This is a genomic window from Streptomyces sp. 351MFTsu5.1 (assembly GCF_000383655.1).
In the GTDB taxonomy this organism is placed as follows: domain Bacteria; phylum Actinomycetota; class Actinomycetes; order Streptomycetales; family Streptomycetaceae; genus Streptomyces; species Streptomyces griseorubiginosus.
Window position 1 is genome coordinate 1 of sequence record NZ_KB911802.1, and the last position, 55608, is coordinate 55608.

The 55608-nt window shown below is 69.5% G+C and carries 57 protein-coding genes and 4 pseudogenes (1 of these 61 only partly in view); 31 read left to right on the top strand and 30 right to left on the bottom strand.

The features are described from left to right. The 8 genes and pseudogenes from H295_RS44315 to H295_RS0139680 all read left to right on the top strand — a co-directional run. On the top strand, positions 1-854 hold an 854-nt coding region (locus H295_RS44315; RefSeq protein ID WP_043218744.1), incomplete at its 5' end, for an acyltransferase domain-containing protein. Next, on the top strand, positions 851-3154 hold the full coding sequence (locus H295_RS44320) for a type I polyketide synthase (RefSeq protein ID WP_020140913.1): 2304 nt from the start codon (positions 851-853) through the stop codon (positions 3152-3154). The genes H295_RS44315 and H295_RS44320, both read left to right, overlap by 4 nt. 62 nt (positions 3155-3216) lie before the next feature. Further along, positions 3217-4578 (top strand): crotonyl-CoA carboxylase/reductase, encoded by a 1362-nt coding sequence (gene ccrA / locus H295_RS0139660; RefSeq protein ID WP_020140914.1) that lies wholly within the window; start codon positions 3217-3219, stop codon positions 4576-4578. 65 nt (positions 4579-4643) lie between these two features. After that, positions 4644-5477 (top strand): methyltransferase domain-containing protein, encoded by an 834-nt coding sequence (locus H295_RS0139665; protein ID WP_020140915.1) that lies wholly within the window; start codon positions 4644-4646, stop codon positions 5475-5477. Positions 5478-5533: 56 nt separating this feature from the next. After that, positions 5534-5626 (top strand): annotated as a pseudogene (locus H295_RS48655) (IS5/IS1182 family transposase); the annotation flags it as partial. Between the two features lie 920 nt (positions 5627-6546). Next, positions 6547-7326 (top strand): response regulator transcription factor, encoded by a 780-nt coding sequence (locus tag H295_RS44325; protein ID WP_051135693.1) that lies wholly within the window; start codon positions 6547-6549, stop codon positions 7324-7326. Further along, entirely contained in the window at positions 7316-9142 is a 1827-nt protein-coding gene (locus H295_RS44330; RefSeq protein ID WP_020140917.1) for a HAMP domain-containing sensor histidine kinase, read from the top strand. The genes H295_RS44325 and H295_RS44330 overlap by 11 nt, the downstream gene beginning before the upstream one ends. Before the next feature lie 168 nt (positions 9143-9310). Further along, positions 9311-10138: a class I SAM-dependent methyltransferase gene (locus H295_RS0139680; protein ID WP_020140918.1), complete on the top strand. Its 828-nt coding sequence runs from the start codon at positions 9311-9313 to the stop codon at positions 10136-10138. A gap of 305 nt (positions 10139-10443) precedes the next feature. Here H295_RS0139680 and H295_RS0139685 read toward each other — a convergent pair whose 3' ends face one another. Next, positions 10444-11853 carry a M1 family metallopeptidase gene (locus tag H295_RS0139685; protein ID WP_020140919.1) on the bottom strand — a complete coding sequence of 470 codons (1410 nt, stop codon included), beginning with the start codon at positions 11851-11853 and terminating at the stop codon, positions 10444-10446. Continuing rightward, positions 11850-12776 carry a M20/M25/M40 family metallo-hydrolase gene (locus H295_RS0139690; RefSeq protein ID WP_020140920.1) on the bottom strand — a complete coding sequence of 309 codons (927 nt, stop codon included), beginning with the start codon at positions 12774-12776 and terminating at the stop codon, positions 11850-11852. Before H295_RS0139690 ends, H295_RS0139685 begins: the two co-directional genes overlap by 4 nt. Before the next feature lie 227 nt (positions 12777-13003). On the opposite strand from H295_RS0139690, the gene H295_RS0139695 reads away from it, so the two are divergent. From H295_RS0139695 to H295_RS0139710, 4 genes are read left to right on the top strand one after another with little or no spacing between them, the layout of a single operon-like run. Continuing rightward, a complete protein-coding gene (locus H295_RS0139695) occupies positions 13004-13603 on the top strand; it encodes a hypothetical protein (RefSeq protein WP_020140921.1) in 600 nt (199 codons plus the stop codon). Continuing rightward, the gene (locus H295_RS0139700; protein ID WP_043218748.1) at positions 13587-14681 is read left to right on the top strand and encodes a hypothetical protein; all 1095 of its coding nucleotides are present in this window, start codon (positions 13587-13589) and stop codon (positions 14679-14681) included. The genes H295_RS0139695 and H295_RS0139700 overlap by 17 nt, the downstream gene beginning before the upstream one ends. Further along, positions 14678-15391, top strand: a complete 714-nt coding sequence (locus H295_RS0139705) for an ABC transporter ATP-binding protein (RefSeq protein WP_020140923.1) — start codon at positions 14678-14680, stop codon at positions 15389-15391. Before H295_RS0139700 ends, H295_RS0139705 begins: the two co-directional genes overlap by 4 nt. A gap of 47 nt (positions 15392-15438) precedes the next feature. Continuing rightward, entirely contained in the window at positions 15439-16608 is a 1170-nt protein-coding gene (locus H295_RS0139710; RefSeq protein ID WP_020140924.1) for an ABC transporter permease, read from the top strand. Between the two features lie 56 nt (positions 16609-16664). On the opposite strand, the gene H295_RS0139715 is transcribed toward H295_RS0139710, so the two are convergent. The 6 genes from H295_RS0139715 to rpmG all read right to left on the bottom strand — a co-directional run bounded on the left by H295_RS0139715 (position 16665) and on the right by rpmG (position 19697). Beyond that, positions 16665-17135: an ASCH domain-containing protein gene (locus H295_RS0139715; RefSeq protein ID WP_020140925.1), complete on the bottom strand. Its 471-nt coding sequence runs from the start codon at positions 17133-17135 to the stop codon at positions 16665-16667. Between the two features lie 18 nt (positions 17136-17153). Beyond that, positions 17154-18182 (bottom strand): hypothetical protein, encoded by a 1029-nt coding sequence (locus tag H295_RS0139720; protein WP_020140926.1) that lies wholly within the window; start codon positions 18180-18182, stop codon positions 17154-17156. Between the two features lie 140 nt (positions 18183-18322). Next, a complete protein-coding gene (locus tag H295_RS0139725) occupies positions 18323-18922 on the bottom strand; it encodes a hypothetical protein (protein WP_158691119.1) in 600 nt (199 codons plus the stop codon). 109 nt (positions 18923-19031) lie between these two features. Next, positions 19032-19154 (bottom strand): type B 50S ribosomal protein L36, encoded by a 123-nt coding sequence (gene ykgO / locus H295_RS0139730; RefSeq protein WP_020140928.1) that lies wholly within the window; start codon positions 19152-19154, stop codon positions 19032-19034. Between the two features lie 70 nt (positions 19155-19224). Continuing rightward, positions 19225-19485 carry a type B 50S ribosomal protein L31 gene (locus H295_RS0139735; protein WP_020140929.1) on the bottom strand — a complete coding sequence of 87 codons (261 nt, stop codon included), beginning with the start codon at positions 19483-19485 and terminating at the stop codon, positions 19225-19227. A 47-nt stretch (positions 19486-19532) separates the two neighbouring features. Then, positions 19533-19697: a 50S ribosomal protein L33 gene (gene rpmG / locus H295_RS0139740; protein WP_020140930.1), complete on the bottom strand. Its 165-nt coding sequence runs from the start codon at positions 19695-19697 to the stop codon at positions 19533-19535. Positions 19698-20111: 414 nt separating this feature from the next. Between rpmG and H295_RS0139745 the strand changes: the two genes are divergently transcribed. From H295_RS0139745 to H295_RS0139770, 6 genes are all read left to right on the top strand, one after another. Next, positions 20112-21080: a ferritin-like domain-containing protein gene (locus H295_RS0139745; RefSeq protein WP_020140931.1), complete on the top strand. Its 969-nt coding sequence runs from the start codon at positions 20112-20114 to the stop codon at positions 21078-21080. A 248-nt stretch (positions 21081-21328) separates the two neighbouring features. Next, positions 21329-23095, top strand: coding sequence for a S8 family peptidase (locus H295_RS0139750; RefSeq protein WP_020140932.1), 1767 nt, complete (start codon positions 21329-21331; stop codon positions 23093-23095). A gap of 311 nt (positions 23096-23406) precedes the next feature. Further along, complete coding sequence (locus H295_RS0139755; protein WP_234021777.1) at positions 23407-23850, top strand: hypothetical protein; 444 nt, start codon at positions 23407-23409, stop codon at positions 23848-23850. A gap of 262 nt (positions 23851-24112) precedes the next feature. Beyond that, the gene (locus H295_RS44335; protein ID WP_020140934.1) at positions 24113-24421 is read left to right on the top strand and encodes a putative quinol monooxygenase; all 309 of its coding nucleotides are present in this window, start codon (positions 24113-24115) and stop codon (positions 24419-24421) included. Positions 24422-24708: 287 nt separating this feature from the next. After that, positions 24709-25536, top strand: a complete 828-nt coding sequence (locus H295_RS0139765) for an alpha/beta hydrolase (RefSeq protein WP_020140935.1) — start codon at positions 24709-24711, stop codon at positions 25534-25536. A 190-nt stretch (positions 25537-25726) separates the two neighbouring features. Next, positions 25727-26071, top strand: coding sequence for a hypothetical protein (locus H295_RS0139770; RefSeq protein ID WP_020140936.1), 345 nt, complete (start codon positions 25727-25729; stop codon positions 26069-26071). 105 nt (positions 26072-26176) lie between these two features. Here the strand turns inward: H295_RS0139770 and H295_RS0139775 are convergent, their stop codons facing one another. Continuing rightward, positions 26177-26836 carry a hypothetical protein gene (locus H295_RS0139775; RefSeq protein ID WP_043218751.1) on the bottom strand — a complete coding sequence of 220 codons (660 nt, stop codon included), beginning with the start codon at positions 26834-26836 and terminating at the stop codon, positions 26177-26179. Positions 26837-26966: 130 nt separating this feature from the next. Between H295_RS0139775 and H295_RS0139780 the strand changes: the two genes are divergently transcribed. After that, positions 26967-27470, top strand: a complete 504-nt coding sequence (locus H295_RS0139780) for a GNAT family N-acetyltransferase (protein WP_106961065.1) — start codon at positions 26967-26969, stop codon at positions 27468-27470. Positions 27471-27639: 169 nt separating this feature from the next. Further along, positions 27640-28716, top strand: a complete 1077-nt coding sequence (locus H295_RS0139785; RefSeq protein WP_020140939.1) for a TRAP transporter substrate-binding protein — start codon at positions 27640-27642, stop codon at positions 28714-28716. Positions 28717-29413: 697 nt separating this feature from the next. Here the strand turns inward: H295_RS0139785 and H295_RS44340 are convergent. After that, positions 29414-29842 (bottom strand): annotated as a pseudogene (locus tag H295_RS44340) (LuxR C-terminal-related transcriptional regulator); the annotation flags it as partial. Positions 29843-29864: 22 nt separating this feature from the next. On the opposite strand from H295_RS44340, the pseudogene H295_RS46275 reads away from it, so the two are divergent. Further along, a pseudogene (locus H295_RS46275) lies at positions 29865-29954 on the top strand (IS5/IS1182 family transposase); the annotation flags it as partial. A gap of 7 nt (positions 29955-29961) precedes the next feature. On the opposite strand, the gene H295_RS0139805 reads toward H295_RS46275, so the two are convergent. From H295_RS0139805 to H295_RS0139815, 3 genes are all read right to left on the bottom strand, one after another. Beyond that, on the bottom strand, positions 29962-30690 hold the full coding sequence (locus H295_RS0139805; protein ID WP_028810179.1) for a DUF4253 domain-containing protein: 729 nt from the start codon (positions 30688-30690) through the stop codon (positions 29962-29964). Positions 30691-30879: 189 nt separating this feature from the next. Then, positions 30880-31470 (bottom strand): 3'-5' exonuclease, encoded by a 591-nt coding sequence (locus H295_RS0139810; protein WP_020140943.1) that lies wholly within the window; start codon positions 31468-31470, stop codon positions 30880-30882. 70 nt (positions 31471-31540) lie between these two features. Then, positions 31541-32809 (bottom strand): DUF418 domain-containing protein, encoded by a 1269-nt coding sequence (locus H295_RS0139815; protein ID WP_199788678.1) that lies wholly within the window; start codon positions 32807-32809, stop codon positions 31541-31543. Positions 32810-33279: 470 nt separating this feature from the next. Here H295_RS0139815 and H295_RS44345 point away from each other — a divergent pair, with 470 nt between their 5' ends. Together H295_RS44345 and H295_RS0139825 are read left to right on the top strand one after the other, a co-directional pair. Beyond that, entirely contained in the window at positions 33280-34386 is a 1107-nt protein-coding gene (locus H295_RS44345) for a YihY/virulence factor BrkB family protein (RefSeq protein WP_051135695.1), read from the top strand. 325 nt (positions 34387-34711) lie between these two features. Then, positions 34712-34915 (top strand): cold-shock protein, encoded by a 204-nt coding sequence (locus H295_RS0139825; RefSeq protein WP_020140946.1) that lies wholly within the window; start codon positions 34712-34714, stop codon positions 34913-34915. Between the two features lie 268 nt (positions 34916-35183). Here the strand turns inward: H295_RS0139825 and H295_RS0139830 are convergent, their stop codons facing one another. Next, positions 35184-35657, bottom strand: coding sequence for an ATP-binding protein (locus H295_RS0139830; protein WP_043218752.1), 474 nt, complete (start codon positions 35655-35657; stop codon positions 35184-35186). A 180-nt stretch (positions 35658-35837) separates the two neighbouring features. Between H295_RS0139830 and H295_RS0139835 the strand changes: the two genes are divergently transcribed. Both H295_RS0139835 and H295_RS0139840 read left to right on the top strand, forming a co-directional pair. Then, entirely contained in the window at positions 35838-36209 is a 372-nt protein-coding gene (locus H295_RS0139835) for an STAS domain-containing protein (protein WP_028810180.1), read from the top strand. Between the two features lie 136 nt (positions 36210-36345). Continuing rightward, positions 36346-36714, top strand: coding sequence for an anti-sigma factor antagonist (locus tag H295_RS0139840; protein WP_020140949.1), 369 nt, complete (start codon positions 36346-36348; stop codon positions 36712-36714). Positions 36715-36739: 25 nt separating this feature from the next. Here H295_RS0139840 and H295_RS0139845 read toward each other — a convergent pair whose 3' ends face one another. From H295_RS0139845 to H295_RS0139860, 4 genes are read right to left on the bottom strand one after another with little or no spacing between them, the layout of a single operon-like run. Continuing rightward, positions 36740-37408: a response regulator gene (locus H295_RS0139845; protein WP_020140950.1), complete on the bottom strand. Its 669-nt coding sequence runs from the start codon at positions 37406-37408 to the stop codon at positions 36740-36742. Then, positions 37405-38688: a histidine kinase gene (locus tag H295_RS0139850; RefSeq protein ID WP_020140951.1), complete on the bottom strand. Its 1284-nt coding sequence runs from the start codon at positions 38686-38688 to the stop codon at positions 37405-37407. The genes H295_RS0139845 and H295_RS0139850 overlap by 4 nt, the downstream gene beginning before the upstream one ends. Before the next feature lie 27 nt (positions 38689-38715). Further along, complete coding sequence (locus tag H295_RS0139855; protein WP_020140952.1) at positions 38716-39555, bottom strand: ABC transporter permease; 840 nt, start codon at positions 39553-39555, stop codon at positions 38716-38718. After that, positions 39552-40550, bottom strand: a complete 999-nt coding sequence (locus H295_RS0139860; protein ID WP_020140953.1) for an ABC transporter ATP-binding protein — start codon at positions 40548-40550, stop codon at positions 39552-39554. Before H295_RS0139860 ends, H295_RS0139855 begins: the two co-directional genes overlap by 4 nt. Positions 40551-41061: 511 nt before the next feature. On the opposite strand from H295_RS0139860, the gene H295_RS0139865 reads away from it, so the two are divergent. Then, positions 41062-41748 (top strand): DUF4232 domain-containing protein, encoded by a 687-nt coding sequence (locus tag H295_RS0139865; RefSeq protein WP_028810181.1) that lies wholly within the window; start codon positions 41062-41064, stop codon positions 41746-41748. A gap of 47 nt (positions 41749-41795) precedes the next feature. Here H295_RS0139865 and H295_RS0139870 read toward each other — a convergent pair whose 3' ends face one another. Beyond that, positions 41796-42959: a helix-turn-helix domain-containing protein gene (locus tag H295_RS0139870; RefSeq protein WP_028810182.1), complete on the bottom strand. Its 1164-nt coding sequence runs from the start codon at positions 42957-42959 to the stop codon at positions 41796-41798. 424 nt (positions 42960-43383) lie between these two features. On the opposite strand from H295_RS0139870, the gene H295_RS0139875 reads away from it, so the two are divergent. Beyond that, positions 43384-43833: a DUF2690 domain-containing protein gene (locus tag H295_RS0139875; RefSeq protein ID WP_020140956.1), complete on the top strand. Its 450-nt coding sequence runs from the start codon at positions 43384-43386 to the stop codon at positions 43831-43833. A 94-nt stretch (positions 43834-43927) separates the two neighbouring features. Here H295_RS0139875 and H295_RS0139880 read toward each other — a convergent pair whose 3' ends face one another. From H295_RS0139880 to H295_RS0139895, 4 genes are all read right to left on the bottom strand, one after another. Beyond that, positions 43928-44647 (bottom strand): trimeric intracellular cation channel family protein, encoded by a 720-nt coding sequence (locus H295_RS0139880; RefSeq protein WP_020140957.1) that lies wholly within the window; start codon positions 44645-44647, stop codon positions 43928-43930. A gap of 224 nt (positions 44648-44871) precedes the next feature. Further along, positions 44872-46107, bottom strand: a complete 1236-nt coding sequence (locus H295_RS0139885; protein ID WP_158691120.1) for a hypothetical protein — start codon at positions 46105-46107, stop codon at positions 44872-44874. Positions 46108-46148: 41 nt separating this feature from the next. After that, complete coding sequence (locus H295_RS0139890; protein WP_158691121.1) at positions 46149-46694, bottom strand: hypothetical protein; 546 nt, start codon at positions 46692-46694, stop codon at positions 46149-46151. Positions 46695-46732: 38 nt separating this feature from the next. Next, positions 46733-47251, bottom strand: a complete 519-nt coding sequence (locus H295_RS0139895; RefSeq protein WP_158691122.1) for a hypothetical protein — start codon at positions 47249-47251, stop codon at positions 46733-46735. A 550-nt stretch (positions 47252-47801) separates the two neighbouring features. Here H295_RS0139895 and H295_RS0139900 point away from each other — a divergent pair. After that, on the top strand, positions 47802-48110 hold the full coding sequence (locus H295_RS0139900; RefSeq protein ID WP_020140961.1) for a hypothetical protein: 309 nt from the start codon (positions 47802-47804) through the stop codon (positions 48108-48110). A 105-nt stretch (positions 48111-48215) separates the two neighbouring features. Here the strand turns inward: H295_RS0139900 and H295_RS0139905 are convergent, their stop codons facing one another. Continuing rightward, positions 48216-48929, bottom strand: coding sequence for an HAD family hydrolase (locus H295_RS0139905; RefSeq protein ID WP_020140962.1), 714 nt, complete (start codon positions 48927-48929; stop codon positions 48216-48218). A gap of 211 nt (positions 48930-49140) precedes the next feature. On the opposite strand from H295_RS0139905, the gene H295_RS0139910 reads away from it, so the two are divergent. Beyond that, positions 49141-50412 carry an alpha/beta hydrolase family protein gene (locus H295_RS0139910; RefSeq protein ID WP_028810183.1) on the top strand — a complete coding sequence of 424 codons (1272 nt, stop codon included), beginning with the start codon at positions 49141-49143 and terminating at the stop codon, positions 50410-50412. Between the two features lie 16 nt (positions 50413-50428). On the opposite strand, the gene H295_RS0139915 is transcribed toward H295_RS0139910, so the two are convergent. Then, on the bottom strand, positions 50429-50842 hold the full coding sequence (locus tag H295_RS0139915; RefSeq protein ID WP_020140964.1) for a hypothetical protein: 414 nt from the start codon (positions 50840-50842) through the stop codon (positions 50429-50431). 56 nt (positions 50843-50898) lie between these two features. Here H295_RS0139915 and H295_RS0139920 point away from each other — a divergent pair, with 56 nt between their 5' ends. Both H295_RS0139920 and H295_RS0139925 read left to right on the top strand, forming a co-directional pair. Continuing rightward, complete coding sequence (locus H295_RS0139920; RefSeq protein ID WP_028810184.1) at positions 50899-51660, top strand: ZIP family metal transporter; 762 nt, start codon at positions 50899-50901, stop codon at positions 51658-51660. Positions 51661-51852: 192 nt separating this feature from the next. Further along, positions 51853-52494 carry a hypothetical protein gene (locus tag H295_RS0139925; protein ID WP_043218777.1) on the top strand — a complete coding sequence of 214 codons (642 nt, stop codon included), beginning with the start codon at positions 51853-51855 and terminating at the stop codon, positions 52492-52494. A 46-nt stretch (positions 52495-52540) separates the two neighbouring features. Here H295_RS0139925 and H295_RS0139930 read toward each other — a convergent pair whose 3' ends face one another. The 5 genes and pseudogenes from H295_RS0139930 to H295_RS0139945 form a co-directional block, all read right to left on the bottom strand. After that, the gene (locus tag H295_RS0139930; protein WP_020140967.1) at positions 52541-53461 is read right to left on the bottom strand and encodes an aminoglycoside phosphotransferase family protein; all 921 of its coding nucleotides are present in this window, start codon (positions 53459-53461) and stop codon (positions 52541-52543) included. Between the two features lie 88 nt (positions 53462-53549). Beyond that, positions 53550-54257 carry a SecDF P1 head subdomain-containing protein gene (locus H295_RS0139935; RefSeq protein WP_028810185.1) on the bottom strand — a complete coding sequence of 236 codons (708 nt, stop codon included), beginning with the start codon at positions 54255-54257 and terminating at the stop codon, positions 53550-53552. Further along, a complete protein-coding gene (locus H295_RS0139940) occupies positions 54254-54799 on the bottom strand; it encodes a SigE family RNA polymerase sigma factor (RefSeq protein ID WP_020140968.1) in 546 nt (181 codons plus the stop codon). Before H295_RS0139940 ends, H295_RS0139935 begins: the two co-directional genes overlap by 4 nt. A 184-nt stretch (positions 54800-54983) precedes the next feature. After that, positions 54984-55280: pseudogene (locus H295_RS48660) on the bottom strand (hypothetical protein); the annotation flags it as partial. A gap of 54 nt (positions 55281-55334) precedes the next feature. Continuing rightward, a protein-coding gene (locus H295_RS0139945; RefSeq protein ID WP_020140969.1) for a polysaccharide deacetylase family protein crosses the window boundary here: on the bottom strand, positions 55335-55608 show its end. It continues 476 nt past the right edge of the window; 274 of the gene's 750 nt are visible here — the last part of the coding sequence; its start codon lies off the right edge, out of view — the gene reads right to left on this strand; the stop codon is at positions 55335-55337.

The following is a 55608-nucleotide window of genomic DNA, read 5'->3' on the forward strand; positions in this document are numbered from 1 at the left end:
ACATCCAACCGTCCACGGCCACCATCCCCATGATCTCCACCGTCACCGGACACCCCGTCGAAGGCCCCGAGCTCGACGCCGACTACTGGTACACCAACCTCCGCCACCCCGTCCGCTTCCACCAAGCACTCACCCACCTCATCAACACCGGCCACCACACCACCATCGAAACCAGCCCCCACCCCGTCCTCACCCCCGCCATCGAAGAAACCGCCGAAACCACCAACACACCCCTCACCGCCCTCCACACTCTTCGGCGCGACGCCTCCTTCACCACTGCTCTCGCCCACGCCCACGTCACCGGCACCACCCCCCACTGGGCAGCGCTCCTCCCCCCCCCCCACCACCACACCCCCCCCCCCACCTACCCCTTCCAACACCACCACTACTGGCTGGAATCAAGTACCGCTCCCCTGCGCGCCACCGGCATCGCGGTTCCGATGGACGCACCGCAGGACGACCCGGTCGCGGAGTTCCGTGAACGGCTGGCCGGGCTCTCGCGCGACGAGGTGGCGGAGGAGATGCTGGACCTCGTCCGCACGCATGCCGCGGTCGCCCTCGGGCACGATTCCGTCGAGCCGATCCTTGCCGACCGCCCCTTCCAGGAGTTGGGGTTCGAGTCGTTGACGGCCGTTGCGCTGCGCAAGCGGCTGGTGGCGGCACTGGATCTAGCCCTGCCCGTCAGTGTGGCGTTCGACTATCCGACCCCTCAGCTCCTCGCTGAGCACCTGGCCGACGCGCACCAGGAGCAATTCGGGGGCGCACCGGACGATGACGAGGTGAGTCTCGCCGAAGCGACCGACGACGAGTTGTTCGCCCTCATCGACAACGCCGGCTCCGAGGAGGCGTCATGACCGAGGCCGCGCAGAGCGAGGCCAAGCTCCGCGAGTATCTGCGCAGAGCGACCGTGGGCCTCCAGGAGGAGCGGCGGAGGGTGCGTGAACTCACCGACGGACTGGCCGAGTTGGAGAGCAGGCCTGCCGTCGGGCCGGACGCGGTGGCCGTGATCGGGATGGGGTGCCGTTGGCCGGGAGGCATCGACACGCCGGACGCCCTGTGGCGGGCACTGCTGGAGGGCCGGGACTGTCTGTCACCGTTTCCCACCGACCGGGGCTGGGATGTCGACGGGCTCTACGACCCGGAGCCCGGGGTGCCGGGCCGGTGCTGTGTGCGTGAGGGCGGATTCCTCGCGGACGCGAGCGCCTTCGATGCGGCCTTCTTCGGCTACACAGCGGACGAATCCGCCGGTACGGACCCGCAGCAGCGGCTGCTCCTGCACACGGCGTGGGAGGCCGTCGAGAGCGCCGGCATCGATCCCTTGTCCCTCGGTGGCTCGGCGACGGGTGTCTTCGTGGGGCTGACACCGCAGGGGTACGCCGGGAGCGACGGCGGTCGGGAACGTCCGGAGGAGGGCACCGACTATCTGGCCGTGGGGACGCTGCCCAGCGCCGCGTCCGGCCGTATCTCGTACTTCCTCGGTCTGCACGGTCCGGCGTTGACCGTGGACACGGCCTGCTCTTCGTCGCTGTCGGCCCTGCATCTGGCCCGGCAGGCTCTTCTCACCGGGGAGTGCTCGCTGACCCTGGCGGCGGGTGTCACCGTGATCGCCGTCCCGGACGTGTTCCTGGAGCACAGCCGGCTCAGCGCCCTGGCCCGGGACGGGCGTACGAAGCCGTTCTCGGCGAAGGCCGACGGCGGCAACTGGGCGGAGGGGGTGGGGGTCCTCCTTCTGGAGCGCCTGTCGGACGCCGAACGTCTCGGGCATCCCGTGCTCGCGGTGGTGCGCGGGTCGGCCGTGGGCCAGAACGGCACCAGCAACGGTCTCGCGGTGCCCAACGGCCCGGGACAACAGCGGGTGATGGAGAGGGCGTTGGCCGACGCCGGGCTCAAGTCGGCCGACGTGGACTTCGTCGAGGCGCACGGCACCGGCACGCCGCTGGGGGACGTGATGGAAGCCGAGGCCATGCTGCGGGTCTACGGCCCTGACCGGGACGCGGAGCGGCCGCTGCTGTTCGGCTCGGTCAAGTCCAACTTCGGGCACACCCAGTCGGCCTCGGGCATGGCCGGAGTCATGAAGACCGTTCTCGCCCTGACCCATGGCACGGTGCCCGCCACGCTCAACTGCGAACCGCCGGTCGACACCGTGGAGCGGTCGCACGGCGCGTTGCGAGCGGTGCCCGAGAGTGTGCCGTGGCCCGAGACGGACCGGCCCCGGCGGGCCGCGGTGACGGCGCTCGGCGCGGGCGGCACCAACGGGCACGTCATCGTCGAGCAGCCCGAACGGCCTGCCTGGAGTCGGGCGTCCGCTCCGTCGGATCTGGGGGCGCCCGCCGTACCGTGGATCCTGTCGGCCAAGGACCCCGAGGCACTGCGCGGCCAGGCCCGCAAACTGCTGGCCCACCTGGACGGGCACCAGGAGCAGTCGGACCTTGACGTCGCGTACTCCCTGGCCGTCACCCGCAGCGCCTTCCCTCACCGGGCGGCCGTCGTCGGGGACCGGACGCAACTCCTGTCCGGGCTGCGGGCGTTAGCAGACGGAGAGACGTCAGGCCCGGCTCTCATGACGGGACGGGCGCGTACGGCGAAGGCCGCACTGGTCTGCTCCGCCCCTCCCGTCGCGCGGCTCGCCTCCGACCGACTGCCATGGGAGTGGCCGGTGTTCACGACCGTGGTCGCGGGGATCGAGGAGGAGCTGCGGCCGTTCGTGTCCGTCCCGCCGACGGGGGTGCTCCGCTCGCGGGGCGACGAGGTGCCCTCCGCCGTCGAGTCGTTCGCCCTGTCCGTCGCCGTCGCCCGGCTGTGGCGGAGGTTCGGCGTACGGCCCGCCGTGATCCTCGGCCAGGACGGGCCGAGCCGGTGGGCAGCAGCGCACCTGCGGCGGGCCTGCACCTGGGAGGCCGCGCTGGAGGGTCTCATCGCCGGCCGGGATCCTTCGGCGGACCTCTCGCCGGCCTCCTCGACAGCCGGTCTGATTCCACTGCCCCCGATCGGTCCTCCCGACGATGAACGTTCGTTGCTCGCACGGCAGTTGGCGGAGGCCTTCGTTGCGGGCGTCCGGCTGGACTGGGCGGAGGTGTACGCCGGACTGGGCGCGGTGCGGGTGCCGTTGCCGACGTACGCATTCCGCAACGACCGCCACTGGTCCGTCGCATGACCACGCGCCCCGCGGCCTCGCGCCGTTCCGTTTCCGCAGTCCCCGAACAGAGGTGAGACGTCATGTCGTTGTCCGATGCCGTACTGTCCGGGGCGTCGCCGCAAGAGCTCGCCCGCGCCCCGCTGCCCGACCACTTCACCGCAGCCCATCTGCGCGTCGAGGACGAGCAGGTCTTCGCCGACCTGGCGGAGGACGCGGACAAGGATGTACGGCGCACACTGCACGTCGGCGAGGTCCCCATGCCGGAACTCGCGCCCGACGAGGTGCTGCTCGCGGTGATGGCCAGCACGGTGAACTACAACACCGTCTGGTCGGCGAAGTTCGAGCCGCTGTCCACGTTCCGTTTCCTGCGCCACTACGGCCGTGAGGGCGGCTGGGCGGCCCGGCACGACCAGCCCTTCCACGTTCTGGGCTCCGATGCGGCCGGAGTCGTGGTGCGCGTCGGCTCAGGCGTGCGCCACTGGCGCCCCGGAGACCACGCCATGGTCAACGCCGCCTACGTGGACGACCAGGAACCGATCAGCCAGGCCGACGGCATGCTCGGCGAGCACCAGCTCGCATGGGGCTACGAGACCAACTACGGCGGCCTCGCCCAGTACGCGGTCGCCCGGGCCAGCCAACTCATCCCCAAACCGGCCCACTTGACGTGGGAGGAGGCCGCGACGATCCCGGCATGCGCGGGTACGGCGTACCGCATGCTCGTCAGTGATCGCGGGGCGCGGATGAAGCAGGGCGATGTCGTGCTGATCTGGGGCGCCTCCGGTGGACTCGGCGCGTACGCGGCCCAGTTGGTGAAGAACGGCGGCGGTATCGCCGTCGGGGTCGTCGGGTCGGAGGAGAAGGCGGAGGCCGCCCGCCGGGTGGGGTGCGACGTGGTCGTCAACCGTGAGGAGATCGGGATCGGTGACGACACGGGCGAGGACCCCGCGCAGGTGGCGGCGGCCGGGAAGCGGCTCGGGCGGCAGGTGCGGGCCGCCGTCGGGACCGATCCCGACATCGTCTTCGAGCACGTGGGCCGTTCCACGTTCGGGATCTCCGTGTTCGTCGTCCGGCGGGGCGGGACGGTCGTCACCTGCGGGTCGAGCACCGGGTACATCCACCAGTTCGACAACCGCTACCTGTGGATGCGGTTGAAGCGTGTCATCGGCAGCCATGTCGCCAACCTCCAGGAACAGGTGGAGTGTGCCCGGCTCTTCGAACAGGGCGGTGTCGTACCGACTCTGTCCTCGCTGTTCCCGCTGGCCGAGGTCGCGGAGGCGACACGGCTGGTGCAGCTCAACCAGCACATCGGCAAGGTCGGTGTGCTGTGCCTGGCGCCCGAACCGGGTCTCGGTGTCACAGCACCCGAACTACGCGCCCGTATCGGAGAGGACGCCCTCAATCCGCTGCGGTCGTTCGCCGCCCGCCCCACGCCGGTCGCCTGAGCCTTTTGGCCTCAGCCCCTCAACCCACCCGTCCATCAAACCTGTTGAACCGAAAGGCTGCACCCATGAGCGACACCGCGCAGACCCTGCCCGTGCCGGAAGCCGTCGGCAAGCTGTACGACCGGTTGACCCTGACCGCGTTGCGCGACGGCACGTTCAACCCGAACATCCACATCGGGTTCTGGGACACGCCCGACTCGAAGGCGCCGTTGGAGGAGGCCGTCGACCGGCTCACCGACGTGCTGATCGAACGGTTGCTGGTCGGCGAGACGGACCATGTCCTGGACCTCGGCTGCGGGGTGGGCGGTCCGGGCCTGCGAGTCGTGGAGCGCACCGGTGCCAGGCTCACCGGCATCAGCATCAGCGAGGAGCAGGTGAAGACGGCGAACCGGCTCGCCGAGGAGGCCGGACGCGCGGACCAGGCGGTGTTCCGGCGCGCGGACGCGATGGAACTCCCCTTCGAGGACGGGTCGTTCGACGCGGTGATGGCCCTTGAGTCGATCATCCACATGCCCGACCGGGAGCAGGTCCTCACCGAAGTCGCCCGGGTCCTGCGCCCCGGCGGCCGGCTCGTCCTGACCGACGTCTTCGAGCGCGCTCCTCGGAAGACCCCACGGCATCCCTCGATCGACAAGTTCTGCCGCAACTTCATGGTGACGCTGGCCGACGCCGACGGCTACGTGGCGATGCTGCACCGTGCGGGACTGCGGCTGCGGGGACTGCTGGACATCACCGAGCACACCATGCAGCGCACGTTCGAGGAACTGGCAAGGCCGGTCGAGGGCGCGGCCCGCCCCGAGGCCCTCGGCCAGACCAACCTCCCGGACCTCTTCCACCCCGCGGACATGCTGGGCGTCGACGAGTTCGGCTGCCTCCTGGTCGCCGCGGTACGCCCCTGACCGACGGCGCGCGCCCCGGTCGCTCCGCCCCACCTTGCGGACCGACCGGGGCCCGCCCGCGAGAGCCAAGGAACTCCCGCAACTGCCAAGCCTTTCTCGGCCTCGACACCGCTCTGCACTGCTACAGGCGACTCGCCCGCCTCACCACTCGCTTCCGTGCACCTGCTCCCGAAGAAGTCGTGGTCAAACCCCGCCAGTTTTGCCCCTCTCACCATGTCTGCGACTTCTCTCCTTGGGTAACCGGGCGAGCCGAAAGTCGTCATCCACTTGAGCACCCGCAATTTTACGACCGGTGACGTGTGCCCGCCACTGGAGAATTTACGCAGCAACTCGACCAGCAGCGCAGGACAATCGAACGCACAGGGTGCGTCAGTGGCCCAGCGGTGCGATGGTGGAAGGTAAGACGTCGTGCGAGAAGACGGTCCTTGAGGTCCCAACGCCTAGCTGGAAGGGCGTGATACCCATGCCTGTCGACTCCGACCTGACTGACGCTCAGAGAAAAATCCTCGATGAGCTGGCCGAGGCTGAGAATCGACTCCTGGACGTGCTGAAAAGGGCACGTGAGCAACTGGAGTTGCATGAATCGTTCTGCTTGCAGTGCTACGACCCTGACTATCCCTGCCCTGGCTTCAAGGGCTCTGGGAAAAAGTGCGCTCACGCCAGCTGTGGTCATGGCCTGGTGCCACACCTACTTCCCTGAGAGCGGTCCCGCACCGTGGGCTCCTGAGGCAAGGCCGCGCCAACTGGCCGTCGGGGAAGGTTGGATCAGTCCCGCGTCAGCACAACGCAAGTAGCCCGTCGACTGTCTGTCTCACGCCATGGCCGCGCCGACGCTGCCTCTCACGCGAGGGCCCGCCCCATCGCCACACGGGCTTCAGCGCAACACGGTGGATCACTGGCGGCCCGGCCCTCGTGTCGACGTCGTGCGAGGGACTGCGACGCCGAAGCCGTCGTAGCCACCGATCAAATGTCAGGAACTTGTTCCGTTCCTGTCCGAGTCCGGTAGGCCGTGCCGGACTTCCTCCCTCTCCCAGCGATTCCACCGCCGCCTCTCCCTACGATGGCGGCCATGTGTGCGTATGTGGTGCTCGCCGACGACGACGCAAAACAAGCCGACCTCATCCGCCTGTACCTGGAGCGGGAAGGCCACTCGGTCGACGTCGTCCACGACGGGCGGGCCGCGTTGGAGCAGATCCGGCGGCGCATGCCCGATCTCGTGGTGCTGGACTGGATGATGCCGCGCGTGGACGGCCTGGACGTCTGCCGGGTGCTGCGCCGCGAGTCCGACGTCCCCGTCCTCATGCTCACGGCGCGCGCGGAGGAGGACGACCTGCTGCTCGCCCTCGACCTGGGCGCCGACGACTACATGACCAAGCCGTGCAGCCCCCGCGAACTCGTCGCCCGAGTCCGTACCCTGCTCAGACGCACCCGCGGGGCGGCAGCCGCACACGTTCAACTCCCCGGCCCGGCTGCCGACGCACCGCCGCCCCCTGCCGAACCCGTGCACGCCGTGGGCTCGCTCGTGGTGGACCCCGGCCGGTTCGAGATACGGGTGGAAGGGCGGCTGGTGGACTGCACGCCCGGCGAGTTCCGCGTACTCGAAGTGCTGGCCTCGGCGCCCGGCCGGGTCTTCACCAGGAAGCAGATCCTGGAGCACCTGCACGGCATCGACCGCTACGTCACCACCCGCACGGTCGACGGACACGTCATGAACCTGCGCCGCAAGATCGAACGGGATCCCGCGCGGCCCGAACGGCTGCTCACCGTCTACGGCGTCGGCTACAAAGCCGCCGAACCACCGGCGGGGACAGGCCCCGACGACGCGGCCGGTTCCCCCCGTGCGTGCTGACATACCCCTGCGCAGCAGCCTGCGGACGCGGCTGTTCGCGGTGTGCGTGCTGGTCTCCCTGTGCTCGATCGTCGCCACCGCCTGGCTTGTCGTCAGCGTGACCGCGGTCGCCATCGGACGTGAGCGCGGCCAGGCCATCGCCGACGACGCCCGGGTGTACGACGCACTGGTCGGCTTCGCCGCCACGCACCCCGACTGGCGGGGCGTCGAGCCGACGATGCGCGCCCTCGCCCGCGAGACCGGCCGCCGTATCACCCTCACCGACGAGAACCGCCACCTGCTGGCGGACTCCGACGGCAGGGACTCGCGGTCGGCTGGATCACTGCCCGACACCCCGTCGGCGACCGTCGACGCGCTCGCCGTGGACATCACGCTCGTGGCCGGTCACGGCGGCGAACTGTCCGACCGCATCGATCCTCGGGCGGTCGGGCCCTTCCGGCTGACCGCTCAGGAGAAGGCGGCACTGCGGGTCACCGCGACCCGCGTCCTGTCGTCCTGTCAGCAGGGCAGAGAAGGGGCGGCGGACGTCCGGATCGTGCAGGCCCCGAACGGTCGGCCGGAGATCGAGCTCGACGGCCGGGTCCTGACCGCGGGCGACCGGTGCCGGGTCGGCACCTTGCTCGAACGCACACCCACCGAGAAGCGGGCCCAGGCCCAGCTGGGCAGGCTCGTCAACGCGTGCCTGACCGCCCGGCATGCCGCCCCGGTGCAGCTCGCCGACGACCTGACCTGGACGCCCTCCACGGCCCGCGGTGCCCCGAACAGCCGTGCGGTGACGTCGTGCATCGCCACCGCGCGTCGCGACCAGCTGTCCCCCTACGTGGCTCCGCCCGCCCTGCTCTTCGCCACCGCGCCCGAACAGAAGATCGCCACGTTCTTCGACCTCTCCGGCGCCAATCGTCTGCGGATCGCCGGGGTCACCTTTGTGGTGCTGCTCATCACGGTGACGGTCACCCTGGTCGTCGGCACCCGCATGGTCAGGCCGCTGCGGGCACTGACCGGTGCGGCCCAGCGGATGGCCGAGGGGGACGAGGACGCCCGCGTGGAGGTCACCGGCGACGACGAACTCGGCAGGCTCGCCGTGGCGTTCAACCTCATGTCGAGCCGCCGCCGGGAACTGGAGCAGCTGCGCCGGGCGCTGGTGAGTGACGTGGCCCATGAGCTGCGTACCCCGCTGGGAAACGTCCGGGGCTGGCTGGAAGCCGTCGAGGACGGTGTCGTAGCGGCGGACAAGCCCCTCATCTCCTCACTGCTGGAGGAGGCGCTGCTCCTCCAGCACATCATCGACGACCTGCGAGACCTCGCGGCAGCGGACGCCGGTGCGCTGAGGCTGCACCCGGAGGACGTGGACGCGGCCGCTCTGCTCGCCCAGGTCGCGCGCGCCCATCAGGGCAGCGCCGGAGCCGCCGGGGTGGAGCTGCGGGTGTGGTCCCCGCAGGAGCGGCCGTGGCTGCGGGCCGACTCCCTGAGGCTGCGCCAGGCGATCGGGAACCTGGTGTCCAACGCCATCCGGCACACGCCCACCGGCGGCACGGTCACCCTGTCCGTACGTCCCCTGGGCGACCAGGTGGTGTTCGGCGTAGAGGACACCGGCTCCGGTATCGGCGAGGAGGACCTGCCCAAGGTGTTCGACCGTTTCTGGCGGGCGGACAAGTCGCGCAGCAGACAGGGCGGGGGAAGCGGGCTGGGCCTGTCCATCGTCCGCAAACTCGCCGAGGCACACGGCGGCACCGTGCACGCCTCCAGCGTGCTGGGGAAGGGATCGGTCTTCTCTCTCAGGCTGCCCGGCATGTGGACCGGGCGGCCTGAGTCGTAGGACAACGATGTGGGGCAAACTGGATCGACTACGGGAAGCGGCAGTTCCGACAGATCCTCGGCCGCCGCACTCGGGTGATCGCCTCTCTGAACTACCGCCGAAATCGTCTCAGGGGCTGCCGGTAAACGAGTGGCGTCTTCGCGGACAAGCCCGATAGCTTGCGCGTTCGTGACCGATGAACTGCAGAAGCACCAGAATGGCCCCGACCTCGGCCTCGTGTTCGACGAAGTGCCGGAGCTCTACGACCGGGTGCGGCCGGGATACCCCGACGAAATGTTCGCGGACCTCGGCGCCATCACCGGCATGGACCAAAGGTCATCGGTGCTGGAGGTGGGCTGCGGTACCGGTCAGGCGACGCGCACGCTGGCAACGCTCGGATGCTCAGTGACCGCTGTCGAGCCTGGCCCGGATATGGCCGCACTAGCCCGCCGGCGACTCGCTTCCTTCCGCAACGTCAACGTCGAGAAGTCGACGTTCGAGGAGTGGGACGACCGCGGTCGACGCTTCGATGTTCTCGTGGCGGCGCAGTCGTGGCACTGGGTCGACCCGTCGACCGGCTGGCAGCGAGCGCACGACGTACTTGCTCCCGGAGGGTGGATGGCGCTGCTCGGCCACGTCGTTGTCCGTCGGCCGGGAGAGCCGCAGGTGTATGCCGAGACCGCCGATCTGCACGAGCGGTTCTGCCCCGGGAACCCCGACTGGGGTCACCCACCGCTGGAGGACGAGGTGCGCACCAACGACGAGGGTTGGGGCTTGGTCGACGATCCCGGGGGGTTGTTCGGCCCGACGACCGTGCGATGGTATCCAACCGTTCAGTGGTTCGACGGCGACGGCTTCGCCGATCACCTTCGCTCATTGTCGCTGTACCGCCGACTCGACCGGGATGTCCGTGAGCCTCTGCTCGACGCCATCGCCGAGCGCATCCGCACGCGAATGGGCGACCGAGCGCCACGCCGTTATCTGAGCGTCCTGCGCGTTGGACAGCGCGCCACGTGAGGTCAGCGCCCCTCCTCTGCACTACGAGATGCAGCCCGCGATCGCACGGAAGGTCGGGCCCCGGAGCTTGATGGTCGTAGCCTGGTGCCGGCGGTCGCCGAACTGAGAAAGCCTGTTCTCGGTGGCAGCAAGGCTGACGCACAGCCCCTCGGCCTCGCGGGCGCGCCTGTGTTCATGCTGGCAACTGATCCTGTAGGCGCGACCGCAGTCTGTTCTGTCTTGCTGACCCGAGGGGTCCAGATGTTCAGGACTCGGGGATCTGAGCATGCGACCACACAGGGGCTGCCGTTCCCGGTCCGCGTAGGTCAACCCGTCGCCGACCGGTGCAACCCCTCCGGGAACAGGTACGGGTCGGGAGGGATCCGCGTGCCGTGCGCCCAGGCGGTGAAGAAGCCCCGCAGGTCCTGGTGGGAGCGTTCGGCGGCCAGGGCCTCGAACTCGGGCCAGGAGGCGTTGCCGTAGCGGTGCCTGGTCGGCCAGGTGCGCAGGATGTCGAAGAAGGCCTTGTCGCCGACCGTGTGTCGCAGGGCGTGCAGCATCAGCGGACCCCGTGCGTACAGTGCGGAGTCGAGCTCCCGACCGGGTCCCGGGTCGTACAGCGGGACGCTCCAGAACGCCGGATCGGTGCGGTGTTCCTGCACCGTGGCCAGGTAGTAGTCGCGGTCGAGGTCGTCCCCCTGGTGCTCGTACCAGAGCCACTGAGCGTACGTGGCCACGCACTCGGCGACGCAGCCGTCACGCCAGTCCGTGAAGGACACGCTGTCGCCGTACCACTGGTGGGCGATCTCGTGCACCATCGCGACGTCGAAGAGTCCGGTGTCGTACGTCGGACGGCTCTGGGTCTCCAGGTCGACCGGGCCGGCACCGGACGCCCCGGCCAGCACGACGGCCCCGGCCGAGGAGAACGGGTAGGGGCCGAACCGGGAGGCCAGAAAGCCGAGGATGTCGTCCTGGAGCGCCTCGGCGTCCGGGTCGATCAGCGCGTCGGGGCTGTAGGCGTTGACGACCGGGGTGCCGTCCGGCAGCGCTGAGCTGCGCACGGTGAATCGGTCGACAGCCACCATGCTCGCGTACGTGGTCAGGGGGCGGTCCTCGTACCAGCGGAAGGTGCGCCGGCCCGTGCCGTCCAGGGTCACTGGGCCGGGTCGGCCGTTGCCGACGGCGGTCCAGCCGTCGGGGACGGTGGCCGTGAGGCGGAAGGTGGCCTTGTCGGACGGGTGGTCGTTGGCCGGGTACCAGGTGGTGGCGGAGTGCGGCTCTCCGCTGATGGCGACGCCGCCGTCGGCCATGGGGTGCCAGCCCTCCCCGACGGGCCTGCCCGAGTACCGCACGCGTACGGAGAAGTCGGCGCCTTTACGCAGCTCGCGGGCCGGAGTGATCACGAGCTCGTGCTCCCCCTCACGCTCCACCGAACGGGCGGTACGGCCGTCGACCGTCACGGACGACACGTCGAACCCGGTCAGGTCCAGGTGGAACCGGCCCAGATCCGTCAGGGCGCGTGCGGTGACGGTGGTGTCCCCGGTGAGGTGGTCGGGCCCGGCCGGATCGTAGGCGATGCGCACGTCGTACCGGTCGACGTCGTAACCGGAGTTGCCGTCCGTGGGGAAGTAGGGTTCCCCCAGGCCGGGGCCGCCGTCGGCCGCCGACGCGGGCGCCAGGCCGGTGAGCACGCACAGGGCGAGGGCGGCGAGCGGCGGGGCCGCGAGCCGCCTCATCGGCGGTCCTTCGCGACGGCGAGCTGCCAGGTGACGTCGAGGACGGCGTTGGTGCTGGCGGTCTGCACGGCCGGGTCGACGTTGTGGATGTCGTCGCAGGCGCTGTGGATGCAGTCGGAGATGCCGGTGGTGAAACCTGCGACGGGAATGCCCGCGGCGGCGAAGGAACGGTCGTCCGAGCCCGTGTCCCCGATGTCGAAGGTCGGTGTCGAGCGGGCGGCGAAGTACCTCTCGAACGCCTCGGTCGCCTCCTGGGCGCCCTCGGACCCGGCCGGGTCGTGGGTGACCAGCCAGGTCGTGGTGTTGCGGGAGCCGGCCTGATCGAAGTTGAGGTACGAGCGGACCGAGGAACGCTGGGCGGGTGACAGGGAGTTGACGTAGTGCCCGCTGCCGAACAGACCGCCTTCCTCCGCGCCCCACCAGGCGAACCGGAGGTGGCGCTCGGTCGGCAGGTGGGCCTTGGCGACGGCGACCGCGGTCGCGAGGACGGCGGCCGAGCCGGAACCGTTGTCGTTGATGCCGGGACCGGCCAGGACGCTGTCGAGGTGTGCTCCCACCAGCACGGTCTTCCGCGTGTCCCCGCCCGGCCAGTCGGCGATGACGTTGTATCCGGTGGCGCCGTCGTGCGTGAACGGCTGGAGAGTGGTGCGGTAACCGGCCTCGTCCAGGACCCGTTTCACGTAGGTCACCGACTCCCGGTAACCAGGGGTGCCGTGCGCGCGGTTGCCGCCGTTGCGGTCGGCGATCGACTGGAAGTCCTTCAGATACGGCATGACACGCTGGGCCGTGACCACCGGCGGACCCGGGACACGGGTGCTCGCGCCGACGGGGGCAGCACCGAACAAGCCGACGGGTGCGGCGCCGATCAGGCCGACGCACAGGACACCGACGGTGGCGCAGCGCAAGAACGGGCGGGATGCCATGGAGTGGCTCTCCTGTCACTCGTGGAGCGGACGGGGCACGACGGTAGGAGGCGAATGTCCTGTTCCTGTCGCCGAGTTGTCGGCACCCGGTGTGCATGCCGTAGTCGTGCTGCCGGCTTGCCGTGGTCCTGTCGTGGGCTCGCTGTCGTCGAAACCGCACCGAAGTCCGAACAGACCCGCATCAGTTGCCGACCGCTTCCCGACACCCGGCGCGGACCATGAGCCGCATGAACCACTTCGACATCGCGGTCCACCGTCGCGTACTCGGCGCAGCCGCCCTCGCCGCCGGTGTCCTCCTGCTCACCGGTTGCGCCGGCTCGGGTGACTCCGACGACAAGGGCTCGACGCGGCAGGATGTGGCCTCCCTGCGCAGTGAGGCCCCCGACGGCAACGCGACCGTGCAGGCCACGCCGTCCGCCGACGACGGTCGTCCCCAACTGCGGCTCGACAGCTCGGAGGAGGAGAAGAACCGCTACTGGCACCTCTACGCCGCGTGCCTCAAGGACCACGGGCACAAGATGCTCACCGCGCGCGGCCCGGACTCGGTCGACCAGTCCGACCACAGCGCCACGGCCCAGGCCGCCACCAAGGCCTGCGCGAACAAACTGCCTTTGCAGCCACCGGAGTTGGACGAGGCGACGAACCCGCACTACGACGACGACTACCGCGCCTACGTGAAGTGCCTGAACCGCAAAGGGCTCAGGGTCACGGCGCTGCCGGACAACTCCGGATGGACCTACGACGGCAACACCACGATGAGCGCCGCCCGGCAGAGCCAGGTCGACAGGAGCTGCACCTTGGAGGCGTTCCGTGGCAAGACGCGGTAAGGGGGTCGTGGCGCTCAGCGTCATGCTGGTCGCAGGCGTCGCGGGAGGGGGCGCCTATGTGTGGCGAGACGTCCATTCCGGAGCGGAGACCAGGGCCTCCGCCCCCGACCGGGTGCGAACGGCCACCGTCACCCGCACCGACCTCTCCGACAGCCGCACCCTGCCGGGCACCCTCGGCTTCGGCATCCCGCACGCCCTCAAGGGCACGGGCCAGGGCATCGTGACCCGGCTGCCGAAACCCGGGGCCCTGGCGGTCAGGGGCAAGGCGCTGTACCGGATCGACGACCGGCCCGTCCCCGTCTTCTTCGGGGACACCCCCTTCTTCCGCCCCCTGACCAAGACGGGGGTACGCGGCCACGACGTGAGCGTCCTCGGGAGCAACCTGCGAGCGCTCGGCTACGACACGGGCCCGGCCGCCCTCCCCAGGAACACCGGTGACGGCGACGAGGGCGAGGAGTTCACCCCCGCGCTCGCCGCCGCTCTCAAACGCTGGCAGCACGACACCGGGCAGCCCGCCACGGGCACCCTCACCCCCGGCAGGGCCGTGGTCCTGCCCGGCCCGGTGCGCGTCGACTCGGTCCAGGCGCAACCCGGCGACGCGGCCGACGGGACGCTGCTCACCTACACCTCCGCCGCCAAGACCGTCACCGTCGCGATGGAGGCGACCGACATGGGAACCGTCAAAGCCGGGGACGGCGCCGCCATCACGCTGCCGGACGGCAGAACGATTCCCGGCACCGTCAAGGCGCTCAGCCGCACCGTGCAGGGCGGCTCCGCCGAGGAGTCCGTGCAGCAGACCGGACCGGCCACCATCGACGTGACCGTGGCGGCGAACCGGGCCACGGACCTCAAGGGCCTCGACGCGGCGGCGGTGCAGGTTCGGTTCGACACCACCACCCGCAAAGGCGTGCTCGCCGTGCCCGTGGGCGCACTCGTCGCCCTGCGGGAGGGCGGGTACGCCGTACAACGCCCGGACGGCACGCTGATCGCGGTGACGACGGGCATGTTCGCGGGCGGTCTCGTCGAGGTGAGCGGCAAGGGAGTGGCCGTAGGCGCCAAGGTGGTGACGGCGTCATGAGCACTCCCTCTCCCGTCACCACGACCCCCGTCCTCCTCGTCGAGGAGGTCACCAAGAGCCATCCCGGCGGTGTCACCGCCCTGGACCGGGTCTCGCTCCGCGTAGACGCGGGCGAACTCGTCGCCATCGTGGGCCCGTCCGGATCGGGCAAGTCGACGCTGCTGCACATCATGGGCACTCTGGACCGGCCGACGAACGGCAGCGTCCGCATCGCGGGCCATGACGTCCACGCACTGGGCGACCGTCACCTCTCCGCGCTGCGGGCGCGTCTGCTGGGCTTCGTCTTCCAGCACTTCCACCTCACCGACGGGCTCGACGCCACGGAGAACGTCGCCACCGGCCTGCTCTACGCGGGTGTCCCCCGGCACAGACGAGACCCCCTCGCGCGCGAGGCGCTGGCCCGGGTGGGGCTCGACCACCGTCGCTCCCACCTCCCCCAACAGCTGTCCGGTGGCGAACGCCAACGGGTCGCCATCGCGCGCGCGCTGGTCAACGGGCCCGCGCTGGTGCTCGCCGACGAGCCTACGGGCGCGCTGGACGCGGCCAACGGGGAGGCCGTCCTGCGTCTGCTCGTCGACCTCAACGACCAGGGCACGACCATCGCCGTCATCACCCACGACCGCGACATCGCAGCCCGCCTCCCCCGACGGGTGGAACTACGTGACGGCCGCATCACGGCGGACGTCACCGGGGTGGTGAGTGCCGCGTGACGCGCTCACCGAAAGCCTCCGGGCCCCGCCCTGTACGACTGAGTCTCGTGGACATCCTCCGCCTGGGCCTGCTGGGCATCCGCACCCGCGGTCCACGCGCCGCGCTGTCCGCGCTCGGCATCGCTCTCGGTATCGCGACCCTCGTCGTCGTGACCTCGATACCCGCGTCCAGCGAGCGGGCCCTGATGGACCAACTGTCCGCCCTAGGCACCGACATGCTGCGCGTGGCCCCGCAGGCAGACAGCGATCCACCGGTCGTCCTGCCCTCGACCGCGGACGCCATGGCCGCCCGCATCGGACCGGTGACCAGCGCGAGCGCCGTGGCCAACACCCACAGGAGCGTGCGTCGTTCGGACCGCGCCGACCCTTCCGACGCCTCCGGCATCAGTGTCCTCGCCGCGCGCACCGACCTCCTCCCCTCGGTCCACGGGACCGTCCGCTCCGGCTCGTTCCTCTCCCCCACCTCCGCCCGCTTCCCGACCGCGGTCCTGGGCTCCCGGGCCGCCGCGCGCCTCGGGTTCGACCGCGTCCGCCCGGGCCGGGAGACCGGGCAGGTCTACATCGACGGGCACTGGTTCACCGTCATCGGCATCCTCAATCCCCTGCCGCTCGCCCCCGACCTCGACGCCTCCGTCCTGGTCGGCTGGGACGCCGCACGCGAACAACTGGGCTTCGACGGCCACCCCACCGTCGTCTACGTCACGGCCCGCGAGTCGCAGATCGAGGCCGTACGAGCCGTGCTCCCCGCCACCGTCCATCCCCAACTGCCGGGCCTGGTCCAGGTCAGTCGCCCCTCGGACGCCCTGGCCGCCAAACGCGCCACCCGGCAGACACTGTCGGTCCTGCTCCTCGGACTCTCGGGCGTGGCGCTCCTCGTCGGTGGCGTGGGCGTGGCCAACACCATGGTCGTCTCGGTCCTGGAGCGGCGCCGCGAGATCGGGCTGCGCCGGGCACTGGGTGCCAGCCGCGGCCAGATCAGAGGGCAGTTCATGGCGGAGTCGGTGGCTCTGTCCACGCTGGGCGGCTGCGCGGGCACGGCCCTCGGCGCGGCGGTGGCGGCCGGTTACGCGACGTCCCAGTCCTGGCCCGTGGTGTTCCCCCGACTCGCACTCCTCGCGGGCGTCGCGGGCGCGGTGGCCGTCGGAGCGGCCGCGGGTCTGTACCCCGCCGTACGAGCCTCCCGACTGCCGCCGACCGAGGCGCTGGCGGCGGTTTGAGGTGTACGGGGCCGCTGGCTGCCCGGGGTGTGCGGGGCCGTTGGCTGCCCGGGGTGTCACTGTGACTCGGTCATCAGTCTCATGAGCTGTTCCGCGACCGGATGCCGCAGGACCAGGTCACGGACAAAGGAGTCGCTGACGTACTGGTAGCTCTGAGGGGGCCGGAACTCCAACGCCCGCCGTATCCGGGCGAGTGGGATCGGTTCGGCGAAGGCGATGGGCTCCCCGATCCCCAGTGCCGTCACCTCGGGCGCCGCCTGTACATACCGGTCGTAAACTACGCGGTCGACCCCGACGTGCTCGTGATGCAGCTCCCATATCGCGTCGGGGTGCCCCACCTCCACCGTGACGATTCGGGCTGCTCCGAGCAGCGCTTTGGTGGGAGAGGTGCCGTACAGGATCAGGGGGATTCCGGGCTCGACGGCCACGCGCCGCCGCCGGATCTCCACCGTCTTCGTGCCGAGGAGGATCGCCTCTGCGTACTGCGGGTGCACGGAGAGCAGCAGGGCTTTTGTCGGGGTGGTCACGGGCGCTCGTCTCCGTTTTCAGGAGTTCCGGGGGTGCGTGAGGGAGAGAATCGACCGCTCGACCCTCCGCAGCCACACACGCGGTCTCAGAAATCGGTTCTGTGTCCAGGAACGGACACGCTCGAACAACGCGAGGCAACCCAGCAGGGTTCCGGCACCCAGCAGGGCGAGCACGGGGACCACATTGACGTGTGTCACGGCGTCGAACGCGGAGGCCACCAGACTCCAGTGGTCCTGAGCCAACAGGACGACAACGACGAACAAGGCCGCCTTCATGAGCCGGTAGAGGCAGGACTCAGGAACAGCCCGGCCGAAATCCAGGAAGATGCGAAAGGGGTTCTCGATGGAGACCGGCTTCGCTTCCGCGTCACTGGCGTGGCGCCACGAGTACACGACGAGGACACGTTTCCACGCAAGGTGAGCCGTGCCCCACAGGTAGGGAATCCACGCTTCGTGCTCGAGTCTGCGAAGGTAGTTGAAGGCGGGGCTGTGCGCGATGACATGCAGGACGGGCGGGAGGACCAGGAAAAAATTAACGCGTTCGATCTCCGCGATCCTGGGACGCAGCGAACGCTCCTCGCTCGCGAAGCGGCTTTCCCGGATGTCGGAGATCCGTAAGTCGACTCTGGCCCCTCCCCCGCCGCGCTTCCATTCCCAGATCGGCCGCGTCCCGAAGACCTGCCAGCGCAGCCGTATGTAACGACGCTGGCCAGGGGCTATGGATTTCCCGAGGGGGACGTTGTACAGGGAGCAGTCGTCGCGCTGCTTGAACTTCTCGACCGGCGCGACCTCGCTCTCCCGGATCCGGATGAAATGCAGAGGCTCTGCCAGCCTGCTGGTTTCGACGCGCCGCTCGTCGGCGGACAGCACCTGCCGCACGGGCCCACCGAAGATGAGTTCGGCGGTATCGCTTTGTCCTGCCACTTCCCAGAGATCCAGGGCATACCTGGCGCCGGTGCGCCACCGCGCCTCTTCGACCCGGAACGGCAACAGCAACTGGACGGACTTCACGGGCCGATTACCGATCGCCTCGATGTCGAGACCCACATCGAAATACAGGAGCCTGCGCCCGGGGATCAGTCCAGGAAGCGCCCACAGGTTGATGTGACACCGCTGGACTCTAAACTTTTCTCCACCATTCTTGAAGAGAACAGCAAAGTACCCCACCCTCGGCCCCCGAATTACTTCTACGATCCCGACGCGTTACTGAACACCACTTCGTCCCGACCCAGCCCGTACCGGTCCTCCTGGACGGCTACGCACTCAAAACCGAACGCCTTGACCAGGCGCTCCAATTCGTATGCCCCCTGGCTGGCCACGGTCATGTAGACCTCTTTCCAGTTCTCGCTCCGCCAGCGGGCGTCGAGTGCGCGGAAAAAGGAGGTCCCCACGCGCATGTTCCGGACATCAGAACGAACGTAGAGGGTGGAAAGCTTCATTCTGCCGTGATCCTTCGGCTTCTCGATCGAGACCGCCACGATGTCCGTGCCGACTTCGACGACAGTCAACCGCGCCTTTCCCTGCGCGACCTCTCCGAAGGTGCGATCGAGCCATTTGTCGCCGTGTGGATAGAGATCCGGGAGATCTTGGAGCAGCTCTCTCACATGAGGCTCATCCGTCGCGGAATACGCGCGAATGCGCAGCACATCGGAAATGCTGTGCCGCTCATCTGCAACGCTCGCGTCCACATCGGCCCCAAGTGATCTAGAAGATCGCCCCATCGTACGCTCCCGGGTACCCAAGTCGAGTGAGGATTCGAGTAAGTCATATCGACCGCGCTGCTGCATGTGGTGCGCACCCGAACTGAGTGGTTACCGTCGGCGGCTCCCCGGAAAGCACATACGGCCCGGCACCGCGCGTGCGGTGCCGGGCCGGTGAAGGTGCTGTGCGGGGGCGTCAGCCCTGGCGGGCCTTGAAGCGGGGGTCCTTCTTGTTGATCACAAAGGTCACGCCGCGCCTGCGCACCACCTGGGCGCCGGGTTTGGTCTTCAGCGAGCGAAGGGAATTGCGTACCTTCATAGCGGCCTCCTTACCGGGTCTTGCATGGTCTTGCAGGGTCTCGCCCGGGGTATTTGGGCGGCTCGGGCCGTCAGGAACGGACAGGAGCGGTACGGCCGTACCGCCGCTCGAAGCGCTCCACTCGCCCCGCGGTGTCCACGACGCGCGAGGTGCCGGTGTGGAACGGGTGGCTCGCGGACGAGATGTCCACGTCGACGACCGGGTACGTGATGCCGTCCTCCCCCACCACCGTGTCCTGTGCGGCAACAGTGGAGCGGGTGAGCAGCTGGAAGCCTGCCGCGCGGTCACGGAAGACGACGGGGCGCAGGGCGGGGTGAATGCCGGATCTCATGGGTGGTGCCCCCTTCGCGGGGCCCCGGTCCAGGACCGGGGCCGATGTCAGCGTGCCTCGCGGAACAGAACGTGCTTGCCGGCGACCGGGTCGTACTTGCGCACGACCAGCCGGTCGGGGTCGGCCAGACGGTTCTTCCGCGTCACATAGGTGAAGCCGGTGCCCGCCGTCGACCTGAGCGTGATGACGGGACGCGTGGTGCTGCGTGCCATGAGGACTCCTTCCACCACCACCGAGCGCTTTGACTCGGTCATGTCATGCAGTGGTGTCAACACGGCCGCCCGGCGCGACATTCCCGCACCCCTCCGGAACTCTGCCGGGTTGGCCTGACAGGGTGGCACTGACGTCGTTCTCGCACGTCAACGCCCTCATCGGGGCGTAACGCCTGCTAGCTTCGCGAGCTGATCCGAGGACCCGTATGCCTTCGGCAGGGCGGGTCGTGACCGCGAGGCGAGGGTGATGGCGTGAGGGACGACGTGGAGAGGCCGGCCGGGGCTGCGATCGGGCGCCGGAGTTTTCTGGCCACTACAGCCGTGGCGGCCGGCGCGCCGGCCATCGCGGCAGCACCGGCGTCGGCCGCTGCGAGCTCGCACGGCGGCCCACCGGAGCCGCCGCCGGTCGGTCGGGTGGCGCGCCTGCTGGCCGTCCCGGAAGCGGGCCGCGGCGTCGACTGGCTCCGCTCGGCGCTTCAGGTCGCCGTGGAGCTGGAACTGTCCACGATCCCGCCGTACCTGTGCGGCTGGTGGTCCATCGGGGACCGCAACTCGCAGGCGGCGCGACTGATCCGTCGCATCATCGACGACGAGATGTACCACCTGGGCGTGGTGTGCAACCTGCTCGTGGCCGTGGGCGGGCAGCCCCGGATCAGGGCGGCGGCACCGACCTACCCCGGCCCGCTGCCCGGCGGCGTACGCGATGGCCTGACCGTGTACCTGTCGGGCCTCAACAAGTCGTTCGTGCAGATGATGATGTCCATCGAGGCTCCCGAGGAACCGCTCGCCCTCCGCGACACCGCGACGCACACCGTCGGTGACTTCTACGGCGCCATGCTCGACGGTTTTCAGATCCTGGCCCCGGAGTTGTCGGCCCGCGGACAGCTGACCACGCGCATCGGCTCCGACGATCTGCACCCCGTCGAGACCCTCCTCGACGTCGAGCGCGCCATCGACATCATCAGGGAGCAGGGCGAGGGCACGAGCAGTTCCCCGGCCGACTCCTTCACCGACGACCACCCGGCGCACTACTACGCCTTCGGCGAGATCTACCACGGGCGGCAACTGCGGGAGACCGCCGAGGGCTGGGCGTTCACCGGGGCACCCGTCCCCTTCCCGGACGCACGCCCCATGGCCCGGGTTCCGGCGGGCGGCTGGTCCCGGCCGCCGGCGTCGGTGCAGCAGCTTCTGGACAGGTTCGACAACACCTACACCACCGTGCTGTCCTCCCTGGACGCCGCCTGGGCCGACGGCGACCGGCGCACCCTGGGCGCGGCCGTCCACGCCATGCGCGGCCTGGAGGAGACCGCGGTACGGCTCATGGAGACCGAGATCCCGGGGAGCCGGAGCACGTACGGCCCTCAGTTCCACCCGCGTTCGTAGCGTTCGCCACGCCGATGACGAGCTCCGACGAGGGGCTCCAGCTCCACCCGTTCCTCGGTGTACGCCTGTTTTCAGCCACGCTTTCGTGGCGTCCCTGCACGGAAAGGTACTTCCGTACAGGATCATGCACCTGACATCTTGCATCCACCACTCGTTTCGTACGGCTGGCCCGTGTCCTCAACAAGGCCGGGCCGGCCTCGGAGGATGCATTGATACCCCACACATCAAGCCGTTCCAGACGCACGCTGGTGCTGGCGGCCGCTCTCGGTGCGGCCCTCACGCTCGGCGCCCCGGGTGCCCTGGCGGGCACGCTCCCCGTCGCTCCCTCCCCCGCGCCGGCCGCGAAGGCCCCCGCCCCCGCTCCGGCCGCCGCGCCGGCTTCCCAGAGTGCGGCCTGGGTGGCCGGGACGCGCGCCTACCTCGTGATCACCGCCCCTGGTGACAGTTCGGCGGTCCGTTCGGCGATCACGGCCAACGGCGGCACGGTCTTCTCGAACTTCGACGCCATCGGCGTGATCGTCGCCCACTCGGCGTCCAGCACCTTCGCCGCCACCATGCGCGGTGTCGCCGGCGTGCAGCAGGTCGGAGCCACGCGTACCTCGGACGTCCCGGCCGCCGCCTACGACCCGGCGCTCCCGCCCAGTCCGGCCCAGGCCTCCACCCCGGCTGGAGAACCGGTCCGGGCCGACATGAGCCAGATCAAGGCCGACCAGGCCTGGGCCGTGAACCCCGGCTCCGCCTCCGTCAAGGTGGGCATCCTGGACACCGGTGTGGACGACCAGCACCAGGACCTGGCGCCCAACTTCGACGCGGCCGACTCGGTCTCCTGCGCCTACGGCAAGCCCGACACCCGTACGGGCGCGTGGCGGGACGTCGACACGCACGGCACCCACGTGGCCGGCACCGTCGCCGCGGCCAAGAACGGCAAGGGCGTCGTCGGCGTGGCACCCGGGGTGAAGATAGCCGCGGTCCGGGTCGCCGAGCCGGGCAACTCCTTCTTCTTCGCCGAGAACACCATCTGCGGCTTCGTCTGGGCCGGTGACCACGGCTTCAAGGTCACCAACAACAGCTATTACACGGACCCGTGGCAGTTCAACTGCCCGGACAACATCGACCAGGCCGCCATCATCGAGGGCGTCAAGCGCGCCCAGGAGTACGCCGAGAGCAAGGGCTCCCTCCAGATAGCCGCCGCGGGCAACGAGAACTACGACCTCGCCCACAAGACGACCGACTCCGCGAGCCCGAACGACTCGACGCCGGTCACCCGCACCATCACCAACGCCTGCCTCGACATCCCGACCGAGCTGCCGGGCGTGGTCACGGTCGCGGCCAACGGCACGGGTGTCACCAAGGCCTCGTTCTCCAACTTCGGTCAGGGCGTCATCGACGTCGCGGCGTCGGGCAGCAACGTCTACTCCACCGTCCCCGGTGGCGGTTACGGCAGCAAGAGCGGCACCTCGATGGCCACCCCGCACGTGGTCGGCGTGGCGGCGCTCATCGCCAGCGCCAACCCGGGCATCACCCCGGCGCAGCTGCGCACCAAGCTGGCCGAGCAGGCCAACGACATCGCCTGCCCCTCGGACAGCCGCTGCACGGGTACGACGGCCAACAACTCCTTCTTCGGTGAGGGACAGGTCGACGCCCTCAAGGCCGTCGGGGCCACCCCGCCGCCCGGCAAGTACTTCGAGAACCTCACGGACTTCGCCGTCAACGACAACGCGACCGTGGAGAGCCCGATCGCCGTCACCGGTGTGACCGGCAACGCTCCGGCCACCCTCAAGGTGGGTGTGGACATCAAGCACACCTACATCGGTGACCTGAAGGTCGACCTGGTGGCGCCGGACGGCACCGTCTACACGCTGCACAACCGCGCCGGCGGCAGCGCCGACAACATCGCCCAGACCTACACCGTGGACGCCTCCTCCGAGGTCGCGAACGGCACCTGGAAGCTGCGCGTGAACGACAACGCCGCCTCCGACACGGGCAAGATCGACGCCTGGAACCTGACCTTCTAGCCCGGGGCCCGGCAACGCAGAGGGCGGCGTAGGGCATACGGGTCCCGGCGGCGGGGCACACCGCCGCCGGGACCCGTATGCCGAAGTCGTCCGGACAAGCCGCTGCGCCATGAGGACAGTGACGTCAGTAGACTCATGGCCCCGATGGCCGAAGTCCGCCGGAACGGCCCGAGTTGCCGACGGGAGGCACGCTGGTGTGCAAGGTGGATCACGAGGCCTCGGCGGTGGCGGCGACCGCTGCTCTCACGGCGGCCCACCCGCACCTGAGGCAGAGGCCTTCTCCCCATCCGGCCCTGCAAGGGTGCGAGGACGTGGAGTGGTCGTCCATTCCAGGCTGCCGGGTCGACGTTCCTGTCGTCCTGCGCGGGCTGCTCGATCCCGACGCCGCCGAGATGGCGGAGCGAGCGCTCGACTGGCTGGTGATGTCAGGCCCGATGTCCATCAGCGCCGTGATGCCCGCTGTCGTCCCCTATCTGCTCCGGCTCGCTGCCGATCCATCGGTCCCCCGCCGGAACGAATTGGTCGGGATCCTGCTCGTCGCCGCCGTCCTGTCCGCACCGACGGACCCGGACAACGCGTGGGACCTCGCGGTCAGCGGTCCTGAGGAGGACCACCCTGAACGGGCCCTGTGCCGAGCGGCATTCGCAGCCGACGCGGCATGGGTACAACGCCTGCTGGCCGACGACCGACTGCGCGCCGACTCTTACCTGGACGACGAGGACAGGGCGTCCTTCGTCCAGGCAGCCGGGCTGTAACGCACAACAAGACGCCGGTGGACCTCAAGGCTGTCCGCCTCTGACGAGAGCCTGGGCCGCGTCGACGAACGGTTCGTAATTCCGTCGCCTACGAACAGCCGTCGGCTGACCTGACACCTGCCGTGGCCCGTGCCGGCCGGTCGGGCACCTTCCACCCGGTGATAACGCGGGTTCCACCCACAGCCGCACGCGTGCTTCAGTGACTGCGCGCCGGATCTGCCGGTGCGCACAGCGAGGAGGACCAGCGGTGGAATCTGTAATCGTGATCAGTACCCTGCGGCTGCGCGCCGAGCGGGCGGACGAGGCCCGGAAGGTCATCGCGTCGGTGGTCTCGCAGACCCACGAGGACGCGGGCTGCCTCACCTACGCGGCACACGAGGACGCCGCCGATCCGCTCACCATGGTACTCATCGAGAACTGGGCCTCACAGCAGGCCATCGACGAACACAGCCAGGCTCCCTTTCTCACCGAAGCGATGAGCCGGGTGGGCGAACTGCTCACCGCCGAGCCGGAGATCCGCGTCATCACCCCGCTCGGGTACGGCACGGGCGACAAGAGCGTGCTGCGCTGACCAACGCGCGATGTTGCCGTAGCCGTGATGGGGCGGAACGGCTGGAGACCACCACCCGGCAGAGGTGATGCCAGGCCCACCCCCGCCGGGGTGCTGGGCCGCTGGTGGGCTCGGCGGGCCGCTCATAGCGTCGGAGCATGACGGATGCCACGACTGAACAAGGAACCGGTACCACCAGGCGAACGGCGCTGCGCGGTCTGGGACTCGCGGCAGGGGGCGCGGCTCTGACCGGCGGACTCGGAGTCTCACGAGCGGCGGCGGAGCCACGTCGAGGGGGCACCACCTACGTGCTGGTGCACGGTACTCACAGCGCCGGCGCGTTCTGGACGCCGATCGCCCGGGAGCTGACGCTGCGCGGTCACCGTGTCGTCATGGTGGACCAACCGCGGCACGGCGCGCAGGCCTTCGTCCCGGAGTCGTACCAGCGACAGGACCTCGCGGCGATGGCGGTCGAGCCGTCCCCGCTCAAGGGCCTCGGGCTGGACGACTACGAGGCGCGCGTCACCGGCATCGTGCGGCGCGCGGCACGCAACGGCCCGGTGGTGCTGGTCGGGCACAGCTTGGGTGGCGTCTCGGTCAGCCGGGTCGGCAACGCCGTCCCGCATCTCCTTCACCACATCTGCTACATGGCCGCCTTCTGTCCCAACCGCGCCCTGCCCACGGCGGACGCCTGCACGGCGGCACCCGAGAACGCCGACGCCGTCAGCCCCGTCGAGCTGACCGTGGGTGACCCGGAGCGGCTCGGGGTGCTGCGGCTGAACTTCCGGACAGGTGACCGCCGTGCGCTGGCCCTGCTGAAGGAGATGATCTGTGCGGACCACCCCGACGCCGACTTCCGCCGGATCCTGGCCGGTATGCAGACCGACGAGCCCATCGCCGCATACGCGGGCCGAGCGGTCGGCCGGGCTGACCGCTGGGGGCGCATCCCCCGCACCTACCTGCGCTTCGGCAAGGACCGGACCATCGCCACCGCGCTCCAGGACAGGATGGTCGAGGAGGCCGACGCCCTCACACCCGGCAACCGCTTCCGCGTGCACGACTTCCCCAAGGCGTCGCACGTGGGCCCACTCGATCCGACGTCCGTCGCAGACGTCCTGAACACACTCGCGGCATGAGTGCAGTCTGTGCACCTCGGCACTAGGAATCGACGTACCGGCAGAGCGACGGGAAGGGCCCGTGCCGGGGCGGCTCCGGAGAGGCGGCTCCGGAGAGCTTTGCCGGTGGCAGGGGGTCAGGCCGTGTGCCTCTCCCGTGAGTGGGTACTCCTTGGTGTCACCGTCGTCGTAGGCAAGGAGAATGAGTCTGATGGCCACCGTGTCGCTCACCGGAGCGTCCAAGGAGGACGCCGCCACCGTCTTCAGCGTCCTCCGGACGGCGTTCCCCACCGACCGCCCCGCTGACGACCTGCCCCAGGAACAGCCGAGCGGCCAGGACCTCGTGTGGACCGCGGAGTTCGAGCCGACGCAGGAGTGGATCCCGACCGATCCCATCGCCCTCGAGGGTCCGGTCTCCGCCACGCTGCAAGGCGGATACGCGGCCGTGGATCAACTCCGTGAAGCCCTGGGTGCCGCGTTCAACGTGGACGAGCAGGGCACGATGTCCGGAGACCAGGAGCAGGAGGTCGATCTCCTGATCCGGACGAAGCGGTGACGGTGCCAGGCGCTGATCTGCGGCCTCACGGCAGGCTTCGGCAAGTAGCAGCCGCCGGTGAGCCTCCGTCGGGGCGAGCGGCCCCCACCACCGGGGGACACCGGTTCAGCTGAGGTGAAGGCTGCTCAGGGCGGTGGTCCAGTCGGTGACTATGGCCTTCTGCGCGGCGGCGAGGGTGACCTGGCCCTTGCAGACCGCGGTGTGCAGCTTGGTCTCCACCGGGTCCTTCTTGTTGTTCACCCCGGCTCCCTTGCGGTGGCCCGGGTCGGCAGGCTCCACCCAGAGGTTCCTGGGGTCGTTGGGGTCGCCGCCGAGCTGAAGACTGATCAGGTGGTCGTACTCCGCGTCCGACATTCTCCCCGTGAACCCGTAGGAAGCGGCGTTCAGCTTCTTCTCCTTGCCCGTGACATACGCGGAGGGACGCACCCCGGAGGTGTAGCCGCCCTTGCGGCATATCGTCGACGCCAGGTTCGCCTGCGTCACCGCCGGCGATATCGCACCCGGCGTGCAGGCCGGGTCCTCCAGCGGCTCGCCGTGCTCGTAGCGGTACTCGCAGCTGCCCGCCGGCGGTTGCTGCTGCACCGTGTAGTGCTTCTGCGGGCCCGCGCCCACCGCGATCGCCTTCCCCGCACCGGTGCCGGGCGCCCCCGCCGCGACGCTGCTCCCCCCGGACGGCGTCGACGTACCGAGCTGAACGGACGAACAGCCCGCCAGCAGCAGACAGGCGAACACGACGGACGGCACAGCACGGTGGACAGAGCGCATGACGGTTCCTCACAGACAGACGATGGCTGAGCAGATGCTCCTCCACCCTCGTTTCGTCCCGTCGCGCGGGGTGGTTTTGTTCACGTCAAGCGGCTCTGGCTCACTGGGGCCCGGATCTATGCTCGGACACGTGATCGAGACCGAACGGCTGCTCTTGCGCCCTCTTCGTGTGTCCGACGTCGACGCGTTCGTCGACCTCCATGCCGACCCGCGCGTCAGTCGTTTCGTCGGGGCCTACTCGCATCAACAAGCACTGGAACGCCTCACCGCGATCGAACGGCAATGGACCGAGCGAGGGCACGGCCTGTGCGCGATCGAGCTGAAGTCGAGCGGGGAGTTCATCGGCCGAAGCGGTCTTCAGTACTGGGAACAGTTCGACGAGGTGGAACTGGGATGGACGCTCCGGGCGGATCGCTGGGGGCGCGGCTATGCGACTGAGGCCGCTCAAGCCTGTCTGGACTGGGGCTTCGCCCGCCTGGACGCCGACTACTTCACGGCTCTCGTACGGCCGGGCAACGAGGCGTCAGTGAAGGTGGCCGAGCGACTGGGGTTCACGCCGCGTCGAGAGGACCACCTGCACGGCCGCGGGGTCACGGTGTACGCCGTGGGACGCCCGAACGATCCGCCCGCGTAGAGCCGCCGGCACCGACAGTGTGCTGGCCGCCCGCTGATCACGGCCGGTGCCCGCCACGGGCCGGGCGGCGCCCCTCTCGGTGAACAGATGCGTCGGGGACCTCCGGCCCCTACCGTCGAAGCAGGCGGCCTGGGGCCGGGCCGACCGCCGGGGAAGGAAGCGTGACGCCATGCGTTCCCGACGTACGACCGTGGGTGCGGCACTGGGCTCAGCCGTCGGGCTGATCCTGTTCGCCGTCGGATGCTCCGACACGGCGAGCGCGGTGAAACCCGCGAGCAGTGCGCACACCAGCACGGCGAAACCGGTCGTACTGTCGCTGGCGACGCCGATGGGCGCGAGTGACGAGTTCCGCGCCTTCCTCCAGAACGTACGGACCCTCTCCCACGACGAAATCCGGATCTCGGCCGAGTTCAACGCCCACCACGAGGAGGGACCGGACTTCGAGGAGCAACTCCTCATTGACGTGCAGTCCGGGCGGGTCGACCTGGCCGCCCTCGGCAGTCGGGTCTTCGACATCCGCCGGGCCCCCGCCCTGGGCGCCCTGACCGCACCCCTGCTGATCAACAGCTTCGACGCCGAGGAGAAGGTCCTCCGCGCACCGGTCGCCGAGCGCATGATCCGCGAGGTCGACGGCGGTGGCCTCACCGGCGTGGGGCTGCTCCCGGGCAGCCTGCGCCGCCCCTTCGGCGCCGGGACACCACTGCTGGGTCCGGAGGACTACAAAGGACGCACGATCGGCATCCAGGAGTCCAAGGTCGCCGACTCCACCCTTCGGGCCCTCGGGGCGAAACCGGAATGGTTCGGCGCGGGCAGCCCGGTGGCCGATTTCGACGGATTCGAGCATCAGCTCGTCTCCGTCAACGGCAGCCGCTACGACGAAGCGGGGATGATCGGCACCGCCAACGTCGTTCTGTGGCCGCGCCCCATCGTCCTGGTCGCCAACTCCAAAGCCTTCGAACGGCTCAGCGAGGACCAGCGCCGGCTCATGCGGGACGCGGCGCGACAGGCGGTGCACGGCGCGGGCGCGGACTTGCGCGAACAGGAGCACAGCGCCCTGGAGAGCCTCTGCGCCCGGGGCCAGAAGTTCACCGCGGCGACCCCGGCTCAACTGACCGCACTGCGCCGGGCGGTACAGCCGGTGTACGACCAACTCTCCCGCGACCGGCGGACCAAGGAATACCTCGACATCATCACCGCCCTCGTGCGGGACGTACCGGCCGAACCGCCCTTGTCCTGCAAGGGCTGACGCCCCCCGGCAACTGAGCTGGTGCTGTGACTGACCGGCCAGGAAGGTCAGCGGCTGCAGCAGATCGTGCGCCTGGGCAGCGCGAGTTCGCGGCGATACCGGCGAGCGATGATGGTGCCTGCCTCGGCCCGCGGAGACCGGGTGCCTGTACTCGCCCAGCTGGTGCAGGCCGACGAGGACTTCGTCGTACAGACGGCTACCACTCGCCCCCAAGCTCGGGTAGCTCTTCACCCACTGGGCGCTGCGCAAAACGCGCCGCCTACCTGCGGAAAGTCCACAGTTCGGGTGATCCCCATCGGCAGCGAGGCGCTAGATTGCCTGCTCGCCCGCCGAGATGTCACCTTCCAGCGCACCGAGACGCGGAAGGAGTCCCCGGATCCCGAGCGCGACGCCGAACTCGACCGCATCGAGCACGCCCTGGGTTGCTTCCCCGACCGGGCCTTCGACACCCCGACCGGTTGCCCGTCACCTACCACCGCACCCACGGAGTCCGGCCGCACTGAAATGGATCCCCGCCACCCGGCTCGACGGTGCGCCCATCTACGTGATCATGGACAACTTGTCCGCCCACAAGGGTCCCGACATCCGCCGCTGGGCGAAGAAACACAAGGTCGAGCTGTGCTTCACCCCGACCTACTCCTCGTGGGCCTCAAAGCCGCGGCCTGACCCCCTCCCCCGAAGCCGTGCGGTCGCAGCGCTAGGCGTTCGGTACGCCGAGCAAGCGCAGGACAGCCAGCACTCGGCGGTGGTCGGCGTCCGCCTTGGGGAGGTCGAGCTTGGTGAAGATGCTGTTGATGTGCTTGGCGACCGCGCTGTCGCTGACCACGAGTTCGGCCGCGATTCCGGAGTTGGACCGGCCGCCGGCCATCAGCTCCAGTACCTCGCGTTCGCGCGGCGTCAGGCGATCGAGCGGATCGCTGTGGCGACGCACCAGCAGTTGCGCGACGACCTGCGGATCCAACGCGGTGCCGCCGGCCGCCACCCTGCGTGCCGACTCCGCGAACTCCTCGACGTCGGCGATCCGCTGCTTGAGCAGGTAGCCGACACCGGATGCGTGGGCGGCGAGGAGATCGGCGGCGTACCGCTCCTCCACGTACTGCGACAGCAACAGCACGGAGGTGTCCGGCCGGTGCTCTTCGAAGCCTCGCAGAAGGCGACCCGCGAAGCTCCACGGTGACAAGGGTCACGACTATGACCACTTGCGCCGATGGCTCTGGAGGCGCGGCATCACACCCCGCAGGACTCTCAGTCCCACCAGAACCACCATTCGCGACGCTTCATGAGGTCCTCGTGGTAGGCGTCCCAGTCAAGGCTCGGGTCCACGTAGAAAACATCCGGGCAGGCGAGGTAGTGCTCCGCAGTGAGGACACGGGCCTGGTGGACATCCGTTGGCCGAGCGGCAACAGAGACATACAAGCTTCCGTGCCCAAAGCCCACCACGCGCAGACCGAACCGGTCCTCCCAGGAGCGCAGCACTGCCGACAGCTCCCGGGCAGTCATGTGATTCGTCATCCCGAGCCAGCTCAGGGCGGCGGGCGCATCAGCCCCCCGCGTGACCTGGACGAGTGCGAGACACCGAGCTCGGCCGTCGCGGGCGATATCGGACGCCAGTTCGCCCGCGCACACGTCAACGTCAGTCGTCGCCGCCGCAGGCCTCGCGAGACCGGGCCACTCCTTGAAAGGCAACCAACAATCGTCCGTCCACTGGCTCCGCAGGTACGAGGCGGCATCGACGTCAGCCCCGTAGTCACCGCCCACCGGCTCGAATGAGTCATCGGGGTACTCAAGCAGCAGCGGGTACAGGCCGGTCTCACGACGCCGCGTGTACAGACGCTTCCACCAGTCGGCCGCATCCATGACCGGTCCATCGCTCACCCACACCACCGGATGCGGAGCACGACACGGCCCCAGCAGCCGGCCAGGCGGCAAGTCGTTCAACAACTGTCTGAGATCTTCAGTCAAAGGCTCGGGCATGACCGGAATCTACGCGGCACCTCTGACAAAGCCATCAGAAGCACCGTCTTACTGGCTCATCGAGGCGCTCAGTAAGTCCATCGATATCAGGGGCCGTTGTCGATGCGAACACGGCCAGGAACCGCGCGACATCGCCGCCGATCCGGCCGCAACTCCCCTACGCCGTCACCGACATCCCGACCGCACCGCCTACACGATCTCGCGCGGCGTGCCCGGCCATGCGCCGCGTGCCACCAGGTCGAGGACAAGCGCGGCGATGTTCCACGCGTCGTCCTCTCCTCGGTGATGGCGTCCCTCGAGCGGCAGTCCGGCTGTCTGCAGGGCCTGGGCCATGCCGGGTTTTCTGCGCAGTCCGTAGGCCTCGGTGAATACGGCCTTGGCGTTGGTGTGGTTGCGCTCTGTCGGGTAGCCGAACGGGTAGGCCACTCCGTCAGCCTGACTCTGCCGAGCGAACTGCCGGCGGTCGTACTCGCCCCAGCTCGCCCAGGGGCGCTCCGCGGCACCGTACTCCTCGACGAGGATCCGGCAGGCCTCGGCGAAGGAGACACCCCGGTCCACCTCGGCTTGCGTGAGTCCGGTCAGTTCAGTGCAGAAGTCGCTCACCGTCGACCGGACGGGGCGGACCAGGAGGCGGTGCCGGGACACGCGGCACCCTGCTGACACGTCCACGACGGTGAGACCGATCTCGATGATCTCGTTCACCGAGCCGGGCGGAGGCTGCCCGTCCCAGCAGGTGGCTTCCACGTCGATGACGTTCAGCAGGGCGGGTTCGTGGCGCATGGGCCGAGAGTAGAGATACGCGCCCGGCACCGGCACCTCAATTTGTGCTGGCCCAGGCGCGAACTCCCCATCAACGGACGCGGTCCGCCGACTTGGTGGCGGCGTTGAGGAGGTACTCCAGAGGGCCGCGGCGGAAGAAGCGGGACCAGATCGCTGCGAACAGGACGGCTCCGAGGACGTACATGATCAGAGGGAGCCAGGACTGCTGGACGCCGGTTCCAGCGGGCGTGGACAGTGCCGACTGTGCGAGGAAGTGGCCGACGTAGGCGGTCAGGGACATGGTGCCCACGGCGATGACCGGCTTCGCCAGGCGGCGCAGTCGCGGCAGGCGGTCCATCGCCACCGTCGCGCCCACGATCACGAGGATCGCGATGCCGACACTGCCGATGATGTCGAACGTGGTGCCACTGTGCGGCCCGGCCTGCAGGAGAGACGACGCGGACAGATCGGGGAACGACCCACCGTCAGCGGGCATCGATCCGCCGCCGGTGGGCATCGGTCCTGAGCTGCCGGACGACGGCCCGTCTTCCGCGAGACTCCGCAGCGCGCCCTTGCCGGCGAGCAGCAGGGACGTGCCGTACGCGGCCGCGGTGAGCGCGGCTCCGAGAGCGGCGAGGCGCTTGCGGACCGTGCCGGAGGAGAGGTCGAGGCGGCCCAGTGCCATGCCCGCGATCACGAAGGACATCCAGGTGAGCGCCGGGTAGAAGCCGGTGAGCAGCAGATCGAGGACGCCGACCTCGCTGAGGTGGCGGAGCGGATCGTAGGTGTTGATGCTCTGCTGGACCGAGGGAGTCAGCAGTGAGGAGAGGACGTAGGCCAGCTGCGGTGCGACCAGGGCGAACGCGGCCGCGATGATCGCGAGGGTCCTGGCACGCAGTCGCACCAGGGGCAGGGCGAGGAGGAAGTAGACCCCGTAGAAGCCGAGGATGATCACTCCCCCGTACTCGATCGCCATCACGGTGCCCAGGGCCAGCAGGATCACGGCCCGGATCGCGATACGGGCCTTCGCCTGCCGGCCGGCCAGGCCGGTCTTGGGCTCGCGGCGGCCGGCGAGCAGCATCAGCGAGAACCCCGCGAGCGTGGCGAACAGCACCGACGAGTGACCGTCGGCCATGTACCGGATCCAGCTGGCGACGCCGTGTGTCGCGGACAGCGGGGGACCGATGTGCACGACGTACATGCCGAACACGGCCAGCGCGCGGGCCAGGTCCACTCCGACGAGGCGCCCCATCGAGGGACCGGTCGAGGCCGGCCCGGCGGGCTCGGTGGAGGTTCGGGGTGGTGGCGGCGAGTTCTCCTGCGGAGCCGGTGTCGCCTGCGGTCGTTGTGTCTGTGCCATACGGAGAACCTCGCGTAGACGTCCCGGCGCGAACCATCCGGCAGTCTTCGGGCTCTCCCCCGCCGGTCGGCGGGTACCGCCCGGCCGACCGGCGGAGTCGGTCCGGGCCGAGGCAGGCCACACCCAGCGTCTTGACCATCGGGGCGGGGGCAGCTCATGCGTCAGTTCCGCGCGAGGGCCCCTGGATGGCACCCCTCCCAGCAGGTCGGCTGCGGGGTCAGCTCGCCGGCGTTGCCGCCGGAAGCAGGCCGCCCTGCAGGGACCGGCGTCATGGTCCGGCCCGCCTCGGCCAGGAACCACAAAGCACTGCTCGCGACGCGGCCAGGAGGAGACACCCACGCCTTCTGCCGGACGGCCCATGATCGGCCGGGCTGTCCCCCTTCAGTGCCACGACCCCTCACCCGCACCGCGGCTTCGTGGCAGTCGGGCCGTGCTGCGGTTGGGCGGAAGGAGTGGGGTACCCGGCCGCCATGACAAAGCTGCACATTAGAGGACGAAAAGAACATCAGACTCACGACGAGCCCCCCGCGTCCGTCGAGGCCGGGCCCGGGCCGGAGGTGGAGCGCAGGGCGCCGACGACGCCGACGAAACTACCGAAGGGCTCCTGGGGAGCGGCCCTCAAGGGCAGCCTGCGCGAGTTCAAGGACGACGAGCTGACCGACCGCGCGGCCGCGCTGACGTACTACGGCGTACTGGCACTGTTCCCGGCGCTGCTCGTGCTCGTCTCCGTACTGGGCCTCACCGGCAGGTCGACCACGGACAAGGTGCTGAGCAACCTCCAGCAGTTCGCCCCCGGATCCGCCCGCGACATCATCACCAACGCCGTCCAGCAACTGCAGGGCAACAGCGGCACCGGCTCCATCATGGCCATCGTCGGCCTGGTGCTGGCCATCTGGTCGGCGTCCGGCTACGTCGCCGCCTTCATCCGTGCCGCGAACGCCGTGTACGACATGCCCGAGGGCCGCCCGGTGTGGAAGATCCTTCCGGTGCGTGTCGCGGTGACGGTGGTGCTGATGGTGCTGGCGGTGATCAGCGCGCTGATCGTGGTCTTCACCGGCAGCCTGGCCCGCCAGGCCGGGCGGGCGCTGGGGATCGGGGACACCGCGTTGACGGTGTGGTCGATCGCCAAGTGGCCCGTGCTCGTCATCCTGGTCACGGCGATGATCGCGATCCTGTACTGGGCCACCCCGAACGCGAAGGTGAAGGGCTTCAGGTGGATCACCCCGGGGAGCTTCCTGGCCCTGCTGATCTGGATGATCGCCTCCGCCGGGTTCGCGCTCTACGTCGCGAACTTCGCCTCCTACAACAAGACCTACGGCACCATGGCCGGCGTCATCGTCTTCCTGCTGTGGCTGTGGATCACCAACCTCGCCATCCTGCTGGGCCTGGAGTTCGACGCCGAGATCGCCCGCCAGCGGGCCATCGCAGGCGGCCATCCCGCCGGGGCCGAGCCGTACACCCAGCCGCGCGACACCCGGACGTGGGACGAGGAGGACCGACGCCGGCTGGGGGCGCATGACGACAGCCGCCATGATCCCCTCCGCCCGGGCAGCCGTCGCTCACCCGAGCGGCCGTAAACACGCCACCCATCCGCCACGCCACCACCGACCGCCCGGCCCCCCTGGCCCCTTCCCCAGGCACGGTTACCGACGACGCCGCTCTGGCCGTCCGAGGGGCCGAACAACACGTCCATCACTGCTGGCAGCGACTTCGCGTACGCGCCGACCCGCTCGACCGACCTCAGCCGTCACAGCTGCGGACATCCGGTCCACCCGAGCCCGGACACGAGGAGCGATTTCCTACGGGACTGCAGCGCCGAGTGTTTCTGCTGCGACGCCCGGGGGAGAATGGCTTCGGGACCGTGACGATCAGGTCGCGGCCGTGAAGTGAGGGAACAGCGTTATGGCGCAGGGCAGTGTGAAGTGGTTCAACGCGGAGAAGGGCTTCGGGTTCATCGAGCAGGACGGCGGCGGCCCGGACGTGTTCGTGCACTACTCGGAGATCCAGGGCAACGGCTACCGGAGCCTGGACGAGGGTCAGCGCGTCGAGTTCGAGATCGGCCAGGGCCAGAAGGGCCCGCAGGCACAGCAGGTCCACGCGATCTGATCCCGCTCCTGCCCTAGACCGGCGGACGAGGACGCCCGGCCCGCCGGCGTGGCGCCTTGATGAGGTCTCGCACGTCCGCAGCCCCCTCGCACGACTTGGTGCGCGGGGGCTGCGGTGTGTGGGTCGGCGTGAGCGACTGGGGAGTCACGGAAGACGAAGTTCTTGTCTTCGTTCGCCGTCATCGGCGGGGCGAGGCCGACCCCGCTCGTCGCGATGAGCTTCTACATGGCCGGGTGTCCGGGGTCAGGCCTCCTTGGAGCCCGTCCCGTCACCCCAGCCGGCCCGCGACATGGCCGCCCGGGTCGTCGGCCAGCACCACCGTGGCCTTGATCCGCTTGCCCACCGGCTCCCGATGCATCTCGATGCTCCGGCAGACGGCCATCACGATCTCCAGGCCGTGCTGGCCCACCCGCCCGGGGTTCGCGGCCTTGGCGATCGGCAGGATCGGTTCGCTGTCCCACACGGTCACCTCCACCGCCCCGTCGTCGACCTCCAGGGTCAGCAGGCAGGGGCCCGGCGCGTACTTGCGGGCGTTGGTCACCAGCTCGCTCACCACCAGCTGGACCATGCCCATCGCACGCTCCGACACCGGCAGCCCGTGGACGGCCTGCACATCCGTCAGAAACGAACGAGCCAGCTGACGGGCTTCAGCGATCTCCGCACTGCCTTCGAACGCGGCCGATACGGATATCGGTCCGCCGAGCAGGGAGCCCTGTCCCTCGCCCATTGCCGTTCGCACCATGCAGCCCGCCTTTTACCTCAAGCATCTTCAGCCAGCTCCCCTCGGATGCCCCGCAAGCCCGGCTTCAGACATCACGAACGAGCGATCCAGAAAAATTACTCACCGTTATCGATGGGCTACGGCACCATCTATGGCGTGGGCGAAACCCACACGTTACCGATCCTTGGGCATACTGGCCTCATGAGTACCGCCGACGACAGCCAAAGCGCATTTGGCCAGGTCAACGGGCATGTTCCGGAGGAGAACGGGCTGGTTCAGCACGAACGGGACAAAGCCTGGGTGATCGTTGCCCAAGGCGCTTTCGACATGGACACGATCGCCCCGTTCGCCGAGGCGCTTCAGGCCGCAGTGGCCAAGCACGCCAGGGTCGTCGTGGACGTCTCCGGCGTCACCTTCGCGGACTCGACCTTCCTGAACCTGCTGCTGCACATCAACCAGCAGACGGACCTGCGCATCGTGGCACCTGCGCCGCAGCTCCGACGCGTGCTGGAGATGACCGGAGCCGACACCGTCCTCACGGTGCAGGCGACAGTGGACGACGCGGCAACGTGAACCCGCGGCCCCGGGGCCGCAGCCGAGCCTGTCCTGCAAGGCTGGATGGCACTCGTGTGGTGCATCCGGACGTCCGGCTGGGGCAGAATCATCCCGCCCGCACGAGGCGGGCACGTGCGAACTCCTTGAGGAGACGGTGAGCGACAACCACAAAGCCGGCTTACACGACCGCCTTCGCGCCGTCCGGACCGTGGTCGACGGCGTTCGCGTCGTGACCGTGCACGGCGAGATCGACCACGACGGCAAGGACATCATCGTCCAGGCGCTGCTGTCCGCGGACGGCACACCGACACCGCAGCGGATCGTGGCCGACCTGAGCGATGTGACCTTCATGGACTCCAGCGGCGTCAACGCCCTGGTCACCGCCTATCAGCATGTCAGCGCCACCGACGGGTGGCTGCGCATCGCCGGCGCCCAGGAATCGGTCCTGCGCGTCCTTCAGATCGTCGGCATCGACACCCTCATCCCCTGCCTTCCCACCGCCGAAGACGCCCTGGGCGCCTGACCGCACCGCACCCGGCTGCTCGCGTTCAGTCCGTGCTGGGCCGGGCCAGGCCGTGGTCGTAGGCGAAGATCACGGCCTGGATGCGGTCGCGGGCGCCGATCTTGGCCAGGACTCGGCCGACGTGGGTCTTGACGGTGGATTCGGACAGGACGAACCGGGTGGCGATCTCGCCGTTGGTCCAGCCCTTGCCGACGGCCACGAGGATCTCGCGCTCGCGGTCGGTGAGGGAGCCGAGCCTCGGGTCCTCGGCGCGGTCGCCCCGGTGGGCGGGAAGGTACGGGGCGAACTCGTCCAGGAGGCGGCGGGTGAGAGCGGGGGCGATCACCGCGTCGCCGGAGGCCACGGCACGGATTCCGGCGAGGAGTTCCTCGGGGCGCGCGTCCTTCAGCAGGAAGCCGCTGGCGCCGGCCCGGATCGCGGCGTGGACGTACTCGTCGAGGTCGAACGTCGTGAGCACGAGGACCCGTGAGCGGCCACCGGCGGCGGCGATGCGCCGGGTCGCTTCGATGCCGTCCATGCCGGGCATGCGGACGTCCATCAGGACGACGTCGGGGCGCAGTTCGGCGGTCTTGCGGACGGCTTCGGCGCCGTGGGCCGCCTCTCCGACGACGTCGGTCTCGGGGACGGAGTCCAGGAGCAGGTGGAAGCCGTAGCGTTGCAGCGGCTGGTCGTCGACGATGAGGACGGTGGTCATCGGTCACCGCCCCGGGGCGTGAGGTCCAGGACGGCTTCGACGCACCAGCCTCCGCCGGCTGTCGGCCCCGCGGTGACGGTTCCGCCGTACAGCGCCGCTCTCTCCCGCATGCCCACCAGGCCGTGTCCTTCCTCGTTCGGGGCGCCGGACGGTGTCACTGCCGGGCCGGTGTCCTTGACCTGGATGCTCAGCCGGGTACCCGTCAGGACGACCGCCAGGTGCACCCGGGCGCCGTCGGCGGCGTGCTTCATGGTGTTGGTGAGGGCTTCCTGGACAACGCGGTACACCGTCAGCTGGACCCCGCCGTTCAGGGTCTCGACGTCCCCGGAGGTCCGGTAGACCACCTCCAGTCCCGCGGCGCGCACCGTGGCGCACAGGGCACCGATGTCCGCGATGCCGGGCTGCGGGCTGAGCTCGGGACCGGCGGCCGGACGGTCCCCGGTTTCACGCAGTACGCCGAGCACGCGCCGCAGTTCGCCGAGGGCCTGCCGGCCGGTGTCGCCGATGAGCCGCAGGGCCTCCTTGCCCCGCTCGGGTGCGATGTCCGTGGCGTAGGCGCCGGCGTCGGCGAGCGTGATGATGACGGCCAGGTTGTGGCCGACGATGTCGTGCATCTCGCGGGCGACCCGGGTGCGTTCGGTGGCCGTGGCCAGCCTGCTGCGCTGGTCGCGCTCGATCTCCAGCCGGGCGGCGCGCTCCCGCAGCCCGGCCAGTTGGGCCCGGCGGATCCGGATCATCAGTCCGAGCGCGAGGGCCGCCGTCGCCGTACTCACCAGGAAGAACAGCGCGTCCCAGACGGACACGACCGAGGACACGCGGACCGCGACCAGCAGCACGGCTCCCGCCATCACCGCGCCGGCCCACGGCAGCTGCCGCAGCCGTCCGTGCAGGGCGATGCTGTACAGCGCCACCAAGAGAGCGACGTCCGCGCGCAGCGCCACGCCCAGGGACCACTGGAGGACGAACACCGCCGCGATGACACCGAAGGAGGGCATGGGCCTGCGTCGCCGCCACAGCAGAGGAAGCACGAGTCCTGCCTGGAGTGCCAGCATTCCCGCCACGGGCAGCTCGGTGAAGGCGAGCCGGAAGCGGGGCGGTCCGTCGCCGTCGCCCGCACCGCCGTGCAGCAGGTCGGGCAGACAGAACATCAGGAAGACCACCGCCACGACCACGGTGTCCAGCACCCAGGGACGGGCCCGGTCCGCCTGCCGCAACCGCTGGCCGCATCGGGAGAGCCGGGCGACCAGCGGTCCCATCCCGCTGATGTCATCGGTGGTCAAAGACGTCACCTGTTCATGGTGCGGGCGTCAGACGTCGCTGCGCACGAGCCGGTACGCCGCGCCGCCCAGGACGAGTGCCGTCCAGCACAGGAAGACCAGCAACCCGGCCCCGGGCGACAGGGACGTCGCGTCGTGGGTCAGCGCGAACATCGACTGACCGGCGTTGGACGGGAGGTAGGGGCTGATGTCGTCCTGCCAGGAACTCGGCAGCAGGGAGATCAGTCCGGGGATCAGCATGAAGGAGGCGACCAGCACCGAGATCCCCCCGGCCACCGACCGCAGCAGCGCACCCAGCGCGGCTCCGATCACCCCGACCAGGCCGAGGTAGAGTCCGGCGCCCAGCAGACTCCGCAGGACACCGGCGTGCGAGAGGCTCATGGCCGCGGGCGTGCCGGAGACGATTCCACTGCCGATCAGGAAGGCGACGAACCCACCCACCGTGCCCACGACCAGTGCGACCAGCCCGAACACCGTCGCCTTGGACCACAGCACGGGCAGTCGGCGGGGCACCGCCGCGAGCGTGGAACGGATCATGCCGGTCGAGTACTCGCCCGCCGTGACCAGCACGCCGAGCACGCCGAGGGCCAGCTGGGCGAAGTTCGTGCCGAAGAGGGACAGGCTTACGGCCGTGGAGTCGGCGAAGTCCCGGTCCATGTTGCCGGAGTCGATCCCCGACTTGTAGCGGCTCGCGGAGATCACGCCGAAGGCCACCAGGAACAGCAGGCCGAGGCCCAGAGTGATCCAGGTCGAGCGCAGGGACCACAGCTTGGCCCACTCGGAGGCCAGGACCCGCCGTCCGGTCACCCGGTAGGCGGGACGGACGGGAGCGGTCCTGGGTTCCTCCGCGGTCGCGGTGAGGGTGCTCATGCGGGCCTCCCGAGGGTCTCGATGTCGGACGGGGTGCCGGAGGCAGTGCCGGTCGTGGGTGCCGTCGTCGTTCCGGTCGTAGCGCCGGTCGTGGTGCCGTGGTACTCGACGGCGTCCCTGGTCAGGTCCATGAACGCTTCCTCCAGCGACACGCTGCGCGCGCTCAGCTCGAACAGTGCGACGCCGTACTCGGCGGCCTTCAGCCCGATCTCGCGGGCGCTGAGCCCGGTCACCTGCAACTCCTCGGAGCCGATCGTGCCGGTGATGTCGACGCCCGGCCCGGCCAGGGCGTCCCGCAGCCGCGCCGGGTCCTGCGTCGCGACCTTCACGGTGTCCCCGCCGGCCTCGCGGATGAGGTCCGCCACGGTCGTGTCGGCCAGCAGTCGGCCGCGCCCCACGACGATCAGGTGGTCCGCCACCAGGGCCATCTCGCTCATGAGGTGGGAGGACACGAACACCGTCCGGCCCTCCTCGGCGAGCCCCTTGAGCAGGTTGCGGATCCACAGCACGCCCTCGGGGTCCAGCCCGTTGACCGGCTCGTCCAGCATCACCGTCTGCGGGTCGCCCAGCAGCGCCGCCGCGATGCCCAGCCGCTGGCCCATGCCGAGGGAGAAGGCCCCGGCTCGTTTCTTCGCCACGCTGCCGAGCCCGGCCAGGTCGATGACCTCGTCGACCCGGCGCGCCGGAATGCCGTGGGTCAGCGCCAGGGCCCTGAGATGGTTGTACGCCGAGCGGCCGGGATGGATCGACTTCGCCTCCAGGAGCGCGCCGACCTCCTGGAGCGGTGCCCGGTGGAGGGCGTAGTGCTGACCGTTCACGGTGACGGAGCCGCTCGTCGGGGCGTCGAGGCCGACGATCATGCGCATGGTGGTGGACTTCCCGGCGCCGTTGGGCCCCAGAAAGCCGGTCACCGTGCCCGGCCGCACGACGAAGTCCAGCCCGTCGACGGCTGTCTTCTCACCGTATTTCTTGGTCAGCTGCCGTGCGTCGATCATGCGCGCGCTCTTCCTGTCGGTCGGCGGCGTCCGTCGCATCCGACGCCTCACGTGCCACGTTAGGAGCCGTTTCGGGCGATCCAGTGATACTGGGGGGCTGTTCGTGGGCGGGGGGCGTTGTACCGGGGTACTACGGGGGGTGCGCGGGAGTCGTACGTGGTCGTCGGCTGCGCGGCGGGTGCTGGGTTCTGGGGGCCTGGGTCCCGGGGGGCCTGAGTCCTCGGCGCTGGGTCCTCGCCGCTGGGTGCTGGGCGCGTTTCGAGCCGTCGATCAGCCCTCGCCCGCTGGGGCACCACTCCCCCGCCCGTGGCTGGTGTCGTTCCGTCTCGGTCGGCCCCCTGGGCAGGACGGTTGCCGACCCCTCCGAGGCGTTCCGTGATGATCGTGGCCGGATTTGGTCACCGGTACGTCACAGGTGGAAGGGTCGGAGAACTGCCTGGTCGGCGCTTATGTCTGGATCGACGAGGGCGGCAAGGAGCCGCCTTTGGACCACCTGAACTCGGGGGACAGCATGCGGTACGTGAACGGAATGCGCGGTTCGGCAATGGCGATCGTCGTGGCGTCGGTGGCCCTTGCGGTGGCGGGATGCCAGCCCGGCGAGAGCGGCGCGGACACCGCGGACGGCGGCCCCACCGCGTCCGGGTCCGTCAGCTCAGCGGCCTCCCCGACGCCCGACGGCTCGACGCCGTCCGCCTCCCGGCCCACGCCCACTGTCTCCGCACCGGCGCCGTCCGCACCTGCCGCCGGAGGTTCAGCCGCGAGCTGCTCCGCAAGCAGCCTCAAGGCAACCGCCCGTCAGGCCACCGTGCGACCTGACGGGACGGGGACCGGTGCAGCCGTCGTCGAGTTCACCAACGTGTCCGCCCACACGTGCTCCCTGAACGGGCACCCCACGGTGGCCGGCGCCGCGAACGGCTCCCCCGAACTGAACGTCCCGCTCACCGTCAAGCCGACCGGGACGGCGACGTCCGTGAAGGTGGCCCCCGGCGGCAAGGCATGGGTGAAGCTCACGTTCGTGCAGGTCCAGGGAGAGGGCGACGGGTACTGCGAGTCCGGTTCGGCGCCCGTGCTGTACCCCACGATGGTTGTCGGGCTGCCGGGTTCCGGAGCGCACCAAGTGGGCCTGGACGACGGTCAGTTCGCCGAGTGCGACGACACCGTGACCGTCACCCCCGTGTCGGCGGTCAAGCCTGCCTGATTTCACCGGTGTTGGGGACTGAAGTCCTCGTGGACGACCGCTTGCGGTCAGCTGCTCTCCACGGCCGACGTCGGGACCGCCGATGCCTTGGTCCGCAGGGCGCGTTCGCAGTGCGGCCAGTCGTGGAAGTCGTGGTTGCGGGCCCAAAGGCGTTTGGCGGCCTGGATGTTCCATTCGGGGTCCAGCGCCTTGAGCGGCGTCCCACCCAGTTCACGCAACCGGGTGTCGGAGATCTGGAACAGGCCCCAGTTCCTGCTGCCGTTGGTGTTGGGCAGGATGTGCAGCGGGTCCAGGAAGGACTGGCAGTCGGCGATGGCGACGGCGTCGTCCGGCGCCTCGTCGAAGACCACACGTATGCGCTGGCGGACTTTTTCCGGCGCCCAAGTGTCCATGCGGGTCTTCGAGTCGTAGAGCGCCTTCTTGGTGTCCGCCGTCACGACGCCGTTCGGCGGGAGTCCGGCGATCACCTGGAAAGCCGTCACCCTGCGCAGGGTCTGCGGGCCGAAATCGCCGTCCACGCCTATGACGGCGCCACGCCGTTCGAGCAGCGTCTGTACTTCGCGTACGCATTCGTCGTGCTGCCCCATGCTGACGACGGGCGAGCAGACTGAGGAGAACAGGGTCCGTGGATCCGGCTTGTCGGCCCGGTCGTCCGGCGTGGAGGCCAGGGACATGGCCCACCCGACGGTTCCGAGAACGGTGACGGCGGCAGCGGCGGTCAGGGCGAGGATCCGCCGATTCACCGGGAGGCGCTTTGGGCTCGGCTCCTGGAGGCCAGGAACTGAAGCAGGTTCCGGGGCGGGCAACTCCCGTACTACGGCGACGGATTCCTCCTCGTCCCCGGTCGATGCAGGGTCTGTGGAGGCGGTTTCCTCGACGGATACGGCCGCTGCCTGTCCGGCCTCGACCTGCTCGGCAACGCCATCGCTCTGCGCGGTGTCCTCCTGCGGCACCCGTCTCTCGCGCTCGGTGTCGGCGAGAGCCCACAGCCGGTGCAGTTCGCGCAGTTCGGCGGAGGTGGCTCCGCAGGCGGTGGCGATCCGGTGTACGGCGCCGTAGTCCTGCGGGACCGACGAGGCCGCGCAGTAACGGTGCAGGCTGGAACGGCTGATGCCGGCCCGCTGGGCGAGAGCGTCGTAGCTGAGCCCGGATCTCCTTTTCAGCGCGCGCAGCTGAGCGGCGAGTCGCTCGGCCTCCTTGTACTGGTTCATGAAGAACCCCCCTCTTGTTCGCACACGCTCGCCAGTCCTGGCTGCGTGTCGGCCCCTGCCGACGGTGCGGTGCTCCGTCGGTCCGATGCTCCGGCGGTCCGGGACGTGGTCACGATCCCGGCGGCCCAATGTGCCAGACGTTGCCCGGCCGGGCGGGGAGTTGGGCCTCCCGGATGCCGAAGCGTGCTCCGCCCGTATCCCAAGCGCCTCCCAGCCTCTCCAAGAACACACAGCTCAGAGGGTGAGGGAGAGTGTCACCGTCCCAGGCGGGTCCCTTCCGCTTGTCCGGCCCGGCGCGACCCGCCACCGTGACGCCGTCGGTGCCTTCCCCGTCGTACGTCCCCACCCGTGGAGACGGCGACGACGGCCGTCACTGGCTCAACCACGCGCTACGGATACACGCACTGCGGATATGGGAGAACAGATGAAAACCAGCACCACCTTGATGCGCGCTGCGGCCGCGATCCTGCTGGCCGGCGGCGGGCTGCTCGCGGGAACCCCGGCTCACGCGGCCGCCACCGCGTGCTCGGGGTCGGCGTGCGACGGCAAGGACCCCTCCGTCTACTGCCAGGGCGACGCGCGGACCGTGCAGAGCCTCAGACTCGGGCAGGCGCTGCTCGAGCTCCGCTACAGCCCCAGCTGCCGCGCCGCCTGGGCGCGGATCTCCAACGCGGGCTACGACACGCGGGACCAGTTCACCCCGTACGCCACCGTGCACCGCAACAGCGACGGGCGTGAGTACTCCTGTTCGGTGCCGAACGGCGACACCGACTGCTACACCCGCATGGTGAACGACGCCAACGTCACGTCGTACGCGAAGGGCATGTGGGACAGCGGCGCCCGCATCTACGAGGACCGCACCGGGTCCTACTGAACGTCCTTGCCTCCTGCCGGAGTTCGGCCCGAGCGACCTGCTTCCCCAGTCGCCCGGGCCGCTCCGGCCGGACCTGGCCAGGCAGGCAACTGCCCTAGGGCTTCGGCGTGGGGATCAGCCTGTCACGTGCCGGCTCGTCGCGCCTGCGGTGCCTGGACCCTGCTCTTGTCGCCGCCCGGCGCCAGAGTGCGGACCTGGGCGTTCGCCACTTCAGGCGCAGGGCGGTCAGGCGAAGCGCGAAGGCCAGCAGTCCGACCGCGACCGCGGTGGCCACCCTGAGGGTGGACGTGGCGTGCAGGACGGTGACCAGGCCGGCGCCGCAGACGGCGGGGACGACGTACAGATCGCGGTCCCATATCAGCGACGAGGGGATCTCCCGGGCCAGCACGGAACAGACGACTCCGCCGCCGACCGCCGTGGTCACTCCCAGAGCCGCGGAGGCCGGGGCGTTGAGGCCGTGCTGGAGGGCCTTGACGGTCCCGGTGACGCAGAACATACCCAGCGCGCCCGCGTCGGCCACGTCCCAGGCCGTGTCCCACGAATGTGCCCGGGAATTGAAGAACACCAGCAGAGTCGCCAGGAACGGGGCCGTCGCGTATCCGAGGTCGGTGAAAGCGACCGGCTGGATGCGGAGCACCAGATCCCGGAAGAGGCCGCCGCCCAGACCGGCGGCCTCGGCCAGCAGCAGGGTGCCGAAGAAATCGAAGTCCTCGCGTGTGGCTATCACAGCTCCGCAGACGGCGAAGGCGAACACCCCCACCAGATCGAGCGGATACTGCACGTCTCCCGCGATGTCGTGCAAGTTATGGATCATCTGGGGCTCCTTGAAACCTGCCGCAGCGCCAGGGTGTTTCTGAGAACGACAACGCCTTTACTGTGAGGTCACGTTATCTAGATGGTCACCCGGTCTGCGCTGCCATGAGCGGAGAATGAGCGGTAGTTGGCACATGGCAGATGAGATGCTTTCGGAGTGGAACGGATTCGGCCCGCCGTGGGCCGTATACAGTTCGCCGTGGGCCGTAGGCGGTTCGCGCACGCCTAGACGAACGCCACGACGGTAAGGGCGATCGAGAGTGCGGCGGCGGCAGCGGGCCATCTCAGCCAGTGGCGGCGTCGGGCGGTGATCGCCGCCGCCATGAGGTACTCGGCCACGACGCCGATCGCGGTCGCGGCGGCGAGCAACATGCCACGGTTGCCCGCCTGTTCACCCAGAGCCACCTGACGGTTCTGTTCGGCCGTCATGGCAGGCCATTGCTCGGGCTCCGCGCTCAGCGCTGTCACCGTGGCCGGGTCGACTCCGTCGGCACTGACTGGCGCGCGGCCCATGTACTCGGCCGCGCGCCGCAGTTGGGCCGCAACAGCCGTCTCGGCACGCGCCACCTCCAACTCGGGCCGGGTGTCCCGTGCTTGCTGGGTCTCGAGTGCAAGTGTCGTGCGCACGGCGGCCCGGATGTCAGCGACGTGGGCTGCCTGGACGCTGCGGGTGAGGAACGCGGACCGTTCTCCGCTCGCCGCGATGTCGGTGCCCAACTGAACTGCTCTGCGGGCCGCTTGGGCCTGGGCGCGCTGTTCGGTGCCTGCCGCCGCGAGCTGCCCCAGTGGCAGGAAGAAGAGCAGGCAGAAGACGACGAGGTGGCACCAGACCGAGCGGCGGTCGTCGCGCGGAGCGGTGGCCGGCTGCGGAATGATCTCCGGCTCCCGCAGGACGCGGACACCGGGCGGCGCTGGACGCCGCCACGCGGGTGGCCGCAGCACCCCGGCCGCGACGGCGGCCGCGATCACGGCCGCACCCGCGATGCCCGCCGAAAGCAACGCCCACAAGGCCGAACGGTCCCCCTCACGCAGGGTCGCGTCGGGATTGAGGGCGTAGATGCCGGCCGAGTGCTGCTGAGCGTCTGCCAGCCGACGGGGCACGTCGTAACCGAGGTTGGCGGACAGGTAGGTGTCGTTGCCCACGAGGAGCCCGGGCGGGGCTGCTTGGCGCAGACTGAACGCGGTGCGGGAGGCCAGCTCGCTCTCGGCCGTGGCCAACCGGTTGTCCTTGCCCAGCGCCGCCAGGGCTCGGGCGCGGGCTTCCTCGGCGGCCACCAGGAAGGCGGGCGGCGCCTCGTCCGCGTAGAGATGGCGTACGTCCTCCTGCACGGCCGCCTGTCGCTTGACGTCTTCCCGGACGGCGTCCTGGTACGAGCCGCCCGCCAGGCTGAACTGCCAGGTGCAGAGCAGCGTGGCCAGCGACACGACCACGATGAGCCCGATCTGGACTCGGATGCGCACGCTGAAGCGCGTGCGGGGTGTCGGGGGCGGCGTGGGGGCGGTCACGAGTCGACTCGTCGGAAGACGAAGCGGAGGCCGTCCTCGTCGGTGAGGGTGAACACGCCGTCGGCCAGCGACCAGACGAATCGCCGGGGCGCCAGTGAAGCCGGCCGTTCGGTGTAGTCGTCCCCGGGGTGTGCCGGATCCTTTCGCGTGGTCGTGGCGGACGAGGGTCGCAGAGTCAGTGTCCGGCCGTCGACCTCTACCGCTCCGGTGGAGGTGCGCTTGAGGAGGTAGTACTCGTTCGCAACCGGGGACACGGGATAGGTCAGCACCCCCGCGTGCGCGTATCTGCCGTCGGCCGTGAAACGGTACGCCAACGTGGTGTTGGAACCTGGTTGCGCGCTTTCCCAGGCGCCGACCATCTCGGTGGGAACGATCCCGGCCGCTGTGGTCGTGGCCGGGACGGCGGAGACGGTCTGGTTGCTGGGCGCCGGACTGGGCTCGTCGTGTGCCGCGACACAGGCCGCGGACACTCCCGTCACTCCCAGCGTCAGCGAGACCAACAGCGCCTTACGGACGCCGCATGACAGTGCACGGAGATTCATCAACTGCCCCTGAGCTCATCAAGTACGCGGAAATCCGGTCACCCTCCGCTGGTTTGGCGTACGTAGCTCACGCCGTCCAGCGAGAGATTCTCGAACGCGTAGCCGTAGCCCGTGTCGAAGGGGGTGATCGACCAATTCCTCACGTACAGGGGACCACCGGGCATGTGCAAAGTCATGGTGGAGCCCTGCACGACCGCCGGGCCACGGAGTACTTGGCCGTTGTTGTAATACATGGCAACGAATCCCTCAGCGAGGAACTCGATCTTCGTAGCCCGCGCGCTGCCCTCGCCGTCTCCGTCCCACTCCCCCACCAGTTCCTGCGGAACCTGGCCAGCGAGGGGAGCCTGCTGGTCGGAGTCAGGCTCGGAAGCCGTGTCCGACGAGGTTTCGGGCGCCGGAACAGGGATCGCAGGCGGCGGCTGAAGCGACGAAATCGACGGAGTCCTCGCTGCCGACGCATCCGTCGCTGAAGCGGACGAGTCGTCGTCGCTCGTCCCGCATCCCACGGCCAGGCAGAGCATGGCCACGGCTATCCCCCGCATGAATGCTGCTTTCATCGCGGCCCCCTCGAGAATCCCGGTGCTGCATTCCGTCGAGCGAGCGTAGACCCCACCTCATGTCCGGGAGAGCGCCCTGCTGGAGCCGGTCAACCTTTGACAATTCCCGCACCTGAATCGCCTCGGCGGAATTCATCTTCTTCCAAGCCGGGGGGAGCAGCCGGATACTTGGACCGGGTACCTCGCGCTTCGAGTTCGCCGCCGTTCGCGATCCAGATCGAGACCCAGGCTGCGGTGTCCGAATCCAGCATCACCAGGTGGAAGCCGGCCGGTCCGGTCCGGCACCCGGCAAAGCCGTTCGGGCACGGTGCTGACGCGCGGGAGGGTTTGAGTGAGTGTCAGGTCCATCATGCCTGGTCGAAGCGGTCTTCGGTAGGACGAAGCGCACGCCCGTCCAGCCTTGTTGCGGGTGGTGCCCTGACCGCAGACTCGTCGTCATCCACACTCCGGTCAACGAGCCGGCATCCGTCATCGGCTGCCGGCGCGTTCGCCGTGCTGTCTCGCCGTGTGACATGCGCCGGCCGGAGAGGGTCGGGGACGAAGGGGATCGATGGATCAGGACATGGTCGTGCTGGCAAGGGTCAGGCTGCTCAGTGCCAACGTTCGGGTGGTGCGAGGGGTGGAGGGGCTGTGGATCTACCGACTGCTGACGCAGGTCGAGCCGGAGGTGTACGGATCGAAGCTGGCATACGTCCTGGTGGAGGAGAGCGGTTCGCCGCTGCTGCGGAAGCTTCCTGAGCGGAGGCTGGTCCTGCTCGACGAGGCCGTGAAGGTGGCGCAGGCCCTCAGTCCGGCGAACCCGTACCGGGAGAAGGTGCTGGCGAAGGCACTGGCCGCGAGGGCTCGCGCGTTGACATGAATCCGAGTGGGGTCCCGGTCGAGCCGGGGCCCCACGCCTCCTCGACGACGTTGTCGCTTGCCGAGGCGTCCACCCGATGAGTTTCCTCCGGCCCGTCGCCGCCTCTCATGACGGATCGGCACCCGCAGCAGGCGAGTTCACGAGTGTCAGTACGTCGTTCAGTGCGGACACGGACGGTCCGGCCCAGTCGTCGCCGCGCGCGTGGGCGTCGTTGTCGGCCCAGTCGCTGGTCCGGAGCATGAACGCGCGCATGCCGCAGCGGGATGCACCGGCGAGTTCGTCTCCTCCTCCGTCGCCGATGTAGAGGCACTCCTCCGGGGCGGCATCGAGGCGGTGTGCGATCAGGCGGAAGAGTTCCGGATCGGGTTTGCGCCTGCCCTCCTCGCAGGACAGCACACGCGCATCGACAAGATCGGCCACCGGCAACTGCGGCCAGGTCTGCGCCAGTTCGACGGTGCAGTCGCTCAGCACACCCACGCGCAGTCCGCGGGCACGCAGTGCGCGCAGCGTCGGGACGGCGTCGTCACGCAGCACGAAGAGTTCGCGTTGCGATGCGACTCGTGCCGTGCACGCGGCGGCAAGCGCTTCGTCGCTCGGCTCGACGCCGCAGCGCCGTGCCAGCGTCCGGAAGGTCGCCGCGAGGTCGCCCAGGGACCCGGTGGCTCGTTCGGGAAACGACGCGTCCAGGGCCGTACGCCAGGTTCGGGCGGGCAGGCCGAGAGGTGCCGCGCTCCGGGCCGCGTGCTCGTCCCAGACGTGGGCCGGAGTGCTGGGGGTGAGCGTTCCGAAGAAGTCGAGGATGACGGCGTTGACGGACATGAGGCGACCCTAACGCCCTGGCAGGCGACCGTAACGCCTCGGCAGGCGACCCTGACTCCCCGACCTTGGCCCCCTCAGAACACGCTCCCCATGTCCGCGGGGGTAGGGCTTTCCCGAGCACTCAGACGCCTGGCAGCACGATGGCCCCTGAAGGGCCGCGTTGCGAAGATCCATGTGTCCGTACCCTGCACCACGCCTCTGAGGAACTCCCATGCGCAGCTCTCGTTTCGTTGCCGCTTCTCTGGTAGGGGTCGTCGTCTGCGGTCTGGCCGTCCCGAGCGCGGTCGCGGCTTCAGCCGGGGCCACCTCGCCTACGGTCCGGGCGCTCTCTGCACGCTCCAGCCCTGCGAAGGGTGTGAGGCTCACGCTTCCCGTGCCGAGCGGCCGCTACGCCACCGGCGAGTCGTCCTTCCGGCTTGTCGACGACGAGCGCTCGGACCCGTGGGTGCCCGGTCAGCCGTACCGCGAGCTGATGATCAGTGTCTTCTACCCGTCGGTGCACACCGGCGGCCGGCCCTTCACGCACCAGTTTCCGCCGGCGGTGGCCACGGCGTTCGGTTCGGCCGTCGAGCAGAGCGCCGAACTGCCTGCCGGCCTGGTGAACTGGGCCGCGACCACCACGCACTCCGTGAGGGACGCCGTGCCTGCCCCGGGCCGCTTTCCCGTCGTCCTCTACTCCCCCGGCGCCGGGGATCCGCGGGACTGGAACGTGTCGCTGGCCGAGGACCTGGCGTCACGGGGCTTCGTCGTGGTCACCGTCGATCACACCGGAGAGGCACCGGCGGTGCAGTTCCCGGACGGCCACGTGGTCGGGAACGAGCCGCTCATGACCGCCTGGGCCACGGCCATCCAGAACGGCACCACGCCGGCCCTTCTCAGGAAGGTGATGGCCGCGCGCACTGCCGACACCGAGCTCGTCCTGGACCGGCTGACAAGCCTGCCGACCCGGCTGACCCGCATCATGGACGTGCACCGGGTCGGCATGTTCGGGCAGTCCGGCGGCGGCTTCACGGCTGCGCAGGCGATGTACGGCGATCCGCGGATCAAGGCCGGCGTCAACATGGACGGCACCCTGGAGTACACCAGCGAACCCGACGGCACCCATCTGAGCGAGGTCGCTCTGCACGGGCTGGATCGCCCGTTCCTGCTGATGGGAAACAGCTCCGCGGCCGACGGGAGCGACGTGCACCACGAACCGTCCTGGGCGTCGTTCTGGCGAAACCAGCGGGGTTGGAAGGCAGACGTCACCCTGAACGACTCCGTGCACGCGTCTTTCACGGACGCCAAGGCACTTCTGCCGCAGCTGGCGGGCCGGGTACCGGTCGACAAGCTCGACGCGGCGGTCGGCAAGGTCGACCCTCGCCTGGCGGTGGCGGCGAATCGGGCACTGGTCGCCTCGTTCTTCGACCGATTCCTGAAGGGCTGCGACGACCATCTCCTGGACGGCGGTGCGTCGCCGTACCCGATCGCCTTCGTACGGTAGACGGCCCTTTCGGCGGTCAGGCGTCCGGGGCGACTTCGGGGTGAGTGAACCGCACGGGCTTGCCCAGCGACCGGGCGTAGGCGATTTCGGCCCGGGTGCTGTCTCCGATGTAGTCACCGACTATGAGCACCTCGTCAGCGAGCCGGATCTTCGCTCGGTGCAGCTCGCCGAGACGAACCTTCAGGGACTGGGACTGGGCGTCGGCCTCGGCCTCGGCACCCGCAGGACCGGTGCTGAGCCCATGCGGCGACTTCATGTCGAAGCCCGGCTTGACGACGACCCTTCCCGCGATGGTCTCCCGAAAGTCCGCCTGGGCCATCTCGGCCATGAAACGGGTGGAACCGCAGATCACGACGATGTGCGGGATGCCCAGTTGCTTCTTCGCCTCGGCGAGTTTCCGCTCCGGAGTGAGCTGCTGCGGGTATGACAACGGTCCTCCTGGTGGTGTGCTGCACGCACCCCGTGGTCCGGGGTACCGGTAGCGGCATGACTGAAGCGGTACAAGCGGGACTGTGGGGATTGCTGGCGGGTTCGGCGCTGCTCGTGGGCGCGGCGATCGGGTACGGGTTGCGCGTGCCGCAGAAAGTGATCGCCACGGTGATGGCCTTCGGGGCCGGGGTGTTGCTGTCGGCGGTCTCCTTCGAACTGGTCGGTGAGGCCTACGACGAGGCGGGCATCGCACCGGCGGCGATCGGCACGCTTCTGGGTGCCCTCGCCTACACGGTCGGCAACGTGTGGCTGGCCGGCCGGGGCGCCCGGCACCGCAAACGCTCCGGTGTCCGACCTGACCAATCCCAGCCCTCGGAAGCCGAACAGGGCGGGTCCGGTACGGCTCTGGCGCTGGGCGCACTGCTGGACGGCGTTCCGGAGTCGGCCGTCATCGGGGTCAGTCTGCTCGACGGCGGCACGGTCAGCCTGGTGACCGTGGCGGCGGTGTTCCTCAGCAACGTCCCTGAGGGCCTGTCGAGTTCGGCGGGGATGAAGAAGGCCGGGCGTGGCAAGGCGTACGTCTTCGGCGTGTGGACGGCGATCGCAGCAGCGAGCACTGTCTCTGCCGTCCTCGGTTACACCGTCGTCGGAGCGTTCTCTCCCGCTGTGGTGGCAGCGGTCACCGCGGTGGCCGCAGGCGCGATCCTCGCCATGATTGCCGACACGATGATTCCCGAGGCGTTCGAGGATGCCCACCTGGCGATCGGCCTGATCACCGTGTGCGGTTTCCTGCTCTCCTTCGCTCTCTCCCACGCCTGACAGCACCTGTCCCGGAATCGCGCTCATGGATGGCCTCTTGCGAGTGCGACCCATTCCCCTTCGCGTTGCCCTGCACGTCCGTAGTATCACTTGTGCAGTGGCGCACGTTCGCGGCAGTCGGATGAGGGCGCGCCTGATTCCTGTCGCGGGATGCCGTCTTGAACCTACGACCTGTGAAGGAGCATGACCATCATGTCTGACACTGTGGCCGCAAAAAACGGGGTTACCACCCAGTACCTGGCACGGGTGGCCGAGGACCTGGAACAGAACCTGAAGGAGCAGGAGCGTCTCGGCACCGAAATCGCCGTACTGCAAAGCCAGTTGGCGGAGCTTGAAGCGGACCGAACGGTGTTGGTGAGCCTTCAGGAAGCGCTCGGCGCAACCTCCGCGCCGGCAACCTCCGCGCCCACCATCCCTGCGCCCGCAGCACCGGAAGCCGAGCCTGCTTCGGCTCCCACCGCCGCCGACAAGAAGGCCACCGCGGCCCCGGCCAGGAAGGTGCGGGCCAAGAAGCCCGCAGCGGCGCCGGTTCCGAAGGCACGCAGGACCAAGACAGCAGCCGCGAAGGCCGCCGAGCCTCGGCAGCCCTCCCTGGTCACTCTGGCCCGTGACTTCCTGACGAGCCAGACCGAACCCCGTTCCGCCGCGGAAATCGCCGAGGCCCTGGCCCAGGAGCACCCCGACCGCGGCATCAAGAAGACCGTCGTACGCACCACGCTCGAAGGACTCGTGGCCAAGAACCACGCCCAGCGCAGCAAGCAGGGCTCCTCCGTGTTCTACACCGCTCCCGACCAGGCAGCGCCTTCTGCGGACAGCAGTGAGACTTCCGCATAGGCGGAACCCTCGGCCAGGGGCGAGAACAAGCGCAATCAGGCGTGCGTCAAACGCCCTTCAGCACACGATCGAGTGCCGCCCTGCCTACGGGGCCCCAGTTCGGCTTGCCGCCCGGGAGACCCCGGTCTCCGTTCTGCCCCATGAGCATGAGGAAGAGGCTCCTCATCGCAGCCAGTCCGCGGGCCCGACGGACGGTCGCCTCGTCCGCACGGGCGTACCTGTCGAGGCAACGTGAGGCCAGGCCGGCCGGCAACAGCAGCCATGCGGCGGCGAGGTCCCAGGCGGGGTCTCCGGCGACCAGGGCACCGAAGTCGACGACGCCCGACAGGGTTCCGTCCGAGACCACGACGTTCGCCGGATGCAGATCGCCGTGCACCCATACGGGCGGCCCGTCCCACTCGGGGGCTGCGACGGCTTCGTCCCAGACGGCCCGGGTGGCGGCTGCGATGTCGTCGGGGGCGACGGCCTGGAAGAAGTGCTCGAAGCCGCCGGTGCACTGCTTGGGGTGAGCGCCGAAGTCCGAGCTGACCGGTGCCTCGGCGGGCGCCTCGACGTGGAGCGCTCGGAGGAAGTCCGCCAGGATGTCGGCCGCGTGGGTGCCGTGGCTGATCGAGCCGTGGTCCAGTGGCTCGCCGGGAACCCAGGTCATGACGGTCCAGTGCTTCGGGAAGCTCTCGGACGGTTCGCCGTATCGCACCGGGGTCGGCACCGGCAGGGGAAGGCGCGGGGCCAGTACCGGTAGCCAGCGCCGCTCCTTCAGTTGGAGTTCCGGGGTGGGGTCCATGCGCTGCATGCGCACGGCCAACTCGTCGCCGAGACGCCACATTTGATTGCCCCAGCCGCCCGGCACCTCGCGGATGGCAAGCCCTGCCAGGTCTGGATGCTGCTCCTGCAACAGGGCTCGGACCAGGTCGGGGGTGATGTCGATCTGGGTCTCGGCGTCGATGTCCGTGTCGGTGTCGGTCATGCGAAGTCACAGTAATGGGGCGGGAGGTGGGGCGGCTCTGGATCTTCGTGAATGAGTGGTGGGGCTCGCACGGAGGTGACTCACCGCTTTATCTGCCCGGATCCAGTCGCTCGGCGAGGTCGTGGGCCGTGGCACGAGTGAGGTCTTCCCCGTAGAAGCCGACGACTGCGAAACGACCGCCGGTGATCGACTGGGCCACGGCGGGGGTGCCCCATAGCTTGCCGTCGATGACGATGGCGAACTCATTGCGCGGGGGCGGAGCCGACGCGAGGGAGGCTGTGAGCGTCACGAAGCGGATCCGGTCGGCGGGCGAGAGCGTCGCCTCCATCTGCCATCTGCCGTCGACGGTGCTCTTCTCGGCCGTGGCAGAGGCGACACGAATGTCCCTCATGCCCTTGGCAGGGTCGGTGTGGACGCACCTCGCCCGTTCGGTCGCGGTGGGGTCCACCGTGTAACCGCCGTCGCCCTGGGTGCAGGGACCCTCCGTCGACGAGGTGACCGGCAGCAGGGAGACCTTGGTCGCCTTCGCGGCGTCGCCCCGGTCGGCGGGCTGCACCACATGCGCGCGCGGCGGCCCGTCGTCCGCGACGGCCACCCAGGCGGTGGCCACCGCCGCCGCGAGGACGACCCCGGCTCCGGCGCGCGTCAGCCGCTGCCGCCTCCGGGCAACCCGCAGCGCGCCGTCCGCCAGGCCGACGAGGTGGGCGCCGGCGTCACCGTCACGCTCACGGACATGGGTGTGCAGGGTGTCGTGCAGCAACGATTCGTGCAGCAGGTCCCCGGTCGAGTCGTTCATGCGGTGACGCCCCTTCCGGAGGCACGGGAGGAGACGGACGGCCCGGTCTCGGCCAGGGCGGTCCGGAGAGTGGTGAGGGCCTTGTGGGTCTGGCTGCGGACCGTGCCCGGGGCGACGCCCAGGATCGCGGCGATCTCGGCGTCGGGCCGGTCCTCGAAGTAGCGCAGTACGATCACCGCGCGCTGACGCTTGGGCAGCCGCCGCAACGCGCTCATGATGTCCTGCCGCTGGACGACGCTGTCGGCCAGGTTCGCGCCCTGGGCGGCCGGCCGGTCCGGAACGGAGTCCGTGACCGTCTCCCGTCCCCAGCTGAGCAGCCGGAAGCGGTCCACCTGGGCGTGGTAGAGCGCGCGGCGCACGTAGATCTCCGGCTGTTCCCGATCACGGAGCTTGGACCAGCGCCGAGCCGTGGCGGCAAGCGCGGTCTGGAGCAGGTCCCGGCCCTGTTCCCAGTCCCCGGTCAGCAGGTAGGCCGTGTGCAGCAGCGATCTCGACCGCGCCGCCACGAACTCGCGGAACTGGCGTTCCTCGTCGGCGTTCAATGCGCCCTCCCTCGTTCCCCCGTATAGACGGGTGGGGACACGAGAACGACTGCCCTGCCGGACGGACTTTCTCGGTACGGCCCCGCTTGCGCCCGATACACCCGGTAGGCCGCGCCCCCTGACGTGTCCTGCCGGAGGACTGGGTGGGCACCCAGATCTCCGCCTCGGGGTTGTAGGGCATGGTGACCGCGACAGCGACCCTGCCGTCGCCGCGGCGGCGCCACTCCGACGACACCCGGCCCCGTACGGTGTCGATCGCGTTGACCGGGGCCGCGGGGATGTACGGAGGAATGCGCAGCGTCTCGTAGGCGGCGGTGCTCGGCCTGATGCCGGCCAGGCTCTGGTAGAACCACGTGGCCGCGTTAGAGCGGTTGTGGTGGTTCAGCGACCCAGGCCACGATGCGGTCCGCGAGCAGTTTGGCCAGGCTCGTGAGAGTTCTCGCGCTCCCGTGCAGTGTCTGTGCTCGAACCGGCGGCCCAGGCTAGCGGTCGGTACCGGTCTCGTAGGCGTACCGCACGCACGTCAGTCAGTCAGTCACTTGTAGATCTTGCCCGGTTCGGCTTTGCACGGAGCGAGCAGTTGGGAGACGGTCACGAAGGTGTAGCCCTGCTTGCTGAGCGCCTTCAGGATGGAAGGCATGGCCGGGACCGTGCCCTTGTGGAGCGGGTGGAGCAGGATGATCCCGTCGCGGTCGGCGCCGTCGAGGACCCGCTTGGTGATCAGCGCACTGTCGTCCGTCTCGTAGTCCTTCGCGGTCACCGTCCACAGCACCTGCGCCATCCCCAGTTCTCCGGCGACCTTGGAGACG

Bases quoted from the DNA above. Each gene is read 5' to 3' on its own strand.
- H295_RS44320 (WP_020140913.1), top strand. From the start codon at position 851: ATGACCGAGGCCGCGCAGAGCGAGGCCAAGCTCCGCGAGTATCTGCGC.
- ccrA (WP_020140914.1), top strand. From the start codon at position 3,217: ATGTCGTTGTCCGATGCCGTACTGTCCGGGGCGTCGCCGCAAGAGCTC.
- H295_RS0139665 (WP_020140915.1), top strand. From the start codon at position 4,644: ATGAGCGACACCGCGCAGACCCTGCCCGTGCCGGAAGCCGTCGGCAAG.
- H295_RS44325 (WP_051135693.1), top strand. From the start codon at position 6,547: ATGTGTGCGTATGTGGTGCTCGCCGACGACGACGCAAAACAAGCCGAC.
- H295_RS0139685 (WP_020140919.1), bottom strand. From the start codon at position 11,853: ATGAGGCGGCTCGCGGCCCCGCCGCTCGCCGCCCTCGCCCTGTGCGTG.
- H295_RS0139690 (WP_020140920.1), bottom strand. From the start codon at position 12,776: ATGGCATCCCGCCCGTTCTTGCGCTGCGCCACCGTCGGTGTCCTGTGC.
- H295_RS0139695 (WP_020140921.1), top strand. From the start codon at position 13,004: ATGAACCACTTCGACATCGCGGTCCACCGTCGCGTACTCGGCGCAGCC.
- H295_RS0139705 (WP_020140923.1), top strand. From the start codon at position 14,678: ATGAGCACTCCCTCTCCCGTCACCACGACCCCCGTCCTCCTCGTCGAG.
- H295_RS0139725 (WP_158691119.1), bottom strand. From the start codon at position 18,922: ATGCAGCAGCGCGGTCGATATGACTTACTCGAATCCTCACTCGACTTG.
- ykgO (WP_020140928.1), bottom strand. From the start codon at position 19,154: ATGAAGGTACGCAATTCCCTTCGCTCGCTGAAGACCAAACCCGGCGCC.
- H295_RS0139735 (WP_020140929.1), bottom strand. From the start codon at position 19,485: ATGAGATCCGGCATTCACCCCGCCCTGCGCCCCGTCGTCTTCCGTGAC.
- rpmG (WP_020140930.1), bottom strand. From the start codon at position 19,697: ATGGCACGCAGCACCACGCGTCCCGTCATCACGCTCAGGTCGACGGCG.
- H295_RS0139770 (WP_020140936.1), top strand. From the start codon at position 25,727: ATGGCCACCGTGTCGCTCACCGGAGCGTCCAAGGAGGACGCCGCCACC.
- H295_RS0139775 (WP_043218751.1), bottom strand. From the start codon at position 26,836: ATGCGCTCTGTCCACCGTGCTGTGCCGTCCGTCGTGTTCGCCTGTCTG.
- H295_RS0139785 (WP_020140939.1), top strand. From the start codon at position 27,640: ATGCGTTCCCGACGTACGACCGTGGGTGCGGCACTGGGCTCAGCCGTC.
- H295_RS0139805 (WP_028810179.1), bottom strand. From the start codon at position 30,690: ATGCCCGAGCCTTTGACTGAAGATCTCAGACAGTTGTTGAACGACTTG.
- H295_RS0139810 (WP_020140943.1), bottom strand. From the start codon at position 31,470: ATGCGCCACGAACCCGCCCTGCTGAACGTCATCGACGTGGAAGCCACC.
- H295_RS0139815 (WP_199788678.1), bottom strand. From the start codon at position 32,809: ATGGCACAGACACAACGACCGCAGGCGACACCGGCTCCGCAGGAGAAC.
- H295_RS44345 (WP_051135695.1), top strand. From the start codon at position 33,280: ATGACAAAGCTGCACATTAGAGGACGAAAAGAACATCAGACTCACGAC.
- H295_RS0139825 (WP_020140946.1), top strand. From the start codon at position 34,712: ATGGCGCAGGGCAGTGTGAAGTGGTTCAACGCGGAGAAGGGCTTCGGG.
- H295_RS0139830 (WP_043218752.1), bottom strand. From the start codon at position 35,657: ATGGTGCGAACGGCAATGGGCGAGGGACAGGGCTCCCTGCTCGGCGGA.
- H295_RS0139835 (WP_028810180.1), top strand. From the start codon at position 35,838: ATGAGTACCGCCGACGACAGCCAAAGCGCATTTGGCCAGGTCAACGGG.
- H295_RS0139845 (WP_020140950.1), bottom strand. From the start codon at position 37,408: ATGACCACCGTCCTCATCGTCGACGACCAGCCGCTGCAACGCTACGGC.
- H295_RS0139855 (WP_020140952.1), bottom strand. From the start codon at position 39,555: ATGAGCACCCTCACCGCGACCGCGGAGGAACCCAGGACCGCTCCCGTC.
- H295_RS0139860 (WP_020140953.1), bottom strand. From the start codon at position 40,550: ATGATCGACGCACGGCAGCTGACCAAGAAATACGGTGAGAAGACAGCC.
- H295_RS0139865 (WP_028810181.1), top strand. From the start codon at position 41,062: ATGCGGTACGTGAACGGAATGCGCGGTTCGGCAATGGCGATCGTCGTG.
- H295_RS0139870 (WP_028810182.1), bottom strand. From the start codon at position 42,959: ATGAACCAGTACAAGGAGGCCGAGCGACTCGCCGCTCAGCTGCGCGCG.
- H295_RS0139875 (WP_020140956.1), top strand. From the start codon at position 43,384: ATGAAAACCAGCACCACCTTGATGCGCGCTGCGGCCGCGATCCTGCTG.
- H295_RS0139880 (WP_020140957.1), bottom strand. From the start codon at position 44,647: ATGATCCATAACTTGCACGACATCGCGGGAGACGTGCAGTATCCGCTC.
- H295_RS0139890 (WP_158691121.1), bottom strand. From the start codon at position 46,694: ATGAATCTCCGTGCACTGTCATGCGGCGTCCGTAAGGCGCTGTTGGTC.
- H295_RS0139895 (WP_158691122.1), bottom strand. From the start codon at position 47,251: ATGAAAGCAGCATTCATGCGGGGGATAGCCGTGGCCATGCTCTGCCTG.
- H295_RS0139900 (WP_020140961.1), top strand. From the start codon at position 47,802: ATGGATCAGGACATGGTCGTGCTGGCAAGGGTCAGGCTGCTCAGTGCC.
- H295_RS0139905 (WP_020140962.1), bottom strand. From the start codon at position 48,929: ATGTCCGTCAACGCCGTCATCCTCGACTTCTTCGGAACGCTCACCCCC.
- H295_RS0139910 (WP_028810183.1), top strand. From the start codon at position 49,141: ATGCGCAGCTCTCGTTTCGTTGCCGCTTCTCTGGTAGGGGTCGTCGTC.
- H295_RS0139920 (WP_028810184.1), top strand. From the start codon at position 50,899: ATGACTGAAGCGGTACAAGCGGGACTGTGGGGATTGCTGGCGGGTTCG.
- H295_RS0139925 (WP_043218777.1), top strand. From the start codon at position 51,853: ATGTCTGACACTGTGGCCGCAAAAAACGGGGTTACCACCCAGTACCTG.
- H295_RS0139930 (WP_020140967.1), bottom strand. From the start codon at position 53,461: ATGACCGACACCGACACGGACATCGACGCCGAGACCCAGATCGACATC.
- H295_RS0139935 (WP_028810185.1), bottom strand. From the start codon at position 54,257: ATGAACGACTCGACCGGGGACCTGCTGCACGAATCGTTGCTGCACGAC.